This is a genomic window from Pseudomonas kurunegalensis, assembly GCF_030291635.1.
GTDB lineage: Bacteria > Pseudomonadota > Gammaproteobacteria > Pseudomonadales > Pseudomonadaceae > Aquipseudomonas > Aquipseudomonas monteilii.
Genome location: NZ_CP127871.1, coordinates 2,639,819 through 2,697,489 on the forward strand (window position 1 = coordinate 2,639,819; position 57,671 = coordinate 2,697,489).

Annotated in this window: 49 protein-coding genes and 1 pseudogene (2 of these 50 running past the window's edge); 39 read left to right on the forward strand and 11 right to left on the reverse strand. The window is 63.3% G+C overall.

Translation table 11 applies throughout. The features are described 5' to 3' along the window. The 7 genes from mdcE to QQ992_RS11850 form a co-directional block, all read left to right on the forward strand. Window positions 1-635 carry the 3' portion of a biotin-independent malonate decarboxylase subunit gamma gene (gene mdcE, locus QQ992_RS11820; RefSeq protein ID WP_286113495.1) on the forward strand. 157 nt of this gene lie to the left of the window's left edge, so 635 of the gene's 792 nt are visible here — the last part of the coding sequence; the start codon falls outside the window, past its left edge; it ends in the stop codon at window positions 633-635. A gap of 1 nt (window position 636) precedes the next feature. Next, window positions 637-1,251, forward strand: coding sequence for a malonate decarboxylase holo-ACP synthase (locus QQ992_RS11825; protein ID WP_286113496.1), 615 nt, complete (start codon window positions 637-639; stop codon window positions 1,249-1,251). After that, on the forward strand, window positions 1,248-2,168 hold the full coding sequence (gene mdcH / locus QQ992_RS11830) for a malonate decarboxylase subunit epsilon (protein ID WP_119369760.1): 921 nt from the start codon (window positions 1,248-1,250) through the stop codon (window positions 2,166-2,168). The genes QQ992_RS11825 and mdcH overlap by 4 nt, the downstream gene beginning before the upstream one ends. A 65-nt stretch (window positions 2,169-2,233) precedes the next feature. Then, window positions 2,234-2,656, forward strand: a complete 423-nt coding sequence (gene madL, locus QQ992_RS11835; protein WP_119369761.1) for a malonate transporter subunit MadL — start codon at window positions 2,234-2,236, stop codon at window positions 2,654-2,656. A gap of 2 nt (window positions 2,657-2,658) precedes the next feature. Continuing rightward, entirely contained in the window at window positions 2,659-3,423 is a 765-nt protein-coding gene (gene madM / locus QQ992_RS11840) for a malonate transporter subunit MadM (RefSeq protein ID WP_060709640.1), read from the forward strand. A 469-nt stretch (window positions 3,424-3,892) separates the two neighbouring features. Next, window positions 3,893-7,111: a T6SS effector BTH_I2691 family protein gene (locus QQ992_RS11845; protein WP_286113498.1), complete on the forward strand. Its 3,219-nt coding sequence runs from the start codon at window positions 3,893-3,895 to the stop codon at window positions 7,109-7,111. A gap of 227 nt (window positions 7,112-7,338) precedes the next feature. Continuing rightward, the gene (locus QQ992_RS11850; protein WP_350157509.1) at window positions 7,339-7,923 is read left to right on the forward strand and encodes a DUF6708 domain-containing protein; all 585 of its coding nucleotides are present in this window, start codon (window positions 7,339-7,341) and stop codon (window positions 7,921-7,923) included. Between the two features lie 78 nt (window positions 7,924-8,001). On the opposite strand, the gene QQ992_RS11855 is transcribed toward QQ992_RS11850, so the two are convergent. Further along, window positions 8,002-8,955: an IS110 family RNA-guided transposase gene (locus tag QQ992_RS11855; RefSeq protein WP_119372048.1), complete on the reverse strand. Its 954-nt coding sequence runs from the start codon at window positions 8,953-8,955 to the stop codon at window positions 8,002-8,004. 402 nt (window positions 8,956-9,357) lie between these two features. On the opposite strand from QQ992_RS11855, the gene mnxG reads away from it, so the two are divergent. The 19 genes from mnxG (at window position 9,358) to QQ992_RS11950 (ending at window position 30,488) form a co-directional block, all read left to right on the forward strand. Then, complete coding sequence (gene mnxG, locus QQ992_RS11860) at window positions 9,358-15,213, forward strand: manganese-oxidizing multicopper oxidase MnxG (protein ID WP_286113500.1); 5,856 nt, start codon at window positions 9,358-9,360, stop codon at window positions 15,211-15,213. Between the two features lie 18 nt (window positions 15,214-15,231). Continuing rightward, window positions 15,232-17,208, forward strand: coding sequence for a cytochrome D1 domain-containing protein (locus QQ992_RS11865; protein ID WP_286113502.1), 1,977 nt, complete (start codon window positions 15,232-15,234; stop codon window positions 17,206-17,208). Continuing rightward, window positions 17,205-17,861: an SCO family protein gene (locus QQ992_RS11870; RefSeq protein ID WP_286113503.1), complete on the forward strand. Its 657-nt coding sequence runs from the start codon at window positions 17,205-17,207 to the stop codon at window positions 17,859-17,861. The genes QQ992_RS11865 and QQ992_RS11870 overlap by 4 nt, the downstream gene beginning before the upstream one ends. Further along, window positions 17,858-18,523, forward strand: a complete 666-nt coding sequence (locus QQ992_RS11875) for an SCO family protein (protein WP_286113504.1) — start codon at window positions 17,858-17,860, stop codon at window positions 18,521-18,523. Before QQ992_RS11870 ends, QQ992_RS11875 begins: the two co-directional genes overlap by 4 nt. 5 nt (window positions 18,524-18,528) lie before the next feature. Next, on the forward strand, window positions 18,529-20,046 hold the full coding sequence (locus tag QQ992_RS11880) for a cytochrome c/ABC transporter substrate-binding protein (RefSeq protein ID WP_286113505.1): 1,518 nt from the start codon (window positions 18,529-18,531) through the stop codon (window positions 20,044-20,046). Between the two features lie 12 nt (window positions 20,047-20,058). Then, window positions 20,059-20,700, forward strand: a complete 642-nt coding sequence (locus tag QQ992_RS11885) for a SurA N-terminal domain-containing protein (RefSeq protein ID WP_105947575.1) — start codon at window positions 20,059-20,061, stop codon at window positions 20,698-20,700. 249 nt (window positions 20,701-20,949) lie between these two features. Continuing rightward, a complete protein-coding gene (locus QQ992_RS11890; RefSeq protein WP_182774205.1) occupies window positions 20,950-21,483 on the forward strand; it encodes a response regulator in 534 nt (177 codons plus the stop codon). Window positions 21,484-21,543: 60 nt separating this feature from the next. Further along, window positions 21,544-23,217, forward strand: coding sequence for a GspE/PulE family protein (locus QQ992_RS11895; RefSeq protein WP_286113507.1), 1,674 nt, complete (start codon window positions 21,544-21,546; stop codon window positions 23,215-23,217). Then, complete coding sequence (locus tag QQ992_RS11900) at window positions 23,201-23,980, forward strand: hypothetical protein (protein WP_286113508.1); 780 nt, start codon at window positions 23,201-23,203, stop codon at window positions 23,978-23,980. Before QQ992_RS11895 ends, QQ992_RS11900 begins: the two co-directional genes overlap by 17 nt. 1 nt (window position 23,981) lies before the next feature. Continuing rightward, on the forward strand, window positions 23,982-24,524 hold the full coding sequence (locus tag QQ992_RS11905) for a pilus assembly protein (RefSeq protein WP_286113510.1): 543 nt from the start codon (window positions 23,982-23,984) through the stop codon (window positions 24,522-24,524). Continuing rightward, window positions 24,511-25,071, forward strand: coding sequence for a GspMb/PilO family protein (locus tag QQ992_RS11910; RefSeq protein WP_119369773.1), 561 nt, complete (start codon window positions 24,511-24,513; stop codon window positions 25,069-25,071). Before QQ992_RS11905 ends, QQ992_RS11910 begins: the two co-directional genes overlap by 14 nt. Continuing rightward, window positions 25,071-25,580 carry a hypothetical protein gene (locus QQ992_RS11915; protein WP_286113511.1) on the forward strand — a complete coding sequence of 170 codons (510 nt, stop codon included), beginning with the start codon at window positions 25,071-25,073 and terminating at the stop codon, window positions 25,578-25,580. The genes QQ992_RS11910 and QQ992_RS11915 overlap by 1 nt, the downstream gene beginning before the upstream one ends. Next, the gene (locus tag QQ992_RS11920; RefSeq protein WP_286113512.1) at window positions 25,577-27,442 is read left to right on the forward strand and encodes a secretin GspD/PilQ domain-containing protein; all 1,866 of its coding nucleotides are present in this window, start codon (window positions 25,577-25,579) and stop codon (window positions 27,440-27,442) included. The genes QQ992_RS11915 and QQ992_RS11920 overlap by 4 nt, the downstream gene beginning before the upstream one ends. Beyond that, the gene (locus QQ992_RS11925; RefSeq protein ID WP_105947582.1) at window positions 27,439-27,918 is read left to right on the forward strand and encodes a type II secretion system protein; all 480 of its coding nucleotides are present in this window, start codon (window positions 27,439-27,441) and stop codon (window positions 27,916-27,918) included. The genes QQ992_RS11920 and QQ992_RS11925 overlap by 4 nt, the downstream gene beginning before the upstream one ends. 5 nt (window positions 27,919-27,923) lie before the next feature. Continuing rightward, window positions 27,924-28,298 carry a type II secretion system protein gene (locus QQ992_RS11930; protein ID WP_016713967.1) on the forward strand — a complete coding sequence of 125 codons (375 nt, stop codon included), beginning with the start codon at window positions 27,924-27,926 and terminating at the stop codon, window positions 28,296-28,298. Beyond that, window positions 28,273-28,800 carry a type II secretion system protein gene (locus tag QQ992_RS11935; protein WP_286113514.1) on the forward strand — a complete coding sequence of 176 codons (528 nt, stop codon included), beginning with the start codon at window positions 28,273-28,275 and terminating at the stop codon, window positions 28,798-28,800. The genes QQ992_RS11930 and QQ992_RS11935 overlap by 26 nt, the downstream gene beginning before the upstream one ends. Further along, on the forward strand, window positions 28,797-29,192 hold the full coding sequence (gene csgE / locus QQ992_RS11940) for a curli production assembly/transport protein CsgE (protein ID WP_019097062.1): 396 nt from the start codon (window positions 28,797-28,799) through the stop codon (window positions 29,190-29,192). The genes QQ992_RS11935 and csgE overlap by 4 nt, the downstream gene beginning before the upstream one ends. Further along, the gene (locus QQ992_RS11945) at window positions 29,189-29,602 is read left to right on the forward strand and encodes a curli assembly protein CsgF (RefSeq protein ID WP_016487339.1); all 414 of its coding nucleotides are present in this window, start codon (window positions 29,189-29,191) and stop codon (window positions 29,600-29,602) included. Before csgE ends, QQ992_RS11945 begins: the two co-directional genes overlap by 4 nt. 34 nt (window positions 29,603-29,636) lie before the next feature. Next, on the forward strand, window positions 29,637-30,488 hold the full coding sequence (locus tag QQ992_RS11950; RefSeq protein WP_286113515.1) for a CsgG/HfaB family protein: 852 nt from the start codon (window positions 29,637-29,639) through the stop codon (window positions 30,486-30,488). 80 nt (window positions 30,489-30,568) lie between these two features. Here QQ992_RS11950 and QQ992_RS11955 read toward each other — a convergent pair whose 3' ends face one another. Continuing rightward, window positions 30,569-30,973, reverse strand: coding sequence for a helix-turn-helix domain-containing protein (locus QQ992_RS11955; RefSeq protein ID WP_286113517.1), 405 nt, complete (start codon window positions 30,971-30,973; stop codon window positions 30,569-30,571). Window positions 30,974-30,975: 2 nt separating this feature from the next. Then, complete coding sequence (locus tag QQ992_RS11960; RefSeq protein ID WP_286113519.1) at window positions 30,976-31,263, reverse strand: type II toxin-antitoxin system HigB family toxin; 288 nt, start codon at window positions 31,261-31,263, stop codon at window positions 30,976-30,978. A 383-nt stretch (window positions 31,264-31,646) separates the two neighbouring features. On the opposite strand from QQ992_RS11960, the gene QQ992_RS11965 reads away from it, so the two are divergent. The 6 genes and pseudogenes from QQ992_RS11965 (at window position 31,647) to qhpG (ending at window position 38,465) form a co-directional block, all read left to right on the forward strand. Further along, the gene (locus QQ992_RS11965; RefSeq protein WP_286113520.1) at window positions 31,647-33,557 is read left to right on the forward strand and encodes a sigma-54-dependent Fis family transcriptional regulator; all 1,911 of its coding nucleotides are present in this window, start codon (window positions 31,647-31,649) and stop codon (window positions 33,555-33,557) included. A gap of 275 nt (window positions 33,558-33,832) precedes the next feature. After that, a pseudogene (locus QQ992_RS28090) lies at window positions 33,833-33,970 on the forward strand (RHS repeat-associated core domain-containing protein); the annotation flags it as partial. Window positions 33,971-34,240: 270 nt separating this feature from the next. Next, on the forward strand, window positions 34,241-34,612 hold the full coding sequence (locus QQ992_RS11975; RefSeq protein WP_286114018.1) for a hypothetical protein: 372 nt from the start codon (window positions 34,241-34,243) through the stop codon (window positions 34,610-34,612). Window positions 34,613-34,779: 167 nt separating this feature from the next. Next, a complete protein-coding gene (locus tag QQ992_RS11980; RefSeq protein ID WP_286113521.1) occupies window positions 34,780-36,513 on the forward strand; it encodes an ABC transporter ATP-binding protein in 1,734 nt (577 codons plus the stop codon). Continuing rightward, on the forward strand, window positions 36,503-37,180 hold the full coding sequence (qhpE, locus tag QQ992_RS11985; RefSeq protein ID WP_286113522.1) for a subtilisin-like serine protease QhpE: 678 nt from the start codon (window positions 36,503-36,505) through the stop codon (window positions 37,178-37,180). The genes QQ992_RS11980 and qhpE overlap by 11 nt, the downstream gene beginning before the upstream one ends. After that, complete coding sequence (gene qhpG, locus QQ992_RS11990) at window positions 37,173-38,465, forward strand: flavin-dependent monooxygenase QhpG (protein WP_286113523.1); 1,293 nt, start codon at window positions 37,173-37,175, stop codon at window positions 38,463-38,465. The genes qhpE and qhpG overlap by 8 nt, the downstream gene beginning before the upstream one ends. A gap of 37 nt (window positions 38,466-38,502) precedes the next feature. Here qhpG and QQ992_RS11995 read toward each other — a convergent pair whose 3' ends face one another. Continuing rightward, window positions 38,503-39,816, reverse strand: coding sequence for an alginate export family protein (locus QQ992_RS11995; RefSeq protein ID WP_286113524.1), 1,314 nt, complete (start codon window positions 39,814-39,816; stop codon window positions 38,503-38,505). Between the two features lie 155 nt (window positions 39,817-39,971). Beyond that, window positions 39,972-41,465, reverse strand: coding sequence for an aldehyde dehydrogenase family protein (locus QQ992_RS12000; protein ID WP_105947592.1), 1,494 nt, complete (start codon window positions 41,463-41,465; stop codon window positions 39,972-39,974). A gap of 413 nt (window positions 41,466-41,878) precedes the next feature. Between QQ992_RS12000 and peaA the strand changes: the two genes are divergently transcribed. The 5 genes from peaA to QQ992_RS12025 all read left to right on the forward strand — a co-directional run bounded on the left by peaA (window position 41,879) and on the right by QQ992_RS12025 (window position 48,214). Beyond that, window positions 41,879-43,444, forward strand: a complete 1,566-nt coding sequence (peaA, locus tag QQ992_RS12005; protein WP_019099063.1) for a quinohemoprotein amine dehydrogenase subunit alpha — start codon at window positions 41,879-41,881, stop codon at window positions 43,442-43,444. A gap of 48 nt (window positions 43,445-43,492) precedes the next feature. Next, window positions 43,493-44,923, forward strand: a complete 1,431-nt coding sequence (peaB, locus tag QQ992_RS12010) for a quinohemoprotein amine dehydrogenase maturation protein (RefSeq protein ID WP_016713979.1) — start codon at window positions 43,493-43,495, stop codon at window positions 44,921-44,923. A gap of 1 nt (window position 44,924) precedes the next feature. Continuing rightward, window positions 44,925-45,248 carry a quinohemoprotein amine dehydrogenase subunit gamma gene (gene qhpC / locus QQ992_RS12015; protein WP_012272119.1) on the forward strand — a complete coding sequence of 108 codons (324 nt, stop codon included), beginning with the start codon at window positions 44,925-44,927 and terminating at the stop codon, window positions 45,246-45,248. 32 nt (window positions 45,249-45,280) lie between these two features. Beyond that, window positions 45,281-46,402, forward strand: coding sequence for a quinohemoprotein amine dehydrogenase subunit beta (gene peaD / locus QQ992_RS12020; protein WP_286113525.1), 1,122 nt, complete (start codon window positions 45,281-45,283; stop codon window positions 46,400-46,402). A gap of 138 nt (window positions 46,403-46,540) precedes the next feature. Next, window positions 46,541-48,214, forward strand: a complete 1,674-nt coding sequence (locus tag QQ992_RS12025; protein WP_286113526.1) for a fatty acid CoA ligase family protein — start codon at window positions 46,541-46,543, stop codon at window positions 48,212-48,214. 161 nt (window positions 48,215-48,375) lie between these two features. On the opposite strand, the gene mobA is transcribed toward QQ992_RS12025, so the two are convergent. The 3 genes from mobA to QQ992_RS12040 all read right to left on the reverse strand — a co-directional run bounded on the left by mobA (window position 48,376) and on the right by QQ992_RS12040 (window position 53,328). Beyond that, window positions 48,376-48,951, reverse strand: a complete 576-nt coding sequence (gene mobA / locus QQ992_RS12030) for a molybdenum cofactor guanylyltransferase MobA (protein ID WP_286113527.1) — start codon at window positions 48,949-48,951, stop codon at window positions 48,376-48,378. Between the two features lie 61 nt (window positions 48,952-49,012). Next, window positions 49,013-52,141: an efflux RND transporter permease subunit gene (locus tag QQ992_RS12035; protein WP_286113528.1), complete on the reverse strand. Its 3,129-nt coding sequence runs from the start codon at window positions 52,139-52,141 to the stop codon at window positions 49,013-49,015. 11 nt (window positions 52,142-52,152) lie between these two features. Next, entirely contained in the window at window positions 52,153-53,328 is a 1,176-nt protein-coding gene (locus tag QQ992_RS12040) for an efflux RND transporter periplasmic adaptor subunit (protein WP_286113529.1), read from the reverse strand. A 159-nt stretch (window positions 53,329-53,487) separates the two neighbouring features. Here QQ992_RS12040 and QQ992_RS12045 point away from each other — a divergent pair, with 159 nt between their 5' ends. Both QQ992_RS12045 and QQ992_RS12050 read left to right on the forward strand, forming a co-directional pair. After that, entirely contained in the window at window positions 53,488-54,189 is a 702-nt protein-coding gene (locus tag QQ992_RS12045; protein WP_060710034.1) for a response regulator, read from the forward strand. A gap of 6 nt (window positions 54,190-54,195) precedes the next feature. Then, the gene (locus QQ992_RS12050) at window positions 54,196-55,494 is read left to right on the forward strand and encodes an ATP-binding protein (RefSeq protein ID WP_286113531.1); all 1,299 of its coding nucleotides are present in this window, start codon (window positions 54,196-54,198) and stop codon (window positions 55,492-55,494) included. Window positions 55,495-55,528: 34 nt separating this feature from the next. On the opposite strand, the gene QQ992_RS12055 is transcribed toward QQ992_RS12050, so the two are convergent. From QQ992_RS12055 to QQ992_RS12065, 3 genes are all read right to left on the reverse strand, one after another. Continuing rightward, the gene (locus QQ992_RS12055; protein ID WP_286113533.1) at window positions 55,529-55,990 is read right to left on the reverse strand and encodes a hypothetical protein; all 462 of its coding nucleotides are present in this window, start codon (window positions 55,988-55,990) and stop codon (window positions 55,529-55,531) included. Between the two features lie 92 nt (window positions 55,991-56,082). Further along, the gene (locus QQ992_RS12060) at window positions 56,083-57,168 is read right to left on the reverse strand and encodes a GGDEF domain-containing protein (protein ID WP_286113534.1); all 1,086 of its coding nucleotides are present in this window, start codon (window positions 57,166-57,168) and stop codon (window positions 56,083-56,085) included. A gap of 141 nt (window positions 57,169-57,309) precedes the next feature. Further along, on the reverse strand, window positions 57,310-57,671 hold the 3' portion of the coding sequence (locus tag QQ992_RS12065; RefSeq protein ID WP_286113535.1) for a DUF4434 family protein. Its footprint extends 478 nt past the window's final position; the window shows 362 of its 840 coding nt (coding positions 479-840); the start codon falls outside the window, past its right edge — the gene reads right to left on this strand; the stop codon is at window positions 57,310-57,312.

Here is a 57,671-nt window from a genome sequence, read left to right on the forward strand (position 1 = left end):
GCTCGGGCGAGGTCGGCCTGCTGGAAGGCTGGGGCCTGGCCAAGGCCGTGAGCGAGGCAGTGGCGGCTGACCGCAACGGGCAGAAGCGGGCCATTGTCGCGGTGATCGATGTACCCAGCCAGGCCTATGGCCGCCGTGAGGAGGCCTTGGGTATCCATCAGGCCTTGGCCGGTGCCGTGCAGGCCTATGCCCAGGCGCGGCTGGCCGGGCACCCGGTGATCGGCTTGCTGGTTGGCAACGCCATGTCCGGTGCCTTCCTGGCTCATGGCTATCAGGCCCAGCGCCTGATCGCTCTGGACGATGCCGGGGTGATGGTGCATGCCATGGGCAAGGCAGCGGCGGCGCGGATTACCCTGCGCAGCGTCGAGCAACTGGAGGCTCTGGCGGCCGAGGTTCCACCCATGGCCTACGACCTGAACAGCTATGCCTCCCTTGGCTTGTTGTGGCGCCGCCTGACGGTGGAAAGCGCCGAGGCCCCGAGCGCCGCCGACATCGCGCAAGTGCGGGCTTGCCTGGCCGATGCCGTACGCGATATCGGCAACTCGACCGACCTGTCGTCACGATTGGCGGGCGAAAACCGCAGTGCATCACGCCAGGTACGTGAGCAGTTACGCCGCCAGTGGCAGGGCGCTTGAGATGAACGCGCCAAGGCCGCACGACCTGCTGTGGGGGATGCCCGTGTCGGGCTTGCCCACGGACGCGCCGCAGTGGGCGCTGGAGGTGTTGGCAAGCGGTCAGCCGGTGGTGGTGCGCCGTGCCACCTGTGAAGCGGGCTGGGTGGCGGTGGGGCTTCGCGGTCACGGCCGGGCGCAGCGGTTGGGTGCCTTGATGCGCCTGACCGATATCCAGCGTCAGCAAGGCCCTGAAGCACTGCGCGTGCATGCGCAAAGCCCATGGCCTGCGTTGCAGGCACTGGCTTCGGTCACCCCGGTATTGCAGGCCCGTGGCTTGGCCTGGGGGCCGACGGGTGGGGTGGGGTACCAGCTTGCGACTGGCATTGAAGTGGTACACGCCGACAGTGACCTGGACCTGCTGCTGCGCACGCCACGACCGCTGGCCCGCGCCCAGGCGCGGGAACTGCTGGATATTCTCGACTGCGCGCCGTGCCGTATCGATGTGCAACTGGAAACCCCGGCGGGTGCGGTCGCCCTGCGCGAGTGGGCCAGCTTTGCCCCCCGCGTGCTGCTCAAGTCGCCCCATGGCCCGCGCCTGGTCAGCGACCCTTGGGCCGTGATGGAGCGTGCCGCATGAGCAGCCTGTTCGCCTTCCCCGGCCAAGGGGCCCAGCAGGTGGGCATGCTGCAACGCCTGCCTGAAGGTTGCGGGCAACTGCTGGAAGAGGCCAGTGATGTCCTCGGCCAGCAGGTGCTGGAGATGGACAGCCAGCAAGCCCTGCAAAACACCCGCGCCGTGCAGCTGTGCCTGCTGCTGAGCGGCGTGGCCTGGGCGCGCTGGCTGATGCAACGCAGCCCGGCACCGGATTATGTGGCGGGCTTGTCGATTGGGGCTTACCCGGCAGCGGTCGTGGCGGGTGCCTTGGGCTTTGCCGATGCCGTGCGCCTGGTCGCCTTGCGTGGCGAGCTGATGCAAGGCGCCTACCCGCAAGGTTACGGCATGACCGCGCTCAGTGGCCTGGACCTGGCCAGTGTCGAGCGCTTGCTGATTGAGGTGGGCGGTGAGGTATACGTCGCCAACCTCAACACTGATAACCAGGTTGTCATTGCCGGTAGCGATACCGCGATGGCCGAGGTGGCCGCCAGGGCTCGTCGCCTGGGCCAAGGTGTGGCAAGGCGCTTGGCGGTCAGCGTGCCGTCGCATTGCCGGTTGCTCGACGGCCCGGCTGCGGAATTGGCCCGTGCATTCGCGACGGTCGAGCTTCAGCGGCCACGCATTACCTACCTCAGTGGCAGCAGCGCCCGCCCGGTGTTCGACCCACAGCGCCTGCGCGACGACCTGGCCGGCAACATGGCGCGGGTGGTCGACTGGCGTGCTACGTTGCGCAACGCCTATGAACGCGGCGTGCGCCTGCACCTTGAGATACCACCCGGCAGCGTACTCAGCGGGCTGGCCCGGCCAGTGTTCGAACAGGGCAGGGTGGTGGCAGTGGAAGGCACCCGTTGGGACACCCTGGATGCGCTGCTGCGCCAGGAGGTGGCCAGCGACCGATGATGGCGGGTTTGCGGATGGCGAAGAACAACAACAAGCAACTTCGACACTACCTGAGGACAACAACAATGATCATCTATGGTGTGGCACTGCTGGCGGTCTGCACGCTGGCCGGCGTTATCGTCGGCGACTTCCTGGGCGTGCTGCTGGGCGTCAAATCCAATGTGGGCGGGGTCGGCATTGCCATGATCCTGCTGATCTGTGCACGGCTGTACATGCACCGCAACGGCGGCATGAGCAAGGAATGTGAATTCGGGGTGGGCTTCTGGGGGGCCATGTACATCCCGGTGGTGGTGGCCATGGCCGCTCAGCAGAACGTGGTCACCGCCCTGCACGGCGGGCCAGTTGCTCTATTGGCGGCTGTGGGCGCGGTGCTGGTGTGCGGCGCGACCATCGCCCTGATCAGTCGCAGTCACCGGGGCGAGCCATTGCCCGCGCTTGAGCCCACCCCCGAAACCAGCACGCAAGTTGCCCCTGCAGGAGGTCGTTGAACATGTGGCCGATCATTGAAAATGCCCTGGAACACAACGGCCTGATCACTGCCTTTGCAGTGGTGGGCGCAATCATGTGGTTGTCGGTGTTGCTGTCTAAATACCTCACCTTCGGGCGGGTGCATGGCTCGGCCATCGCCATCGTCATCGGCTTGGTGCTGGCCTGGGTAGGCGGCACCGTCACCGGGGGGCAGAAGGGCCTGGCCGACATGGCGCTGTTCTCCGGTATCGGCCTGATGGGCGGGGCCATGCTGCGTGACTTCGCCATCGTTGCCACGGCCTTCGAAGTGCAGGCCACCGAAGCGCGCAAAGCCGGCATGATTGGCGCAGTCGCGCTGCTGTTGGGCACAGTGCTGCCGTTCATTGTCGGCGCGGCGGTGGCCTATGCCTTCGGCTACCGCGATGCCGTGAGCATGACCACCATCGGTGCGGGTGCGGTGACCTACATCGTCGGGCCGGTGACCGGGGCGGCGCTGGGGGCGAGCTCGGATGTGATGGCGCTTTCGATTGCTACCGGGCTGATCAAGGCGATCCTGGTGATGGTGTTCACACCGGTGTCGGCGCGCCTGTTGGCGCTGGACAACCCGCGTTCGGCGATGGTGTTCGGTGGTTTGGCGGGGACCGTGTCGGGGGTGACGGCGGGGCTGGCGGCGACGGATCGGCGGTTGGTGCCGTATGGGGCGTTGACGGCCACCTTCCATACCGGGTTGGGGTGCCTGATGGGGCCATCGATTCTGTACTTCTGCGTACGCGGCCTGGTTGGCTGAAGGGAAGCTAGCGCGATCGCTGTGGAAGCGGGTACGACCCTCCCACAGCGATCGCGCCAGCTTTCAGGTTTTGTGCAACACAGTTGCTCCCAAAGGGGATGTAACTTGCTGACGACCACTGCACGAGGCCAGCATTTATCAAGATGTTGCCCAGGAAATGTCTGGTAATTTTTCGAAGTGACAGATCCTACAGCTGTTTAGGAAGCTCCAGACTCCTTGAAGAATTGATTCCCCGATAGTGTTCGTGTCTTCAGCACGCTGGAAGACAAGGACCCCTTCATGCCCGGCCCAACCGATACCCCTCCGGTAAAACCCGAGAACCTTGCCAGCCGCATCGAAGGGCATCATGCGGCGCACCTGCATTGTCATGTACTGATAGATCCACTAGCGATCACGGGTAAAAGCCCCAAGTTTATCGATGACGCACGCAGGGCACAGTTGACAGCCTGCCGGCATCCTAGGAACACCCATGAATATCAATGAAGCCGTGACCCTTGCGCTGGCAGAAGCTGCGCTCCCGCACGACCAGTGTATGGCCTGCGAACGGCAAGGCCTGCCGATCCTGCCCCTGCGCCGCGCCCTGGTGCCGGATACCCGTCCGCAGGGCCTCACCACCGTGGCCGGTAGCCTGCATGTCTCGGCGAAGCTGGGCGTGCGCACCTTGCGCATGGGCTACCTGTACGTACTGCTCGACCAGCAGGTCTGGCATGCCTACGAAGTCAGCGAGCAGGGCCACCTGCGCCGCTTCAATCCCTACGAGCCGTCAGATGGCCTGCCGGCATCGCTGCCCGAGAAGTGCGTGAATGAAAACCACGACATTCCCTCGTCCTTCCTGAACATCGACACCGACCGCTATGGCAGCGCCTGGCTGGCCTTCTCCAGCGACCCTTGGCCGGTCAGCGTGTTGGATGCCTACAAGACGGGCCAGGCGCCTGCGCACCGCTTCGAAGGGGTAGACCTGGCTCAGGCGCGTAACAACCCCGAGTTGCTGGGCATCGCCATGACGCCCGACAACCTGCGGGTCGACAAGGAAGTGTTCGAGTACGCGCAGCATGGGTGTTCGCCATTCGACAGTGCGCATGGCTTTCACACGCGCTGGCTGCGCCGGTTTGCCCTGAAGGGGTACCTGGTCAACGCGATGAACCGGCACAAGCTGGAGAACGGTGTGCTGGCGGTGGTGCTCGACGATACCGTGGGTTTGATTCAGGAGTTCAACCATCAGCGGCTGAGCTGGGTGGTGAAGCGTCAGGTCTGGCGCGAAGATCCCATGCGGGCCTACCAACTGCAGACCTCGCAGATCCTGCAAGTCATTCGCGCCACGCACCGGGAGTGGGCGGCGCAGAAGGTGCCGTCGCTGGAGCCCATGACCGGCGACGGACCACCGGTGTTCACCGACCCGACGGTGGAACGTCAGCGGTTGGTAGAGCGGGCGCAGTTGGAGAGTGATGAACGGCTGGAGGAACGCTACGACGAAGCGAAACGGGCAGCGTTCCAGGCCGAGTACGATCAGCAGGAAATCGAGTTTCAGGGTTACATCGACAAGAACGCGCGTGCTTATGTTGCGCTGTTCGACACGCCCATGTTCAAGGTGGCCGAGCAATACGACTACGACGGCGATCATCGTGAGTCTGGCGTGGCGTATGCCAAGACCATGGCGTTGTGCCTGGGCGGCGGTATCACCGAAGCCGTGGCGCCCGATGCGGCTCCCGCAGCCGGCACCAGCGAAACGCTCTGGCTGAAATGGCTGCAGGATCCTGATAGTCCACCGTACCGGGCGTTGTTGATGCGCGACCGTGCGTTGCTGGCCGGGTTGCTGCCCAGCTTCTCCGCTGCCGACGCGACCAACTGGAACGACAGCGACAAGCTCTACAGCATGCTGAGCAAGATCATTGCCAGCGATGACGCCGGTTTGCGTATGCGCAACACTCTCAAGCAGGCCATCGCTGAAACCCAAGGTGCTCTTAACGCCGCCAGCCAGCGCTTGGCGCCCCGCCTGCCGTCAGGCATTCAGAACGCTGTGCGGCACCTGAACAGCGCGACGCAGTTTCTCTATAACGGCGTGCACCTGATAGAGCTGGAAGTGAAGATGAAGCTGGGCGAGTACTACGCCCTGCAGAGTGCCCACTTGCGCGAATTGCAGCACAAGGCCAATGCCTCGATTGCCGAAGCGCGGGACCGGATGCATCGCAATATCGATGACATCGACATTCATTCAACCAAGGTCTGGAACAAGGTTCGGCCGATCATGCAACACGGACTGATGAGTCTGGCGCTGCTCGACCCAAGGTTTACCCACAACATGATCAGCGTGACGGTGTGGGTCGAGGGTACCGCTGAAGAGGTGCGAGGCCGGTTGTTTGAGGAAGCCAACATGAAAGTGACTCAGGCAAGCAGCGCGGCACAGATTGCCTTGGTGGATGTCTCGGTGGCGGCGGGGACGCTGGAGACCAATGCCCGCAAGGTGTTGCAGGGCATGCGCATTACTTCGCATCAAGCCGCAAAGTTGGTTAAGAACAGCTTTACCGGGTTGCGAGGTGTGGCAGGTAGCTGGGAGCTGCTGTTGGCGATAGGTGGGTTGTACTTGCAGCATGACAGCCTGAGCAGAAACCAGGAAAAAGCGGAGGTGGAGATTGGGCCAAAGGCTCATGAGGCCAAGCTGGCGTTGCATGGGTCCCAATTAGGAATATTGGGCGGGCAGATTGAAGTGATTGGGCTCGTAATGCGTTCGAGCGCCAGTGCCATAGGCAGGTCATGGGCTGAGGGGGCTGCTGCCACTGGAGAGACCATAATAAAAATCGGTGCGGTATTGAGTACAGTCGCAGGGGTTTTGGACACGGCACAAGCCATTATGGCGAGAAAACGCAGTATGGCCACTGGTGATACTACAGCTGCCCAGCAATATAGAGTTGCAGCTTCAGCGTACGGCTTGGGTGCGGCGGCATTTGCGTATGCAGTTTTCAAACCTTTAATATTTGGCCCGTTGGGCGTGGCAGTCACATTAACTTTAGTCGCCTATGAGTTTAGCAAGCGAGCAGAAAAAAACGAATCAACTGCTCTCGAACGCTGGGCACGTCGATGCTATTTTGGGCACGCCAACGAAACTCCCTCCATACACTGGAATGCTCCGGAATTTTCAGACATTGCATTCGCCGAGCTCAATGCGGCGACGCTGGGCGTTCAGGCAAAACTACATTTTGAGTCGAGTTTGGCTACGGATCCTACACTCCCCAAGATAGGAGGTTTGGTCAGCTTGAACACCGTGCAACAGCTAAAATTTCTCGTCACACTACCCAGGTTTAGTAAGGCGAAGTCCGCCTATCGCTGGAAACTGATGGCACATCGGTTCGGTGATGGAACGTTTCCGGATTACGTTGGCGGAGAAACTATTGCCGCGGGCGAGTACTTGGCATATTCAGCAAAGCCTCTTTCTCCATCAGCCTCTTTTTCTAGATTCACACCCCCACGGCACCCAGACTATGTGAGTGATTTTTCGACCAATGAATATCAAAGACCTTACTCCGATGAAGGCGACAATGTTTTTCAGCTTGAAATTTCAGGCGCTGTGCCGCTAGTTCCTACAATAGGATCACATTCCTTGAGCGCCGCCACCCTGCTACTCATGTATTGGCCTGATCGCGATTTGTCGGGCGCCTATATTGAAGTTTGCTCTCGGGAGATGAATGAGTGACGGTTAAGCCAAAGATATTATGTGAGCGTGCGATAGGCTGGAGCCATGATTTGCCTCCAACGGGAGAGGCACCAGGTAGCCGCTGCTTGTTAGAGACTATAAATCCACCGCCTAATTATTTTGATGATGTATATTTAGAGCTGCCGAGAAAAACAATAAGTCTTCGAGGGTTTTCTGCGCTAGTCGGCATCCCGGGCTTATGTTTTTGCGTCGGACTAGTACTTTTCTTGTACTGGGACTTGTTTGTCCACGGCTGGGCGCGTGACTGGTTAACTAATGTATTTATAGTATTCGGTCCTCCAGTAGCTCTATGGGCGCTCATCCCCTACGCAATAGAAGATCTTGTCTTACCCAGAGACGAACCCATTCGCTTCAATCGCCTGCGTCGTAAAATCTACATCTACGAGTACAAGATAGACCGTATTTTCATTTTCAGCCGCAAACGCTGGGGCGTCCGACCCGTTGCCCATAACTGGGACGACGTAACCGCCGAGGTCTACCGCATCTACGCCCCCGGCCACGGAGGCCTGATCGAAAATGTCATGCTGTCAGTCCGTAATCCTGAGACTAACGAAGTCATTGACCGTGTCTTCTTCACGCATACGCTGCGTCAGGGCAAGGCCTATTGGGCTATCGCCCGGCTCTTCATGCAACAAGGCCCTGAAGCCCTGCCCACGTTCGTGCACCCACCCCGCGACTGGAATGACGACGATGGCCTGAGCCACATGCATTGCCTGGCACCAAAGGTTGAATGGCCAGCGGACATAGACCGCGAATCTCGTACCGCGCCATCTGAGGGAGAGGCCCAATGAGCAGGACAACCTGTGGCGTAAAGATAAGAAAATGGCTTACGCATTTCCTGATCGAAGGTGTGGGAGATTCTATGGTTTTCAGCAAGCTGTTTTGGCTCCTTTGGTGATGTATTCGTCCTGATTTTTCATCAGGGCGAATGCCACCCGTGCGAGCTTCCTGGCGAGGATTACCAATGCTTGGGTCGTTGCCTTTCCATTGTTCCGATGCCGCTCATAGTCCCCTTTCCAAACGGGTGACTTGCTGGCGGCCATCGCTGCGTTATGCAACAAACGACGGATTTCTGAGCAACCGCGCTTAGTGAGGCGACGTTGCCCACTTTTCTGCCCAGAGTCACTGACTCGTAGATCCATTCCCAAGAATGCGATGTACGCGTCACTGCTCTTGAACTCACCCCTCATAAAAGCCATTACCAGCGCTGTGGCGGTTAGAAAACCAATACCCTCTACTGCCTGGCAGCGAGCGACTTGCTCGTGCAATCCAGCTTCTCGCAGCACTTCCTTAATCTTCTTTTGGATCAACAGCTCCAGCCGATCTATCGATTTCACGAAGGTACTGAACGCAGCCTTCAAGAGGCCTTCATTAGCCCAGCTCTGAGTCATTGCAGTGCGAGCACTTACCAAGGCTGCTCTGCGACGAAGCAGGCTCTGAAGCTTGCCGTAGACAGCGGGAGGCGGGCTCCAGGGACGAAGATCCTCCCCTTCGTTTCTCAGAAATCGGGACAGCAACCGAGCATCGGAAGGGTCGGTTTTAACCCGTCCTCCAACACTTTTCCGGTAGTTACTCAGTTGGAAACCATCGATGACATAAACCTCGAAACCCAAGCTATGGGCCAGCTCAACCAAGTCCAGGTGATAAACATTGGTCGCCTCAACCGCGATAGCGGTGTTCAGCGGTTGCTGCTTCAACCATTTTTTGATTTCGGGTTTGGAATTTTTCAGTCTGACGATCTCATCACGGTCATCGTGATGGATAACCAGCTCAGCTTTTGCGACATCCGCACCCACAATCAGCTTGCCTACCTGCATTGCCATGGGCGACTCCTCACGCTATGGTTTTTCGGCTTGAAGGGGTTTCACCAAGAGGCGCTGGCTTGCTTCTATCGTCGCTTGTAAACGATGCATTCTTTATCGGCGCTTTGGTGGAAGGGGTGGGGCGATGTCTCCCACGGTCTGTACTGATGCGAGCAGTCAGAATCGGGCATTTAGTCCCACCACCCCTTCAAGTCTAACCATACAAGCGGACATGCCCGCAGAGTGATCACGTCGTCTCCAAGAAATCCATCGAGGTACCCCCAATTCGGGGGGATACTGCCGGGTGATCCTCCCCAATCCGTTTCGGTTGGCTTCATAAGTATCTGAAATACAAATAAATATTGTTCTGGCACACACCTTGCTCCACACCTCCGCAGAGTCCCCGTGCCCCGGAGGTGCAGCATGTCTACGCCACGCAAAGGCCCCCTTCTGTCATCACTCGTTCTGGCCCTGCTCGGCTGGGAAACGACCAGCGAGGCGGCCGTGCAGTGCCAGCGCACCTTGGTCGCCAACGTGGTGGCGCTGGACCAGCCACTGATGTTCAACCGCCTTGGCGCGCAAAACGCCAACGGCATGATGTTCGCCCTTCGTGAAGATGTGGTGGACGACAAGCAGGTCCCCCTCAGCAAGGGCGGGGCCGCTGTCCCGGGCAAGGTCACCTTGCGCCCGGACAAGCGCCCACGGCCGATCGTGCTGCGGGTGGCCGCCGGTGACTGCCTCACAGTCAACCTGACCAACCTGCTGGCGTACCAGGCCAACCCCAACAAGCACGGTATCGACCACGAAGAAAACGAGGTCGAAGGTGAAGAGGAAGGCCCGGAAACCGAGGTTGAAAACGAAGGTGGTGAACATTTCGTTGCCGACGAGCAGGTCAATGACCGGCACGTCGGCTTCCAGGTAAACGGCATGCAGGCGGTCAACAGCATTGGCGACATCGCCGCCAACACCGGCCGCAATGGCAACTTCCTGGTGTCGCCCGGCAACACCCGCAGCTACACCCTGTACGCCGAGCGTGAGGGGGCCTTTGCGGCCACCAGCCAGGGCGCGACCTTTGGCGGCCAGGGCGGGGCGGGTAACGTTGCCAACGGCCTGTTCGGCCAGGTGGTGGTTGTACCCAAAGGTGGGCGAACCTACCGCAATACCCTGACCGAAGAAGAAATGCGCCTGGCCACCACTGGCCGCACCGCCACCGGCCAGCCGGTGATCGACTACCAGGCCCGCTACCCGCAGGCCGAACCGTGGCTCACCGAGGGCAAAGCCGGCAAGCCGATCATTGCCATGGTCGACGGCAATGAAATCCTCAACAGCGAAACCGACGCCATCGTCATGGGGCCGAACCCTGATGGCAGCTTCCCGCGTTCGACCTACCCGCTGGAAAGCGTCAACAAGCGCAACCCGGCACTGCCCAACCGGCTGGAAGCGTTCCGCGACTTCGCTTCGCAGTTTGCCGATGAAGTGGCCGCCACCCAAGCCTTCCCGGGCTACTGGGCAGACCCGGTGATGGGCCATGTGCTGGAGCCGACCCGCGATTCGTTCATGATCAACTACGGTTCTGGCGGCATGGGCGCTGAAGTGGTCGCCAACCGCCTGGGCGTAGGGCCGATGCACGACTGCCTGTCGTGCGCGTACGAGGAGTTCTTCCTCAGTGCCCACACCGTAGGCGATATCGGCACCCTCGTGGACGTGCCAGCCAACGTCGGCCTGGAAAACATCCGCCCAGGCGAAACGCCGCCGGCCAGCGCCGTGGGCGTCAAGGCCAACATGGCCCTGTACCCGGCAGAACCCGCCAACGTGCACCACAGCTACATTGGCGACTTCACCAAGTTCCGCAACACTCACAATGGCCACGAACAGCACATCTTCCACCTGCATGGCCACCAGTGGCTGTTCAACCCCAACGACGACAACTCCGACTACATCGACGCCCAAGGCATCGGCCCGGGCATTGGTTACACCTACGAAATCGCCAACGGCGGTTCGGGTAACCGCAACCGCGTGGCGGGCGATGCGATTTACCACTGCCACTTCTACCCGCACTTCGCCCAAGGCATGTGGGCCATGTGGCGGGTACATGACGTGTTCGAGGAAGGCACCCGGCTGGAGGTGAGCGGGCAGGGCGCCAATGGCTTCCACAGCACGCCGTTCGCCCTGCGCAGCGGCAAGCCGGCCGTTGGCGCCCGGGCATTGCCTGATGGCGAGATCGTTGCCGGTACGCCGATTCCTGCCATCGTGCCGCTGCCTGGCAAGGCCATGGCGCCGATGCCGGGCAAGGTGGTGGTGGTGCCCAAGCTGTCCGAAGAGCTGGTCGCTGCCAATGACGATGACGAAGAAGAAGAGGGCGACGACGATCACGCCAACGAAACGCCAGTGCGCAAGGCCGTCGGTTCGCTGGCTCTGGTCGACCGCACCGATGCCAACCGCAACGCCGATGGCACGCTGAAAAACCCAGGCTACCCGTTCTGGATCGGCGGCATGGAAAGCAGCGTCGGCAACCGCCCGCCAACCCCGCCACTGGACATGCTTGACCCGGCCCTGGCCCGGCAACTGAAAGACAGCGGCAAAGCCCTGTGGGCAAACCTGGACCCCAACCAGGTCGATGGCTGGGATGGCGGCCTGGGCCGGCACGCGCTAGACGGCGTGTCTGCAGGCGGCGAAGCGGTGACCACCACCACCAAGCTGGACTTCTCCAAGGTGGTGCACAAGGCCAAGCCCATCTACCTGCCTGAAGAAGGCACCGATGTCGAGCAGGCCGCCATGCAGTTCCACGCCAAGGCCGAGCACCCAAGCTTTGCCCTGGTGCCCGGCAGCCAACCCGTTGCCAAGGCGTTCCGCACCAACGGTGCCTTGCCCACGGCCGGTGCGCCGTTCTACGAGCCTTGCATGGATGACCGCGGCAAACGCCTGACCCAAACCTCGGGCGTAGGCGAGTATGTCAGTGGCGAGAGCCTCACCGGCATGAGCTTCCGTGGCGCGTCCACCTTCACCGCCGACCGCCCGCGCATCTACAAGGGCGCCAACATCCAGTTCGACGCGGTGTACAACAAGGTTGGCTACCACTTCCCGCAGGCGCGCATTCTGGCGCTGTGGGAAGACGCCTGGCCGGTGATCACCAAGCAGCGCCCGCCAGAGCCGCTGGTGATGCGCATGAACACCTTCGACTGCACCATGTACACCCACACCAACCTGATCCCGTCGTACTATGAAATGGACGACTACCAGGTGCGTACCCCCACCGACGTGATCGGCCAGCACATCCACCTGCCCAAGTGGGACCTGACCGCCGCTGACGGCTCGGCCAACGGCTGGAACTACGAAGACGGCATTCTCTCGCCCGGCAGCGTTGTAGAACGCGTGCATGCCATTCGTGCCTACAACGGCTGCACCGAGGGCGACAGCCGCGACGGCACCGCCGCCTGCCCGAAAGCCAAGCAGCACCCGTACTTCGGCCGCTTTGGCCGGGCTGACTGGCTGGGTGCGCGCACGGCCATGCAACGCTGGTTCGCCGACCCGCTGGTAAACGTGAACAACGTCGACCGTGGCCTGGGCACCATCTTCACCCACGACCACCTCGGCCCATCGACCCACCAGCAGCTCGGGCTGTATGCCACCGTGCTGGCCGAGCCTGCCGGCTCCACCTGGTACCATGCCGAAACGGGCGAGCAACTGTACAACCCGGCCACACGCCAGGACGGCGGGCCGACTTCGTGGCAGGCGGTGATCAAGACCGGCGACCACGATGGCGACGGCAAGAACGACAGCTACCGTGAGTTCTTCCTGGAGTACAGCGACTTCCAGCATGCCTATGAAGCCGGTGTGTATGTGGGCGCAGGCCCGGACGGCATCCCCAATGGCCAGTCCTACCCGGCCACGGCCGACAGCTTCCGCTATGCCATCAACCCGCCAGTCCGGCAGAAGGCATCCAACCTGCTGGAATCGGTGGTCGAGTCGCGCGGTGGCCTGGCCCCTGGTTGCCCAAGCCGGCCTTGCCCACAGGCGATTTCGGTGGATGACCCGGGCATGTTCGTCGTCAACTACCGCAACGAGCCGCTGGCCCTGCGCGTGTTCGACCCGAACAAGGTCGGCCCTGACGGCAAACGCGGCATGCAGGCGGATGGCCTGGCGGGCGACCTGAGCTACGCCTTGCAAACCCGTACCGACCGTGCGATCCCGGCCATGAACATGGCGCCGTCGGCGATCACCTCGGCCGTTGGCCCAACCGGCGGGACCACGCTGTTCCCACCGCACATCAACAAGGCCGGCAGCGAACCGGGCGACCCGTTCACGCCCATGCTGCGCACCTACTCTGGCGACAACGTGCGCCTGCGCCTGCATGCCGGTGGCCATGAAGAGGAGCATAACGTTACCCTGCACGGCGTGAAGTGGCTGCAGAACGGCACCGGCTTTGGCAGCAGCTCCAACTCGGGCTGGAAGTCGTCGCAGATGATCGGTATTTCCGAACAGATGGGCTTCATGGCGCCGGTGTCGATGATTTCCAGTTCTGCGGCTACCAACGGTGACTACCTGTATTCGATGGACGCCGCCCTGGAAGGCTACTGGAACGGTATCTGGGGGGTGATGCGCAACTACACCGCGCAACGCGCCGACCTGTTCCCGTTGCCGAACAACACCCAGCCGGTGGCCATGCGCAATACCGTGAACTTTGACGGCATCTGCCCGAAAACCACGGCCAACCCCAACGGCATCGGTACTCGCACCACGGTCAAACGCAGCTACGAGATTGTGGCGGCGCTGGCCAACGACATTCTCGAAAACCGCAACGGTGTCAGCATCAACGACCCGGCCGGAGCGGGCCAGCATGTCGGCGGGCCACTGAAGGCCAATGGCGGCACCCTGGTGTTCAACAGCCGCAAGACCAGCATCCCGCAGGTCACGGTGGTGGACGAAGAGGACGGCACCACCTTCACCGTCGGCGGCCACAGCGCCCCGCTGCATGACCCGACCGCCGTGCTGTACGTGCGCAAGGCCGACCTGGACGCCACCACCGGCAAGCTCAAGCCCGGCGTACCCGTGGAGCCGCTGGTGCTGCGCGCCAATGCCGGGGACTGCATCAGTATTACCCTGGAGAACCGCCTGCCGTCGGTCATGCCAGACCTGCCCAGTACTGCCGTGATGCAGAACGTGGTCAAGCGTGACCGCTTCGACAGCGAAGGCTCCACCGCCTTCAACAACAACCTGATGCGGCCTTCCAGCCACGTGGGCCTGCATGCCCAGTTGCTGGCCTACGACATCACCAAGTCCGACGGTGCCAACGTGGGCGCCAACCCGGTGCAAACCGTGCCACCCCGGGCGGGCAACAGTGGTGCCTACCCAAGCCGGGTGTACCAGTACTACGCCGGCCACCTGGAGCGCGAAGGCAAGCCGGTGCTGCAACTGGGCCGCACGGTGGACAACATCAACACCACCGCCATCGAGTTCGGTGGCCTGAACCTGGCGCCGTCGGACTTCATCAAGCAGCCGCAGAAAGGCCTGGTGGGCGCCATGAGCATCCTGCCGCAAACCGCGACCTGGACCGAAGACACCGCCAGCCGTGCCCAGGCCACGGTCAAGGTCACCGGCCAGCCCGACTACCGCGACCTGGTCACGGTGTGGCAGCGCTCGATGAACATGCGTTGGGCTGACGGCCGCCCGGTCGAAGGCATCGCCACCGAAGGCAATGGCGTGCCGGGCGACCCGAAAGACAACGGCAACATGGCCATGAACTACAAGACCGAACCGCTGTGGCTGCGCTTTGGCCTGGCACCGGATGCCCCCTTCGGCCATGCCGATGGCTTCGGCTTCGCCGATGTACCGAACGCGCACATGGCCTACAGCAACGCCCTGGTCGGCGGTGACCCGCAAACCCCGGTGCTGTATGCCAAGCCCGGCCAGCCGGTGCGCAGCCATGTGCTGATGCCCAGTGGTGGCAGCCGCGGTATCACCTACCAGCTCGATGGGCACCTGTGGCCGCTGCACAACTACCAGGCCGAGAAGAGCGACGCGGACGGCTACCCGCTAGGCCTGCCCGGCATCGGCTCGGTGCGCTTCGGCTACAACCCGATGGCCATGTACATCGGCGCCCAGGAAAGCGTACTGCCAGCGGCACACTTCAGCTTCATGCTGCCCAGTGCCGGCGGTGCCAACGCGGTGGCGGGTGACTACCTGTTCCGCGACTACGCCGCCTACGGCAACCTCTCGGGGCTGTGGGGGATTTTGCGGGTGACCAACGAAGCGCCGCCGGCAACGGCCCCGGCGCAGTGACGGAAGGGGAGCGCGAGCATGAACAAGAAGACTCGCCCTGCTTACTTGGGGGTAGTACTGGGAGTGGCGCTGATCGGCCTGGGCGTGGCGTATGAAAAGCTCTGGTGCGATCCCCGCGAGCTGTTGCAGGAAACTGCCGAACCGCAGGCCCCGCACCGGCTCATTCGGGATGGCGTAACCGTGGAGTTCGAGGCCCGGCCGCTGGCCGGGGGCGAGCTGAAGGAAGGCGGCTTCGCCAACATCCGCTTCAAACTCAGCGACCAGACCAGTGGCCAGCCGCTATCGGGTATGGCGCCGGGGGCGTGGATCGACCCGGCGCAGTCGGCCCCGGTGGGCGACCGTGACCAGAGCTGCAAGGCGCGGGTTGCGCTGTTTCTCAAGAGCAGCATCGGTGCCCGACCGCTGCTCGACCTGAACAGCTACTTCCTGTTGATGCTGAACAACGACGCCAGCCTGACGGTGATCGACCCCACCGTCTCGGTGGGCGGCGTGACCAGCACCATGGCGCGTATCGACCTGCCCGGGCGGCCCATGGACTGGGCGGCCACCAGCGACGACAAGCAGGTATTCGTGTCGATCCCCGAGCGCGGCAAGGTGGCGGTGATCGATACCGAAACCTTTACCCGCGCGGCCGACCTGGACGCCGGCGACCAGCCGCTGCGTGTGGCCCTGCAACCCGATCAGCACCGGCTGTGGGTGGGCAACAACAGCCGTGACCCGGCCAAGGGTGGGGTCACGGTGATCGATGTGCCGGGGCGCACCACCCTGAAAAGCTTCAACACCGGCACCGGGCACCACGAAATCGCCTTCAGCGCCGATTCGCGCTTTGCCTACGTCAGCAACCGTGACAGTGGCACCCTGAGCGTGATCGACATCCCTGAAATGCGCCTGGCCAAAACCATCAAGGTGGGCCCGCACCCGCTGTCGGTCAGTTATTCGGCGCTGTCCCAGGCGGTGTACGTGGTCGATGGCGAAGAGGGCAGCGTGCGGGTGTTCGATGCCCGCAGCCACCAGCTGCGCCATACGGTCAAGGCCGAGCAGGGCCTGGGGCCCATGCGCTTCAGCAGCGATGGCCGCTACGGCATCGTGCTCAACACCCTGGAAAATCAGGCGCTGGTGATCGACGCCAGTACCGACAAGCTGATCCACCACATCCCGGTGGCGGCCGAGCCGTACCAGCTCACCTTCACCAAGGGCTATGCCTACGTGCGTGGCCTGGCTTCGCCGAAGGTGACCATGATCAACCTGTCCAGCCTCGGTGAGGGGCGCTCGCCCATTGTCCAGGGCTTCGAAGCCGGCCCGGCGGCGCCGCGCCAGGCCGGTGACCTGCCGCTGGCCCAAGGGTTATCGGTATCGCGTGACGACAATTCGGTGTTCGTGGTCAACCCGGTGGACAACACCACCTACTTCTACGCCGAAGGCATGAACGCGCCGATGTCCGGTTACAACAACCGTGGCCACCAGGCCCGCGCCGCCCTCGTCGTCGATCGCAGCCTGCGCGAGGTGGCGCCTGGGGTGTACGGCTCGACGGTGAAGCTGCCCGCCGCCGGCAAGTTCGACGTGGCCTTCCTGCTCAACCAGCCGCAAATCATTCATTGCTTCAGCACCGACGTGGCCGAAGCCCCCAACACCGGCAAGCGCAAGGGCGCGCATGCCGAGTTCATTGGCCTGGACCAGCCGATGTCGCAGCACAGCGCCATTAACGCGCGCGTGCGCATCGTCGGTGACGACGGCCAGCCACGCCTGGGCCTGAACGACCTGAGCTTGCGCTACTTCCTGGCACCGTCGTCGATGCCACGCAACCTGCAACTGCAGGAGGTGGGCGAGGGCGTGTACCAGGCGGCCCTGACCCTGCCCGAGGCTGGCGCTTGGTACCTGCATGTGCAGTCACCTTCGCTGGGGCGCAAGTTTGCCGAAGAAAACTACACCAGCCTGCGCGTCCTGCCGGCTGCAGCGACCAACGCTTCCCAGACTGACGTGAGGAATGTGCGATGAACACCCAGCATGCTTTCACACTGTTGGCCCTGAGCCTGGCACTGGCCAGCAACCTGGCCCTGGCCCATGCCGGACACGATCACACAGGCCACGCCGAGCAGCCTCCGGCGGCGAGCCAGGAAAAGACCAGCGTGCGCTTTGCCGACGTTTCGCTGCTGAACCAGGACGGCATGCCGGTACGGCTGGAGAGAGACCTGGTAGGTGATCACCTGGTCGTCATGGGCTTCATCTACACCAGCTGCACCACGGTGTGCCCGGTGGTGTCGTCGATCATGGGCAAGGTCCAGCAACAACTGGGTGGCCGGGTAGGCGAGGAAATCCACATGGTGTCGATCAGCGTGGACCCGCAGCGTGACGACGCCAAGCGCCTGCAAGACTACGCCAAGGCCTTCCAGAAAGGGCCAGGCTGGAGCTGGCTGACCGGCACCCCGTACGCCATCACCGAAACCCTCAAGGGCCTGGGCAGCTTCAGCGCCGACCTCAGCCAGCACCCGCCGCTGATCCTGGTGGGTGACGGGCGCAGCGGGCACTGGACGCGTTATTACGGCTTCACCGACCCGGCGGTACTGATCGAAGAAATCAACCGCCTCAGCGCCCGCCGGGTGCATGCCAAGAGCACGGCCATCGCCGACCATCACGAGGTGCAACCATGAGCACTGTCACTTCCCGCCGCGCCGGCATGCGCGCGTTCGACTGGCTGGTACTGGGCGGCTGCCTGTGGATCCTCGCCTCGGTGGCGTTCGCCCACGAGGGCCATGCGCCGCAAGCGCCAGCGCCACAGCCGGCGCCCCAGGCGATGACCAGCGGCGGCGGCACCCGCGATGCCCAGGCCTGGTTCACCGACACCGTGCTGAAGGACCAGAACGGCCGCGAACTGCGCTTTTACAGCGATGTGCTCAAGGACAAGGTGGTGATGCTCAACGTGATCTTCACCCACTGCACCGACGCCTGCCCGCTGATCACCCGCAAACTGCGTGAAGTGCGCGAAGCCATGGGGCCGGAGCTGGCCGGCCAGGTGACCTTCGTCTCGATCAGCAGCGACCCGCTCAACGATACCCCGCAGGCGCTCAAGGCGTTTGCCGAGAAACAGGGGGTGGATGGGCCGAACTGGTTGTTCCTGACCGGGGACAAGGCCAATGTCGACCTGGTGCTCGGGCGTATCGGCCAGTTTCTTCCCAGCCCCGAGCAGCATTCGACGCAGTTGATTGCCGGTGATGTGGCCGGCAAGCGCTGGAGCAAGATCCGCCCGGATGCGCCGGCCGTGGCCATTGCCCAGCGCATGCAGCTGCTGACCCAGCCACTGGCAGGCCGGTGAGCATCATGAACACCTGGGCGTTTTTGCTTGTTGGTTTGGCATGCAGTACTTCGGCCTTTGCGCTGGACCTGACCGACCACGAGCTAGCCGGCAAACGCCTCTACCGCGAGGGCGTCTCCAGCAGTGACGCCCAACTGCAAGCGCGGGTCGGTGCCAGCGACATGACGGTGCCCGCCAGTGTGCTGCCCTGCGCAAGCTGCCACGGCAACGACGGCCGTGGTCGCGCGGAAGGTGGCGTGCGCCCGCCCAGCCTCGACTGGCAACGGCTGGCACTTGGCCAAGGCACGCGCGAGGCCAACGGCCGCAGCTACCCGGCTTATACCGACAGCAGCCTGACCCGGGCCATTCAGCATGGCGTGGACCCGGCCGGCAACCGCCTGGACCCGGCCATGCCACGCTTTGAACTGACAATGGCCGACCAGCGCAACCTTACCGCCTACCTCAAGCGCCTGGCCGAGGAACGCGACCCTGGTGTAGAGGAGGGTGTGCTGCGCCTGGGCACCTTGCTGCCAGCGAGCGGCCCGTTGGCCGAAGCCGGGCAGGTGGTGCGTGCCGTGCTGGAAGACGGGGTGGCGCAACTCAACCAGCAAGGCGGCATACACGGGCGGCGCCTGGAGCTGGTCGTGCTTGATCCGGGCTTCGACCCTGCCAGCGCCGAACAAGCCTTGCAGCAGTTGCTGCAGCAGGCGCGCGTGTTCGCCTTGATCTCGCCCTTGGCACCCATGCTCGACCAACGCCTGGCAACCTTGCTGGCGCCACAGAATGTGCCCCTGATCGGCAGCACGCCGCGTAGCGGCGGCAGCCCACAGATCTTCGACCCGCTGCCCGGCCTGCCCGTGCAATTGCTTAGCCTGGCCGCCCATGCCCGTGCTGCGCTGGGCCTGGCCCCGGGTGACCTACGTGTGGTGTATGCCGGTCACGAGCAGGCCGCATTGGCTGAACAGGTTCGCGAGCGCCTGCAGCAGCAAGGCTGGGCGCCCGCCATCCAGGCCTTTGACGGCCAGGCCGTGGACGGGCAGGGCATCGTCTTCCTTGGCCGTGCCCAGGCCTTTGCCGAATTGGCCGCCGCGTTGCAGGCGGCAGGCCGTCAGCCCTACCTGTTCGCCGCCTCCAGCCAGGTGGCCGGTGCGGTGGCGCGCTTGCCCGAGCAGTGGTCGCAACGGGTGTTCCTGGCCTATCCCTATGTGCCGGAAGACTGGACCGAGCAGGGGTTGGCGACCTTGGCCGGCATGCAGCAGCGCCAGGGCCTCGACCCACGGCAGGCATCGTTGCAGGTCAACACCCTGTGTGCGCTACGGTTGCTGAGCGAAGCGCTGAAGCAGATAGGCCGTGACGCCAGCCGCGAGCAGCTGATTGCGGCGCTGGAAGGCCTGCACGATGTGGCCACCGGCCTGACCCCGGCCTTGGGCTTTGGCCCAGGCCGCCGCCAGGGCATGGCGGGCGCCCATGTGGTGGCAGTGGCGCTACCTGGGCCGCGTTTCACCTCGGTTACCCCGTACCGGCCAGTGCCGGATACCCCTTGAGCGGAGGCTGCCATGCGTATCGTGTTGCTGTGCCTGCTGTTGGTGCTGGCCAAGGCGAGCTGGGCCGATGTGCCTGCGGCGCGGGTCAATGGCGTGGAAATCGGCGTGACACGCCTGGAGCGTTATTTCAGCGAATACCTGAGCGCCCAGGGCCGCGCGTTGACCAGCATTCGCAACCCGGGCCTGTACAAGCGCCTGCGCGATCAAGCGCTGGACGAGCTGATCGACAAGGAGCTGCTATGGCAGGAAGCCCGGCGCCAAGGCATCGCCATCAGTGACGCGCAGGTGTCGGCGCATGTGGGCGAGGTCGAAGCGGCGTTCGGCAGCCCGGCAATTTTCGAGCGGCGTCTGGCGGAGGCGGGTTTCGATAGGGCACAGTACACTGAGTACACCCGGCAAGACATGGCAGCCCAGCAGGTGTATGCCCAGCTCAGTGCAGTCGACGCGCCGAGCCAGGCCGAAGTGGAGGCTTTCTATGCTGCCAACCGGGAAACACTGCAAGGAGCGCAGAACCAAAGTGATAACCCTTCGGTCATACGTGAACAGGGCCTGGTCTTGGCCAGGGCGGCGCTTATCGGCAAGCGAGAGGCCGATGCGCGCCGGTCCGTGCGCCAACGTTTGCGCGACGCCGCTAACGTGGAGGTTGCAGACTGAGGCCCCTGATGGCGTTTCCCCCAATGCTGGGGAATTAAGGTTTGGCAATGTGCCATCAGTTTCCCCGCTTGTGGGGAACCGGGCGGGTGCGCCTGCCCGACGCGTTTCGGGTGTTGGCCGGCACCCTTGGCAAATCAGACACTTACAACGGTGCAACATGACTATTCACGCCTGGCACGAAGCCTGCTCAAGCCTGTACAAGGGCGCACTTCGCAGACCGGGTAACCGGGCAGTACTTGGGAGTCGACCTTGGTGAACAGAGTATTGGTAGTCGATGACGAACAGACCCTTGCGCAAAACCTGCAAGCGTACCTGCAGGCGCAAGGCCTGGAAGTTCATGTTGCCCACGACGGTGCCAGTGGTATCGAACAGGCTGCAAGCCTGGCACCGCAAGTGATCGTGCTGGATTACCGCTTGCCCGATATGGAGGGTTTTCAGGTTCTGGAGGCCGTACGCAAGAACAGGCAGTGCCACTTCGTGCTGATCACCGCCCACCCCACTGTCGAAGTGCGTGAGCGGGCCGCCGAACTCGGTGTGAGCCATGTCCTGTTCAAGCCGTTCCCATTGGTGGAACTGGCCCGTGCGATCTTCGACCTGATGGGCATCGAGCGCCGGCGCAGGGCCACGGACAACCCGGCTGAAGGGTTCGTCGAACGACGCCAGAACAGGAACGAATCGTTCCCCCTGCAGTTGTACGATGGAAGCTGGGTGTTGGCCGACCGCCGCCGTAATGGCGCCAAGCCCCCAGGGCCCGACGACGAACAACTGCTCACAGGGGAATAGCGGCGCCCGCACCCTTGGCCGAGCCAGCCTGCGACGCGCCCCTGAGCGGAGTCGCAGGCCATGCCGCAAGCACTTGATGCAACAGTCTCAGCCTACCCCCGCGACCTGCTGGCCCAGGCCCGCCTGCAATCCAGCGACGAGCGCCTGCTCAACTGCCTGGAACGCCTGGCCTGCGACAGCCCGGACACCTTCACCCGCCGCCTCGGCCTGACCCTGCACTACCCGGTGCTGGACAGCCACAGCCTGCTGGCCAGCACCCCCCGCTTCGACAAGGTGGCCCTGGCCCAGTGCCTGAAACGCGAATTCGTGCTGATCGAGCAGGGCGGCCAACTGCTGGGCGTGTTCGCCGACCCCTTCGACCCCGCCCGCCTGGCCTGGATCGACGATGTGCTGCAAGGCGCGCCACTCTACCTGGCCCACGCCGCCGAACTGGCCACCTTCCTGGCCCGCCACGAAGAAAGCTTCCACGCCGTCGATGCCCTCGATCATGACGCCGAGGCCAGCAGCGAAGGTGACCCGCTGCAACGCCTATCGCTGGCCAGTATCAGCGAAGACCAGAGCCGCGTGGTCAAGCTGGTCAACTCCACCCTGTACGACGCCCTGAAGCTGCACGCCAGCGACATCCACCTGGGCATGACCGGCCAGGGCCTGACCATCAAGTACCGCATCGACGGTGTGCTCAACGGCGCTGGCAAGGCCAGTGGCAGCGCGTTTGCCGACCAGGTGATCTCGCGCATCAAGGTCATGGCCGAACTGGACATCGGTGAAAAGCGCGTCCCCCAGGACGGCCGCTTCAAGGTCGCCGTGGGTGACCGGCAAATCGACTTCCGCGTATCGATCATGCCCAGCATCTTTGGCGAAGACGCCGTGCTGCGGGTGCTCGACAAGCAGGACTTGTCCGACCGGGTCAGCGGCGTGCAGTTGCAGGCCCTGGGCTTTGCCGACGAGACCCTGCGCGCCCTGCGTCGGCTGGCCGCCGAACCCTACGGCATGATCCTGGTTACCGGCCCCACCGGCAGCGGCAAGACCACCACCCTGTACGCCATGATCAGCGAGATCAACCACGGCGTGGACAAGATCATCACCATCGAAGACCCGGTCGAGTATCAGCTGCCCGGCGTGCTGCAGATCCCGGTGAACGAGAAGAAGGGCCTGACCTTCGCCCGTGGCCTGCGCTCGATCCTGCGCCACGACCCGGACAAGATCCTGGTGGGTGAAATCCGCGACCCGGACACTGCCCAGATCGCCGTGCAGTCGGCACTCACCGGCCACCTGGTGTTCACCACCATCCACGCCAACAACGTGTTCGACGTGATTGGCCGCTTCAGCCAGATGCAGGTCGACCCCTACAGCTTTGTTTCCGCATTGAACGCCGTGCTGGCCCAGCGCCTGATCCGCCTGGCCTGCCCGCATTGCGCCACGCCCTGCGAACACGATGACGACACGCTGTATGGCTCTGGCCTGACCCGCGAGGGCGTGGCCGGCTGGAAGTTCGTCCGCGTGCAGGGCTGCGGCCATTGCCGTGGCAGTGGCTACCGCGGCCGCAGCGCCATCGCCGAACTGCTGCACCTGGACGACGACCTGCGCCAGATGATCGTCGAGCGCCGCCCCCTGTCGCAAATCAAGACACTCGCCTGCCAGCGCGGCCTGCGCCTGCTGCGCGCTTCGGCCCTGGACCTGGTCCGCGATGGCCGCACCACCCTTGAGGAGATTAACCGTGTCACATTCATCTGATCGTTTCTGCGCCGTACTTGGCGCCGAGGGTGTCGGCTTGGGTTGCTGGCACAAACACCAACACCAGTGGCTGGGCAGCCGCGAGTTCAACTGCGACGCCGCCCAACCGGCCTGGGAAGCTGCCGTCGACGCACTGGCCGCGCTGCTGGCCGAGCATGCTGTACGTGGCGCCCAGTTGCGGGTGCTGCTGTCGGCCCGCTACAGCCGCTTCTGCCTGGTGCCCTGGAGTGATGCCATCGGCCACCCGCGCGAGCTGGACGCCTACGCCCGGGCCTGCTTCGAAAACCTCTACGGGCAGCCGCTGGACGACTGGCGCATCGTGTTGTCGCCCGAGCCTGCCGGTGCCGCCCGTATCGCCACGGCGCTGCCCGAAGCCCTGCTGCAACGCTTGCAGGGGCTGGGCCGGGAAAGCCGCCTGAGCCTGCGCTCGGTGCAGCCGTACCTGATGGCCGCCTACAACCGCTGCTCGCCACAGCTGGCGCAGGGTGACTTCCTGTTCGTGCTGGCCGAGCCGCGCCGTAGCGTGCTGCTGCTGGCTGCGGGTGGCGCCTGGCAGCAAGTGCTGGCGCAAGGTTGCGCTGACAGTGACCAGGCGCTGCAAGCGCTGATCGAGCGCACCTGCGAGCTGTATGGCGAGCACCTGCCCCGGGTGTACCTGCATGCCCCAGGCCGGGGCGACGTGCCGCAACTGGCGGCGGTGCAGCTGTGCCAGCCGGCCAGCGAAGCCGACCCGTTGTGCGCCATGTGGCGGGCGGTGGCCTGACATGCGCCGCCTCGAACTGGAATTCCAACCCCGGCGCAGCGGCCCGTTGGCCTGGTCGCTGCTGGCCTTGGGCAGTGCCGTGGTCGCAGGCCTGGTATTGCTTCAGTACACCTTGCAGAACGAGCAGGTCGAGCTGGAAGACAGCGTGCACAGCCTGGAGCTGCAACTGGGACGCCGCCCGGCCACTGCCGCCCCGCAAAGCACGGCTGCCAGCCGCGAGCAGGCCGAGCGCCTGGCGCAGATGCGCAGTGTGTCGCAGCAATTGCAACGCCCGTGGCAGCAGTTGTTCGCCATGCTCGAAGCCATGCCGCAGGACGATGTCGCACTGCTGGGCCTGACCCCGGACGCGCGCAAGGGCCAGGTACGCATCGCCGCCGAAGCACGCAACCTGGAAGCGATGCTGCAGTACCACCAGCGCCTGGAAGCCAGCGACGAGCTCAGCGATGTGTCGCTGCTCAACCACGAGGTGTTGGCCGCGCAGCCTGAGCACCCGGTGCGCTTCACCCTCACCGCCACCTGGGAGACCGGCCATGCGCGCCCTTGAGCTGAACAGCCTGATCCTCCAGGAGCGCCTGCGTCGCGTTGGCCCGGTCGGCTTGGCGGCGGTGGCGGTAGGCCTGCTGGCCGTGGGCGTGGTGTGCGCCGGGGTGCTGCCGCAGTGGCAGAACGTGCGCGAGCTGCGTGCAACCGAGGCGGATGCCAGCGTACAGGTGGAGCGGGTCAAGCGTGGCGAGCTGAAAATCGCCGTCAAGCCCGAGCAGCAGGCGCTCGACAGCCTGCGCCAGCAGCTGCCGGGCCAGCCCCAGGCCAGCGAACTGATCGAGCGCCTTTACCACCTGGCCAGTGCCGAGCACATCAGCCTGGCCCGTGGCGAGTATGCCTTGGGCATCGACCCCAAGACCCAGCTGGCGCGCTACCAGATTGTGCTGCCGGTACGTGGTAGCTACCCGCAGATTCGTGGCTTCCTCAAGGGCCTGCTCAAGCAACTGCCGACCCTGGTGCTGGAAGACCTGGAGCTGCAACGCAAACGCATCGGCGATAGCGAGCTGAATGCCCGCCTGCGCATGACCCTTTACCTGTCGAGGTCGTGATGAACACACAACGTGCAGTCATCTGGGCCGGCTTCCTCGGGGTGAGCGCGGCGTTGGCCTGGGCGCCGGGGCACTGGTTTGGCCAGGACGACGGCGTCGCGGCCTTCGCGGGTAAACCCGCTCCCACAGGGACTGTGGGCGCCGCCGAACCTGTGGGAGCGGGTTTACCCGCGAAAGGGCCGGAACAGGCCTCCAGAGATCTGTTCCCCACCCAGCAATGGACCAAACCCCAGGCCCTGGCCACCGTCACCGAACAGCCCATCGTCGCCGCGCCAGTCGTAGCCGCTGCGCCGACCGCCCCGGCGCTGCCGTTCCAGTTCATCGGCCGCATGGGTACCAACGACGACCAGCAAATCTTTTTGCAGAGCGGCGAAAAACTCTACGTCGTGCGCCAGGGCGACGTGATCGAAGACACCTACCGCCTCGATCGGGTATCGGCCGAAGAGCTGAGCCTGGTCTACCTGCCTTTGCATCAGTCGCAGACTTTGTCTGTAGGGAGCGCACCATGAAGTCGTCAAAGCTGTGCAAACCTGCCCCGTTCCTGCTGATGGCGCTGTGCGTGGCCATTGCCGGCTGCGGCTCCAGTGCGGTTCGCAAGGACAGTGACCAGCTGATGAAAGAGGGCCAGTACGAAGCCGGGATCGCCCGGCTGGAAGAGGCCCTGCGCGACGACCCGCGCGATACCGAGCTGAACATCGCCCTGGCCCATAGCCGTCAGGCCGCTGTCGAGGCGCTGATCACCCAGGCCGATGCCGACCGTATCCGCCATGACTTCGCCAATGCCCGTATGGGCTACGGTCGGGTGCTGACCCTGGAACCGAACAACCGCCGCGCCCAGGAAGGCATCCGCCAGCTGGAGCTGATTCGCACCCTCGACGAGCGTGTAGCGCTGGGCCAGGCCGCACTGCGCCAGGGCGACCTGTTCGGCGCCGAACGCTACATGCGCGAAGTGCTGCGCCTGGACCCGCAAAACCAGAAAGGCATGGCGCTGCGCAGCGACATCGAAAACGTCCAGGCGCGCACCGCACAGCCCTACCCACAGCTGCGTAGCAAGCTGGAGCGGCCGGTCACCCTGGAGTTTCGCGATGCCAACCTGAAGACCATTTTCGAGGTGCTGTCCCAGGTCGCCGGCATCAACTTCATCTTCGACAAGGACATGCGCCCGGACATGAAGGCCACCATCTTCGTGCGTGAGGTGCGCATCGAGGACGCCGTGGCGCTGCTGCTGGAGCAGAACCAGCTGCGCCAGAAAATCGTCAACGACAACACCGTGATGGTTTACCCCGACTCGCCGCAGAAGACCAAGGACTACCAGGAACTGGTCATGCGCACCTTCTACCTGACCAGTATCGATGCCAACACCGCGCTGAACATGGTCAAGACCATGCTCAAGACCCGCGACGTGTTCGTTGACGAGCGCCTCAACACCCTGACCATGCGCGACACCCCGGACGCCGTACGCATGGCCGAGAAGCTGCTGCAGTCGCAGGACCAGTCCAACCCCGAGGTGGTGCTGGAAGTGGAGGTGATGGAAGTGGCCACCTCGCGCATCCTCGACCTCGGCCTGCAATGGCCCAACACCTTCGGCGTGTTGAGCAACGATGGCAAGCCGGTGAGCGTGCTCGACCAGTTGCGCGGCATCGATTCCAGCCGCATCAGCATTGCGCCAGCACCACAGGCCAAGATCAACGCCCAGGACAAGGACATCAACACCCTGGCCAGCCCGGTGATCCGCGTCAGCAACCGTGAGCAGGCACGTATTCACATCGGCCAGCGGGTACCGATCATCAGCGCCACCTCGGTGCCGTCCACCCAAGGCCCGGTGATTACCGAAAGCGTCACCTACCTGGACGTCGGTTTGAAGCTTGAAGTGCAGCCCACCGTGCACCTGAACAACGAGGTGGCGATCAAGGTGGCGCTGGAAGTGAGTAACGCCACACCGCTGGAGGCCACCCGCCAAGGCACCATCCCGGTCCAGGTCGACACCCGCAACGCCCAGACCAGCCTGCGCCTGCACGATGGCGAGACCCAGGTGCTGGCCGGCCTGGTGCGCAACGACCACAACGCCAGCGGCAACAAGATCCCGGGGCTCGGCGATATCCCGGGCCTGGGCCGGCTGTTCGGCAGCAACAAGGACGACATGAGCAAAAGCGAGCTGGTGCTGGCGATTACCCCGCGCATCGTGCGCAACCTGCCGTACCAGAGCCCGTCGGACATGGAGTTTTCCACCGGTACCGAGTCGGCCATGCAGGTACGCCAGATGGCACCGCTGCCACCCATGGACGTACCCGGCAATGCGCCGACCACCGACGCGCCGGTGGTGGACAGCCAGATGGCGGTCGCCCCGGCCAACGGGAGCCCACGCCCATGAAAGCGCAGCGCCGCATGCAGGGTTTCAGCCTGATCGAGGTGGTGCTGACCCTGGCACTGCTCGGGCTGCTGGCCAGCATGGCTGCGCCGCTGACCGAAACCGTGGTGCGCCGCGGCAAGGAGCAGCAACTGCGTGAGGCGCTGTACCAGATTCGCGATGCCATCGACGCCTATAAGCGGGCTTTCGATGCCGGCTACATCGAGAAGCGCCTGGACGCCAGCGGTTACCCGCCAAACCTGCAGGTGCTGGTGGAGGGCGTACGCGACGTGCGCAGTGCCAAGGGCGCGAAGTTCTACTTCCTGCGGCGCATCCCGCACGACCCGCTGGTGGCGGCCAAGGACAGGGACGAAGGCGGTTGGGGCCTGCGAGCTTACGACAGCAGCCCCGACAACCCGCGCGAAGGCGAAGACGTGTTCGACGTGTATTCCAAGGCCCGCGGCAAAGGCCTCAACAACATCCCTTACGGGCAATGGTGACAGCCATGAAACGCAGCAAAGGCTTCACCCTGATCGAGCTGCTGGTGGTGATGGCGATCATCGCCACGCTGTTGACCATCGCCATGCCGCGCTACTTCAACAGCCTGGAAAGCTCCCGCGAGGCCACCCTGCGCCAGAGCCTGGCGGTGCTGCGCGAGGCGCTGGACCACTACTACGGCGACACCGGCCATTACCCGGATTCGCTGGAGCAGTTGGTAGAACAGCGCTACCTGCGCAACACCCCGGTCGACCCGATCACCGAGCGCAGCGACGCCTGGCAGCTGGTGCCACCGCCTGAAGGCGTGGCTGGCGGCGTGGCCGATATCAAGAGCGGTGCCACAGGGAGGGCGCGTGATGGCAGCCTCTTCGCTGAATGGTAAGGCCAACGGCGGCTTCACCTACCTGGGCGTGCTCTTGCTGATTGCTGTCAGCAGCGTGGCCTTGGCCGCCACCGGTACGATCTGGGCCAGCGCCGCCCAGCGCGACCGCGAACGCCAACTGCTGTGGGTGGGCAGCCAGTACGCCCAGGCCCTGCGCAGCTACTACCGCGCCTCGCCGGGCCTGGCCCAGTACCCGCAAGACCTGGCCGACTTGCTGCAGGACAACCGCTTTCCGCAGGCCAAGCGGCACATTCGCAGGCTCTACCCCGACCCCATTACCAACAGCGACGAGTGGGGCCTGCTGCGCTCGATCGACGGCCGCATCACGGGCGTGCACAGCCGCTCGGACGCCACCCCGTTCAAGCGCAGTGGCTTCAGCGCCGAGTGGACCGGTTTCGAAGGGCTGGAACACTACAGCGACTGGCAGTTCGTCGCCGAGCAGGCCTTCAGCGAAGGCGCCGACGGTGTGCAAACCCACAGCGGCCCGGGAGACACGCCATGAATACCCTGGCCGCACTCTGCCTGAGCATGCTGCTGGTGTTGGCCACTTCGGCCAAGGCCTCGAGCGAGGACGAGATGCAGGGCTTCATCGTCGATAACACCATCTCGCACATCGGCCACGACTTTTACTACTACTTCGCCGACCGCCTGCGGGCCACCAGCCGCCTGGACTTCAACCTGGTGGTACGCGAACGCCCGGATGCCCGCTGGGGCAGCCTGGTCACCGTGGAGTTCGAACGTGAGGTCATGTACCGCCGCTTCCTGCCCCCGAACACCACCGAGCTCAAAGACGAGGCCGTTGCAGCCGCCGACCTGGTCAAGCAGCAGATCATTCAACGCAAGCTGCAACGCCTGCTACAGGACACCACCGACTTGGAGAGGGACGAGCTATGAACCACCGCATACCCCGTTGCATCGCCGCCTGCCTGCTGGCCAGCGCCTGTGCTGCCCAGGCCACCGAGCTGGTGTACACCCCGGTCAACCCGGCCTTTGGCGGCAACCCGCTCAACGGCACCTGGCTGCTGAACAACGCCCAGGCGCAGAACGACTACGACGACCCCGACCTCAAGGACCGTGCCTCGGCCTTTACCGGCACCACGGCCCTGGAGCGCTTCAGCAACCAGCTGGAGTCGCGGATGTTGTCGCAGTTGCTGGACAACATCAGCAATGGCAGTACCGGCAGCATGGCGACCGATGCGTTTCTCATCGACGTCATCGACGATTCCGGGGCCTTGAGCATCAAGGTCACCGATCGCGCCACAGGAGAAATTTCGATCATTGAGGTCAGCGGCCTGAACCCCTGAGAGGGAAGGGCTTTTCTGTTGGGGAGAGAACACCATGAAACGTCTGCTGAGCACGCTGCTGATCCTCACCGCCCTGGGCCTGCAAAGTGGTTGCAGCCTGCGCGAACCCATGTCGGCCGAACAGGACTCGGAAACTCCGACCCTGACTCCGCGCGCCTCGACCTACTACGACCTGATCAACATGCCACGGCCCAAAGGCCGGCTGATGGCGGTGGTGTACGGCTTCCGCGACCAGACCGGGCAGTACAAGCCCACCCCGGCCAGCTCGTTCTCCACCAGTGTCACCCAGGGTGCAGCCAGCATGCTGATGGACGCCCTGAGCGCCAGCGGCTGGTTCGTGGTGCTGGAGCGTGAAGGCCTGCAGAACCTGCTGACCGAGCGCAAGATCATCCGTGCTTCGCAGAAAAAACCGGATGTACCGGAAAACATCATGGGCGAGCTGCCACCGCTGCAGGCCGCCAACCTGATGCTGGAGGGCGGAATCATCGCCTACGACACCAACGTGCGCAGCGGCGGGGAGGGCGCCCGCTACCTGGGGATAGACATCTCACGCGAGTACCGGGTGGACCAGGTGACCGTGAACCTGCGCGCGGTGGACGTACGTACCGGGCAGGTGCTGGCCAACGTGATGACCAGCAAGACCATCTACTCGGTCGGGCGCAGTGCCGGGGTGTTCAAGTTCATCGAGTTCAAGAAACTGCTGGAGGCCGAGGTGGGGTACACCACCAACGAACCTGCGCAACTGTGCGTGCTGTCGGCGATCGAGGCGGCGGTGGGGCATTTGCTGGCGCAGGGGATCGAGCGGCGGTTGTGGCAGGTGGCGGGGGATGTGGGGGATGGCAAGGCGACGGTGGACAAGTACCTGAGTCAAAACCAGCAGCCGTGATTGGTTTGGAGGGCCTCTTCGCGGGCTTGCCCGTGAAGAGGCCGGTACAGGCGACATGTTATTTTCATCACTGCGTTACGTCAGCCAAGGAATACATTCGGGTTCACACCGAAGCGGTCGGCCAGCGCCCGGATCTGGCGAACGTTGAGTTTGCGCTTGCCCGACAACAGCTGGGAGACGGTCGACTGGCTGCCGATCTCGGGAAGGTCGCGCTGGCTGACCCCGTGCTCTTCCATCATGGAACGCAGCACTTCGATGCCGGTGGCTTCGGGGATGGGAAAGTGCTTTTTATCGAAGTCGCTGATCAGGTTGGCCATGCACTGCACCAAGCCATCCAGCGGGTGCCCTTCGTCATAGCCGGTGATCTCTTGCAGCTCGTCAAGCGCAGCCACCAGCGTGTTGTAAGCAGCCTCGTCTTTCGGTGTACTGAGCAGAGGCGCCACGAAGGCCCAGTGGTCGACGGCAGTTTTTACCAGAGCATTCATATTCAATCCTTCCACTTGTCTTTGTCGTATTCGGCGTGGCTGAGTACGTACTTTATGTAGACCTGCTGCGTGCTGTAAGACACCCCGGCTATCAGCCTGATCTTGTTGCCGCCGATGTCGAACACATGGAATCGTCCGACCAGGTCCACTGCAGGAAACAAGGCTTTCATTTGCGAGAAATTGCCAGGGGCTTCCTGGCTTATTCGCTTGTACCAGCTCTCCAGCGCCGTAGCAGACTGGGGCCATTTGGCCACCGCCTCAACGATGCGCTTGTGTGTCACCACACGCATGCAAACCCCTTGATTCGCTTTTGCAATATAGCAAAGGCTACCGTCGATTTTTGGCGATTGCAAATCCGAATACAAGAGGGCGGGTGTCGCCCGGTGACGGCCGGTTGTTCCAGTAGCCGACGGCAGTTGTGATTCGCCTTGAGGGCCTCTACAGGTACTGCGTAGCCTTTGAGATCACGCTATCCCTGTAGGAGCGGGTTTACCCGCGAAGAGGCCGGTACAGGCAACGCAATAGCCCAGCACTGCGCCATCCCTTTACGTTAACGTCACCATATGCCACCTTCTACCCCAGCCTGATGACGGCCAGGGATTTCTCCCGCACACTGCGGAAAATTCCCAAGCCCGTTCCCCGCCAATTTCGCGGGGTACAGCCGGAGTAGAAAATGGCGCGACAACTCATAACAAACGCCCAAGACCCGCTGCACGAATCCCGACAGGCCCGCCTGAAGCTGGCCAGCGAAGGCGAGCTGCCGTTGGGCATGCTGCGCGACGAAATCGACGCCTCCTGGCGGCGCAGCCTGGGCCATGGCCTGGATTGCCTGCAAGGCGAGCAGGTTGGCCTGGGCCTGGAGCAGGGCCATGACCTGCGCATGCTGCTGGAGCGCAACCGGCTGCTGGTCGACGCCGTTACCCCCGAACTGGACTACCTGGTCGCTCGTCAGGGCAAGTCGGGCATCGTCATCCTTGGCGACGCCAAGGCCAATGTGCTGGCCATCGAAGGCCAGACCCACGTGCTCGGCCGCGAGGGCCTGCGCGACCTGCACCCGGGCAGTTGCTGGAGCGAGTCGCTGCGCGGCACCAATGCCATCGGCACGGCCGTGGTTGAAGGCCGGCCCACGCTGATCAACTGTGGCGAACACTACCTCGACCGCCTCAGCCCGTTCTCCTGCACGTCCGTGCCCCTGCGTGACCCGCGTGGCGAAGTGATCGGTGTGCTCGATATCACCCGCGAAGGGGTAATGGCGCAACCGCAGGACAGCCTGACCACGCTGATGCTGGCCGCCGGCAACATCGAAAGCCGCATGTTCGGCCTGTGCCACCCCGAGCAACTGGTACTGGCCTTCCACAGCCGACCGCAATACCTCAATAGCGCTTGGCACGGCCTGCTGGCGCTGAGCCTGGACGGTGAAGTGCTGGCGGCCAACGACAGTGCCTGCCAGTTGTTGCAGGTGCCGCGCCATGAGCTGATTGGCCGGCGCAGCACTGAATTGCTCGGCGAGCGTTCACCTGCATTTATTGCGCGCCTGTGGCAGGGTGGCGTGAGCAGTGTGCAGACGGCCAAGGGCGAGTTCTACTTCCGTGCCCTGCAGCTGCCGCGCCATGGTCGGGTCAATGGCAGCGCGCCGGCCAGCAAGCCGACGCTGAGCAAGCAGTCGCCGGCGCTCGACGCCCTGGCCGGTGGCGACCCACGGCTGGCGCGCAATCTGCGCATGGCCCGGCAGGGGCTGGGCAATGGCCTGCCGGTATTGCTGCTGGGCGAGACCGGTACCGGCAAGGAAGTGGTCGCCCGGGCTCTGCACCAAGCCAGCCCGCGGGCCGACAAACCGTTTGTGGCCGTCAACTGCGCAGCCATCCCCGAAGGCTTGATCGAGTCCGAGCTGTTCGGCTATCGCGAGGGCGCGTTCACGGGATCGCGCCGAGGCGGCATGGTCGGGCGGCTGATGCAGGCCCATGGTGGCACGCTGTTCCTTGACGAAATCGGCGACATGCCGCTGGCCTTGCAAGCACGCCTGCTGCGGGTATTGCAGGAGCGGCGGGTGGCGCCGTTGGGGGCGGGCGACGAACAGGACATCGATGTGGCGCTGATTTGCGCGACCCACCGCGACCTCAAACGCCTTGTGCAAGAGCAGCACTTTCGCGAAGACCTGTACTACCGGGTCAACGGTGTGTCGCTGCGCTTGCCGGCGCTGCGCGAGCGTGATGATCTGGCCGCGATCATCCAGGGCCTGCTGGACAAGGCCGATGTTCGTGGCGTGACCCTCGACCCGGCGTTGACTACATTGCTTGAAGGCTTCGACTGGCCGGGCAACATCCGCCAACTGGAAATGGTAATACGCACGGCGCTGGCCATGCGCGAGGACGGCGAGCAGGTGTTGACTCTGGACCACCTCACTGACTGCCTGCTGGACGAACTGGCCAGCGGTACGGCGCCCTCTGGCAGCCTCAAGGACAACGAACTGGAATTGATTCGCGGTGCGCTGGCGCGCCATCAGGGTAACGTGTCGGCCGCCGCCGAGGCCCTGGGCATCAGCCGGGCAACGTTGTACCGCAAGCTCAAACAGTTGCGCGGCTGACGTAGGGGAGCTGTTTTATAGGCTCAAAACTATCATTTTTATCAGTGTCGGGCTCTTAATTGAACGTGGATAATCCAGAACTAAAGCTGTTAATTTGAAAGTGCTCCCTCCCTGATTCTGGAGCTCACGCTACGATAGAGGACGTGCTGATGTTAGAAGTCACGAACAATGGTTGTTATTCGCAGAAGAATTTATCCCGTGGGCCTGGTGTGAGCATGCACGTACTGCCTCAGGCGTATGGCCCGTATGGCTATAGTTTTGTTGGGTCCAGTTTGATGAGCTCGCTTGGTTTTAATGGTCAGTACTTGAGTCATGTGGCGGGGTTGTATTTGTTGGGGAATGGGTATCGAGGGTACTCTTCAAAATTAATGCGCTTCAGTGGTCCGGACTCAATGTCTCCTTTTCAGCGTGGTGGTATTAATTCGTACGCGTATTGTCAGGGTGATCCAATTAACTTGCAGGATCCGAGTGGGCGTTATCCAACGGCGGTAGCACCTCCGCCACGAGGCTCGAATTATGTATTGAATTCAGGGTTGTCCAAGCGCAGATTGCTTGGACGGCAAAGATCTGGATCTATGGAGTCACTGATAAGTAGGCCTATGAGTGGAGAGGTGCCTGAGGGGTGGGATTTAATAGGCTACCATGGAAGCTCACGCGCGAACGCGCCTAGTTTGGAAGGAGTATTGAAACCCAAGCATTCTGGTACTTTTGCAGGTCAAAAGCTCGGCAAGGGTTTTTATCTTGCTCCGAGTGCTAATAACGCCGCTTCATATGCTTGGCAGCATGAGAAAATTGGTCAGCAGCCGCAGTTGTATGAAGTATATGTTGAGAATGCTAATCGATTGAGGTCAGGGAGAGATTATTCGATGAATTCGCGAGGGATGGAGCATAAGGACTTTTTCAGATTTGCAAGGCACTTTGGTGTTATGGATACACTTTTCCCCGATTCATTGGAAGTGGTAATTAGGCCTCGGGTGTACTTTCAAGTTGAAGTGCGTATGGCTCAGTTGCGGGATAAGGTTGTGTATCCAAGGTCACATGAGGCTCCATTCTGAATCTTAGAGAAAAACCACATTGTAAAGGTTTCGGAGTGAGGCGGTTTCTATGGCTTGCCGTACGTGATGGTGCATTAGTTTTTGGAGTGATCTCTTGCATTGTACTCTGAAGCTAAGTGTTGGTTGTCTTGTTCTCTGCGCTCAGTACACAAAGAGGTTCGCACTTGATGGGCCCATTGTTCGCAAAGCTGGTGGACTCCAGCGACCCTGTACTCATGCGCCAGGCATTGGCCTGGCTGTATGGTTTCGTGCGCCCGCACCGGCGCGCCATCGGCCTGCTGCTGGGCCTGTCGCTGGGCGCCTCGCTGCTGGCGCTGGCGCAGCCCTGGCTGGTCAAGACGCTGATCGACGAGGGGCTGCTGGCCAAGGACTACCAGACCCTCTGGCACATGGCGGCGATCATGATCGCTGCCGGCCTGCTGGGCACTGTGCTGGCCGGGGTGAACCGTTACCTGCATACGCGTTTGTCGGGGCGCATCCTGTTCGCCCTGCGCGATGACCTTTACCGCCACCTGCAGCAGTTGTCGCCAACGTTCTACGGGCGACGGCGAATGGGCGACATCCTTTCGCGGCTGGACGGCGATGTGGCAGAGATCCAGCGCTTTGCCGTGGATTCGCTGTTCTCGGCGGTGTCGGCGGTGATTGGTCTGGTCGGTGCGGTGGTGCTGATGTTGATGCTGTCGTGGCAACTGTCGCTGCTGCTGGCCTTGCTGGTGCCGATCGAAGTGCTGTGGCTGCGCTGGATGCGGCGCAAGGTGGAGCGCGAAGTGCGCAGTCTGCGCGAGCGCTCGGCGGATGTGTCGTCGTTCCTGGTCGAGACTTTGCCGGCGATGAAGTTCATTCAGGCGTCCGGGCAGCAAGGCCGCGAGGCAGGGCGGCTGGACCAGCTTGGGCAAGGCTACATGCGCCAGTTGCTGAAAGTGCAGGTGACCGAGTTCTTCACCCAGGCCATCCCCGGCACGCTCACCTCCTGGTGCCGCGCTTGTGCGTTTCTGGTCGGCGGCTGGTGGGTGATCCAGGGCACTTGGCAGTTGGGCGCGCTGATCGCTTTTTCCACCTACATGGGCATGGCAGTAGGCCCGGTGCAGAGCCTGCTGGGCCTGTATGTCGCGGTACAGCGCATGGCCGTGAGCCTGGGGCGGGTGATGGAGCTGAAGCAGGAACCTGTGGCCGTGCGCCCGGCGAACAACCCGAAGCCGATGCCCGATGGCCCCGGTGAGCTGCGCCTTGAAGGCCTGAGTTTTGCCCATGAAGGGCGCCAAGGTGCCGTACTGAACAACGTGCAGGTGTGTGTGCCGGGTGGCCTGAAGGTGGCCATCAGCGGTGCCTCAGGGGTGGGCAAGTCGACCCTGATCGACCTGTTGCAGCGCTTCTACGACCCGGACGCCGGGCGCATCCTGCTGGATGGCACCGACCTGCGCGACCTGGACCTGGCCGCGTTGCGCCGGCGCATTGCGGTGGTCAGCCAGGACATCGTGCTGTTCCGTGGCACCCTGGCGCAGAACCTGGCCTACGGCGTGCCTGAGGCCAGCCGTGCGGAGCTGGAACGGGTAGTGCGCCTGGCGCGGCTGGACAGCCTGGTCGAAAGCCTGCCACTGGGCCTGGACGGCCTGCTGGGCGAACGTGGCCAGCAGTTGTCCGGCGGGCAGAAACAACGCATCGCCATCGCCCGGGCAGTGTTGCAGGCCCCGGCGATATTGGTACTGGATGAAGCAACGTCCGCAGTGGACGAAGCCACCGAGCGCGAAGTGATCGCGGCCATCGACCAGCTTTTCGCTGGCCGCACGCGCATCCTGATCAGCCACCGCGCTTCGACACTGGCCGATGCCGACCTGCACTTGCAACTGCATGATGCCCAGTTGCAGGTGCTGCCGCAGGAGGCAATCAAACATGGGCACTGACGTGCGTGTTGGCATCATCGACAGCGGCTGCTCGCCGGAGCAGGCCAATGGTTTGCTGGCTGCCCGCCGTTTCTGGCTGGAAGACGGCCAGTTGCGTGAAGGAGAGCAGCTTCCCGACCAGTTGGGGCATGGCAGCGCGGTGCTTGCCGGCGTGCAGCGTGAGGCTGGGCCGGTGCCGCTGTTGGTGGCCCAGGTGTTCAGTGCCCAGGCCAGTACCAGCGCCTTGCAGGTGGCTGCCGCGCTGCTTTGGCTGGTGGAGGCGGGGGCTACCTTGGTCAACCTTAGCCTTGGCTTGCAGCAGGACCGCCCTGTGCTGCACCAGGCTTGCGCCGAAGCGTTGGCAGCGGGTGTGCTGTTGTGCGCATCCAGCCCGGCGCAAGGCGGGGCGGTGTACCCGGCCAGCTACAGCGGGGTGATCCGGGTGACCGGCGACGCCCGCTGCGCGCCGGGCGAGTGGTCGTGGCTGGGTACGCGGCAGGCGGACTTTGGCGGTTACGTGGGCACGGGCGACAGGGCGGGCGCGAGCCTGGGCTGCGCGGCCTTGAGCGGGAGGATTGCAGCGTTGTTGCGCGACGAACCGGGCATGGATCGCCAGCAGGTTTATGACTGGCTGCGCAGCAATGCGGCGTATACCGGCCCCGAGCGACGAGGTGTTGGCCATGCCTGAACCGCGCATTGTGGTGCTGGGTGCTGGCCCTGCAGGTGCTGCCACGGCCATCGGCCTGCGCCGGCTGGGCTACTCAGTGACGGTGGTGTCGGAGTGGCGCCGTTTCGCGGCAGTCGAAGGGGTTTCGCAGCGGGTGCTGGAGGGCTTGCGACATGCAGGCCTTGGCGGGGCTTTGAGCCAGGCGGCCATGCCGGCTACCCGGCAGGTGCACTGGAACGGCCAGCACCTGCAAATGAACCAGGAGTTCTTGCTGGATCGACAGCGTTTTGACCGGGCGCTGCGCGACGACCTTCAGCGTGCCGGCGTGAGTGTGGCCGAGGGGCGGGTGCGCGAGGTTATGCACGAGGGCGGTCATCATGTGCGCCTGGACGATGGGCAGGTGCTGATCGCTGATTTCCTCGTCGAGGCCAGAGGCCGTCAGGCACCGCTGGCCCCGGATCGCCTGCGTGGGCCGGAAACGGTTAGCCTGCTTAACGTGTGGCAGGGTAGCCCGGGGGCGCCTGCGTCGGCGGTGGAAAGCCTGGAGGATGGCTGGGCGTGGATGGCGCGGTTGGAGGATGGCCGCTGTTACTGGCAAGTCACCCTTGACGCGGCCGGGCTGCCGGGCAAGGCCGGGTTGGCGGATTACTGCGTGGCGCGGCGAGCCTGCAGCGCGCTGGTTGCCGAGTTGTTCGATGCCCAGGCGCTGGTTCCGGCACAGGTGCATGCACGCAGCAGCACTGCAATTCTGGCCGGCGAATGTGTCGGGCAGGACTGGATACGGGTCGGCGATGCAGCGATGGCCGTTGACCCGCTGTCGGGTAACGGGATTTTCCAGTCACTGTCTTCGGCGTTGCAGGCGCCGGTGGTGATCAATACGTTGTTGCGCCAGCCCGAGCGCGCAGGGCTGGCGCGGCAGTTTCACCAGCAGCGGGTCGAGCAGCTGTTCTTGCGCTTTGCCCGGATCGGGCGGGATTTCTATGGGCAGGAGCAGGGGCGCGCAGGGCAGCCGTTCTGGGCTCGGCGGCAAGGTTGGCCGGATGCGCAGCCGTTGCATATGCCTGCGGATTGGAGCGCAGTGCGGGTCGAGCGGCGGGCTGTACTGCGTGACGGGTGGGTGGATGAGGCTGAGGTGGTGGTGACGGCGGATCAGCCGTTGGGGGTTTGGCATTTGCAGGGGGTGGAGTTGGCGCCTGTGGTGCAGAGGCTACAGGGCGGGCAAGCACTTGAGGCAGTGTTGCCAGGCCTTGCGGATGAACAGCAAATGATGGTGCGGCGCTGGCTGCTGGAGCAAGGTTTTGCTTGAGATCGCTGGGGCTGCGCAGCAGCCCCAGGATCTTGGGTCAGAAGAAGGTCCCGACAATCAACTGCATGTAGGCCCCGGTATCCCGCCCGCCCAGCTGCGTTCCGCCATTGTCAGCACTGCGCTCCGGCTTGTAGAACCCCACCAGTGGGCTGATCAGCAGGTGGTCGTTGACCATCCATTCCACATACAGGTCCAGCTCCCGTCCGCCGAGGTTGCCCTGGTCCGTATCCAGCGTGTCGAAGTCGAAGTACAGTGCGCCCACAGTCAGGTTGTCCCGAGGCTTGCCCTTCAGTGCCACGTGGTGCACCTGGCTGTTCTTGTTGAACGGCCCTGCATAGTTGGCCGCCACTTCACCCTGGAACCAGGTGCCGTAACCCCGGCTCAGGCCATAGAACAGGGGGTCGAAGCCTTCGGAAAAGCGGCTGTAGCGGTAGGTGGCGGTGGGCGACCAGGGGAGCTCGGAGAACGTCCAGTTGCTCTCCAGGTACCAGGCATTCTCGCGTCCACCGGTCTTGTCCTGGGTCACGTATTCGGCGGCCAGCTCCAGGTCTTTCACGCCCAGGTTACCGCGCCCGCGCAGGCTGGCGGTGTCCATGCCGTCGCGGTGCTCCAGGCCCATGATCTGCGCGTAGCGCTGGTCAACGTCCAGCCCGCGTATCCAGCTGACGCCCACGGTGCCGGCGTCGGCGACGTGTTCCAGGTTGGCTACTGCCAGCGACGTGTCGGCCTGGTAGTGGTTGTCGGACTTCAGCCACATCAGGTCGCCGCGCCAGCCTTGTTTGCCGCCCAGGCGCAGGACTGCGGTGCGGTCGAAGGCTTTACGGGCGGCCAGGTAGTAGGCGCCGCCACGGTCGAAGTTGGCGCCCAGGTCGACCTTGCCCAGGTTCACCGGGTCGCCCTGAATGAGGAAGCCATCACCCAGTGTCACTACCTGGCGGCCGCCAGAAATGTCTACGCCATCTTCGCCCAAAGCCGGGAACAGGTTGGCCGAGCGCCAGCCCAGGTAGAGGTCTTCGATGGCGGTGCGGCGTTCGTCGCCCAGCGTCAGGCCGGCGGCGTCGCCGTCGCCCCAGGTGGCGGAGCTGAGCAGGTTGAACGCGCCGTAGAGTGCGCCGGCATCGGGCAGGGCCTGGCTGCCGCTGAGGCCGTATTTGACGTAGCCCTCCTGCCAGGCGGTGCTACCGGGCTGGCGGTTGCCGGCCTGGTTGAAGCTTTCGTCGCTGTGGAAGACGCCGAACAGGGCTTCGAGGTCGGCGTTCAGGGTGGTGCCGTTGTGGTTGTACAGCTCGTAGGCTTGGCTGGCGGGTGCGGTTAACAGCAGGGCCAATGTGCAGGCGAGTGTGTGCCTCATGGTTTTGCTCCATGGTTTTTTATTGTTGTATTTGTATTGCCTGTCCCGGCCCTATCGCCGGCAAGCCAGCTCCCAAAAGTACGGCACAGGGCCTGAGGGCGGTGGATACCTGTGGGAGCTGGCTTGCCGGCGATAGGGCCGGTACAGGAAAAAGATCAGAGCTTGATCAACACCGACTTGAGCTCGGTGTAATGCTCGATGGCAGCGGCCCCCATCTCACGGCCAACGCCGGACATTTTGTAACCACCAAACGGCAATGCCGGGTCCAGCGCGCTGTGGCAGTTGACCCAGACCGACCCCGACTTGATACGCGGGATCATCCGGTGCACCGCTGCCAGGTCGTTGGACCAGATGCTCGCGCCCAGGCCATAGGGGTTGTCGTTGGCCATGCCGATCACTTCGTCGATGTCATCGAACGGCATCGCCACCAGCACCGGCCCGAAGATTTCTTCCTGCACCAGGCGATGGCGCTGGTCGACATCGACAATCACCGTCGGCTTGACGAAGTAGCCTGGGCCAAAGCTTTCGCCACCGCAGGCGATGGTCGCGCCCAGCTCGCGACCCAGCTCGATGTAGCCGGTGACGCGGTCCTGCTGTTTGGCCGAAATCAGCGGCCCCATTTGCACGGCCGGATCCAGGCCGCTACCCAGTTTCATGCCATTGGCGATGCCGGCGATGTCGGCCACCACGTTGTCGAAGTGCTTGCGGTGTACATACAGGCGCGAGCCTGCGCAGCACACCTGGCCCTGGTTGAAGAAGATCGCCGTGGCCGCGCCGGCAGCCGCTTCCTGCAGGTTGGCGTCGGGCATGACGATGGTTGGCGACTTGCCGCCCAGCTCCAGGGTAACGCGGGTCATGTTGTCCATGGCCGCCTTGCCGATCAGCTTGCCGACTTCGGTAGAGCCGGTGAAGGTCAGCTTGTCCACGCCGGGGTGGCGGCTGAGCGCAGCGCCGGCATTTAGGCCGGTACCGGTGATCACGTTGAACACGCCCGCCGGGTAACCGGCTTCGTCGACCAGTTCGGCCAGCTTGAGCACGCTCAGTGGGGTTTCATCTGCAGGCTTGAGCACCACGGTGCAGCCGGTGGCCAGGGCCGGGCCGAGCTTCCAGCAGGCCAGCAGCAGCGGGAAGTTCCAGGCGACGATGGCGCCAACCACGCCGACGGCCTCACGGCGCACGAAGCCGTGGAACTGGTCGTTAGGCATCAACGGCATGGAGGCTTCGACGGTGCTACCCTCGATCTTGGTGGCCCAGCCGGCCATGTAACGCAGGAAATCGATGGCCAACTGCACGTCCATCACCTGAGCCACGGCGGCGCTCTTGCCGTTGTTCAGGCATTCCAGCTCGGCCAGCTGGCGGGCGTCGCGCTCCATCAGGTCGGCCAGGCGCCACAGCAGGTTTTGCCGTTCACGCGGGCGCAGGCGGCTCCATGGCGAGTCGTCGAAGGCCTGGCGTGCGGCGCGCACGGCGCGGTCGACGTCTTCGGCCTCGGCGGCGGGCACTTCACCCAGCACCTCGCCAGTGGCCGGGTTACGGAACGACAGGGTGCGACCGCTGGCGGCGTCCTGCCAGTCGGCGCCGATGCGCATCTTCAGCTTGCGTTCGAGAAAGGCGCGGGTGGCGGGCAGGATGGGCAGTTCGGAAAGCATGGGGCTGTGCCTCTTGTCATTGGGTGTGACGGGCACAGGCGCAATGGCCGTGCCAAGGTGGGCAATTGGCCGCAAGGTGTTGAAGGTATTGGGTTTTGCCTGAGTGCAAGGCTGTGATTGCAGGGGTGCGCTGTTGCACATTGAGACGCTGTGAGACGGTGGTGAAACAGTGGTTGTTCCGGCCTCTTCGCAGGCAGCAAGCCCTTGTCTCAGGATGAAACACCTTGTCGCGAAATGGCACGCTGCAATTGGCCATCTTTGCTTCCGATTACGCCCGGAAAACGGCCTAAAAGCCTGAAAGGTAACGTTTTTACAGCAACTGGCACAGTTCCTGTATCACAACTGTCACATGCACACCTGCTGTACCAAAGCGTGCGAAAAACGATAAGAACAACAACCGTGGAGGTCTGACCTTGAAGACGACTCGACTCCGGCGGCATGCGGGCAAACTGGCGCTGGTCGCCGCCGCGCTGCTGAGCACCCAGGCCATGGCGGCCGAGCAGGGCCCGAGCCTGTTGCAGAACAAGTGTATGGGGTGCCATATCCCCGAAGGCAACGATACCTATAGCCGCATCAGCCACCAGCGAAAAACGCCGGAAGGCTGGCTGATGAGCATCGCCCGCATGCAGGTGATGCACGGCCTGCAGATCAGCGACGACGACCGTCGCACGCTGGTCAAGTACCTGGCCGACAAGCAGGGCCTGGCGCCCAGCGAAACCGATGGTGTGCGCTACGCCATGGAACGCCGGCTGAACACCGTCGAGCACTTCGATACCCAGCTCAGCGAAACCTGTGGCCGTTGCCACTCCGGAGCCCGCGTGGCCTTGCAGCGCCGCCCGGCCAAGGAATGGGAGCACCTGGTCAACTTCCACCTCGGCCAATGGCCGTCCCTCGAATACCAGGCCCAGGCGCGTGACCGCGACTGGCTGCCGATTGCCCTGCAACAGGTGGTGCCGGAACTTGCCAAGCGTTACCCGCTGGACAACCCGGCCTGGGCCGAGTGGCAGAAGGCCAAACCGAGCGCCGACGTGCTGCCGGGGCAATGGGCCTTCAGCGGGCACATGCTGGCCAAGGGCGATGTGCGCGGGGTGATGAGCGTCACCGCTGACCAGGGTGATACCTTCAAGGTGGAGGTCAAGGGCGCTTATGCCGATGGCACGCCGTTCAACGGCAGTGGCACGGCAATCTTGTACAACGGCTATGAGTGGCGCGGCAACGTCAAGGTGGGCGACGCCAACCTGCGTCAGGTGTTCGCGGCACTGGATGGCGAAATGAAAGGCCGCATGTTCGAGGCCGAGCACGATGAACGTGGCCTGGACTTCACTGCGGTGAAGGAAGGCAAGGCACGCCTGCTGGCGGTACAGCCGGCATTCATCAAGGCAGGCGGCGAAAGCGAAATCACCTTGGTAGGCAGCGGCCTGGACGGCAAGCCCGACCTGGGCGCCGGGGTGGAAGTGACCGAAGTGCTGGAGCAAACCCCGACTCTGGTGCGGGTCAAGGCCCGCGCAGCCGCCGATGCCAAGCCTGGCCAGCGCGAGGTTGCAGTGGGCGCGCTCAAAGGTGCAAGCCTGGCGGTGTACGACAAGGTCGAGGAAGTGAAGGTCGTGCCGGCATTCTCCATTGCCCGCATTGGCGAGAACGGTGCTTCAGTACCGAAAGTGCAGGGCCGTTTCGAAGCCGAGGCTTGGGGTAAAGACGCCAGCGGCCAGCCACTGCGCATCGGCTACCTGCCAGCCACCTGGAAAGTCGAGCCGTTCAACGAACGTGCGGTCGAGGATGAGGACGTGAAGTTCGCCGGCAAGATGCAGGCCGATGGCGTGTTCGTGCCAGGCGGAGCCGGCCCCAACCCTGAGCGCAAGATGATGACCAACAACGCCGGTAACCTGAAGGTCATCGCCACCCTGGCCGACGGTGGCCAGACTGGCGAAGGGCACATGATCGTCACCGTTCAGCGCTGGAACAACCCGCCGCTGCCGTAACGGCAGGGCGCAACGGTTTTCCAACGGATCGATTATCGGGAGGTCGCCATGGGCGCACTACTGAACCTGGTCGAACGCAACCTGCATGAAGTGCAGGTCGATGCCGACCGCATGCTGTTCCATATACCCAGCAGTTCGCTGTTTGCCACAGATGCCGTGACCGGCAGCATCATCGACGCCTTGCGCCAGCAAGGTTGTTCGGCCGAGGAGCTGATGCAGCGCCTGGGCCAGCAGTTTGCCGGCGACGATATCCAGGACACCCTGCGCGAGCTGATCGCGCTGGAGCTGGTCAGCGACGGCTCGCCGCTGACCCCGGAAATCGCCCTCAGGCAGGTCGAGCGCACTGCGCTCAATACCGTGGTGCTGAACGTCAACACTGGCTGCAACCTTAGCTGCACCTATTGCTACAAGGAAGACCTGGACAAACCGTCCGCCGGCAAGAAAATGAGCACCGCCACCGCCGAAGCCTCGGTGGAAATGCTGCTCAAGGAATCGCCCAACGAGGAGCGCTACAGCGTGGTGTTCTTCGGTGGCGAACCGCTGTCCAACCGGCCGTTGATCGAGCACATGGTGGCTTACTGCGAGCGGCGTTTCGCCGAGGCGGGCAAGGCGGTGGAGTTCATCATGACCACCAACGCCACGTTGCTGACCGAAGAAATCATCGACTGGCTCAATGCCCACCGCTTTGGCCTGTCGATCAGCATCGACGGCCCCAAGACCGTGCACGACCGCAACCGCATCACCGTGGGCGGGCAGGGCACCTATGACGTGGTGCGGCGCAAGGCCGACCTGCTGCTGTCGCGCTACACCAGCCGCCCGGTAGGGGCGCGGGTGACCTTGACCCGCGGCATCACCGATGTCGAAACCATCTGGAACCACCTGTTCAACGAAATGGGTTTTGCCGAGGTTGGCTTTGCCCCGGTCACCTCCGGCGATATGGCGGACTTCAACCTCACCGGCGACGAACTGATCGAGGTGTTCGCCAACATGAAGGCGCTGGGCCGCCGTTACCTGGAAGCCGCGCTGGAACACCGCAACATCGGGTTCTCCAACCTGCACCAGCTGATCACCGACATCCACGAAGGCCACAAGAAGGCGCTACCGTGTGGCGCCGGGTTGAAGATGCTGGCGGTGGACCACGAAGGCGAGCTGAACCTGTGCCACCGCTTCACCGGCTCTAGCCTGCCGACCTTCGGCAACGTGCACCAGGGCGTGAAGCAGGCGCAGCTCAACGACTTCCTGTCGCAGCGCCTGGACCGCAGCAACACCGGCTGCGAGAGCTGCCGTATCCGCAACCTGTGCTCTGGCGGCTGCTACCACGAAAGCTATGCGCGCTACGGCGACCCGCAGCACCCGACGTATCACTACTGCGAACTGATGCGCGACTGGGTCGACTTCGGCATCGAAGTCTACAGCCGCATCATGGCCGCCAACCCGGCCTTCATCGATCGCTACATCACCCCGCGGAAGGCGCACTGACATGAAGCACTTGAAGCCCCTGAACAACAAGGCGCGCATCCTCGAACAGGCCGCTGCCGAAGACCGCGTCGAAGAAGTCATGGCCATGAGTGCAGTGGCCGGCTGTACGGCCACCACCGACCCGGGTTGGGAAGTGGACGCCTTTGGTGGCGTGAGCTCGCTGTGCCAGCCGATGGAAGCTGACCTGTATGGCTGCTCCGACCCTTGCTGGTGGCCGGCCCAGGTGCCAGACATGATGAGCACCTATCAGGACTGGAACGCCCAGGCCACCAACTCGGCGGATGACTGGCGCAACCTCGGCACTGTGTTCCCGAAAGACAAGTGACCGGCCCAACAAGAATGACAAGGGGAAACCGCATGAAAGCTGGACGCTGCGCGCCACTCGCGCTCACCATCGCCGCCATGGCGTGTACCGGCCTGGCACAGGCCGATGATACCGGGCCGGCACTGAAGGCTGGCCACGAATACATGATCGTGACCAACTACCCGAACAACCTGCATGTGGTCGATGTGGCCACTGATACGGTGTACAAGAGCTGCGTCATGCCCGACAAGTTCGGCCCCGGCACCGCAATGATGGCGCCGGACAACCGCACCGCCTACGTGTTGAACAACCACTACGGCGACATCTACGGCATCGACCTGGACACCTGCAAAAACACCTTCCGGGCCAACCTGTCCAGTGTGGCGGGTGAAGTGGGCCGGTCGATGTACTCGTTCGCCATCAGCCCCGACGGCAAGGAAGTGTACGCCACGGTCAACCCGACCCAGATGCTGAACGACCACTACGTGGTCAAGCCGCCACGGCTTGAGGTGTTCAGTACCGGCGATGGTCTGCAGGCCAAGCCGATACGTACCTTCCCGATGCCGCGCCAGGTATACCTGATGCGCACCGCCGACGATGGCACCTTGTATTTTGCCGGGCCGGATATCTACAAGATGGACGTGAAGACCGGCAAGCACTCGGTGGCCTTGCCACTGCGCAACTGGAACCGCAAAGGCTACAGCGCCCCGGACGTGCTGTACTTCTGGCCGCACCAGAACCCGCGCCACGAGTTCTCGATGCTGTACACCATTGCCAAGTTCAAGGACGCCAAGCAGGACCCGAACGAGGCCGAACTGTTGTATGGCTACCTGAGTGTCGACCTGAAGACCGGCAAGACACACACCCAGGAGTTCGCCGACCTGACCGAGCTGTACTTCACCGGCCTGCGCTCGCCCAAGGACCCGAACCAGATCTACGGCGTGCTCAACCGCCTGGCCAAGTACGACATCAAGCAGCGCAAGCTGATCAAGGCGGCTAACCTTGAGCACACCTACTACTGCGTCACCTTCGACAAGAAGGGCGACAAGCTGTACCTGGGCGGCACCTTCAACGACCTGGCGGTGTTCAACCCGGATACGCTGGAGAAAGTGAAGAACATCAAGTTGCCGGGTGGTGACATGTCGACCACTACACCGCAGGTGTTCATCCGCTAGATCGGTGTTGGCTTCTTCGCGGGCTTGCCCGCTCCCACAGGGACTGCACGTTCCTGGAGACCTGTGTAGTACCTGTGGGAGCGGGCGAGCCCGCGAAGAGGCCGGCCCAGACAATACAAATACAACAAGAGAACACCCATGCCCCAGCCAAGCTACTCCCAGGGCAACCCCGACAAAGCCCTGCTCAGCCAATGCATCGGCGATGCCTTCGACACCACCGTCGCCCGCTTCCCCGACCGCGAAGCGTTGGTAGTCCGCCACCAAGCCCTGCGCTACACCTGGCAGCAACTGGCTGAGGCCGTTGACCAGCACGCCCGCGCCCTGATGGCCTTGGGTGTGCAACCCGGCGACCGCCTGGGCATCTGGGCACCCAACTGCGCCGAGTGGTGCATCACCCAGTTCGCCAGCGCCAAGGTTGGCGCGATCCTGGTCAACATCAACCCGGCCTACCGCTCCAGCGAGCTGGACTACGCCCTCGGCCAGTCCGGCTGCCGCTGGGTGATCTGCGCCGACGCGTTCAAGACCTCCGACTACCACGCCATGCTGCTGGGCCTGGTGCCGGGCCTGAGCACAGGCCAGCCGGGAGCGCTGATCTGCGAGCGCTTCCCGGACCTGCGCGGCGTGGTCAGCCTGGCGGCTGTACCACCATCAGGTTTTCTGGCCTGGCATGAATTGCAGGCCCGTGCCGACGCAATCAGCCGTGAGGCCTTGGCCGAGCGCCAGGCGCAACTGCACTGCGACGACCCGATCAACATCCAGTACACCTCGGGTACCACCGGTTTCCCCAAGGGCGCCACGCTCAGCCACAGCAACATCCTCAACAACGGCTATATGGTCGGCGAAAGCCTGGGCTTGACCGAGTACGACCGGCTGGTGGTACCGGTGCCGCTGTACCACTGCTTCGGCATGGTCATGGCCAACCTTGGTTGCATGACCCACGGCAGCACCCTGATCTACCCCAACGACGCTTTCGACCCGCTGGCCACGCTGCGCGCTGTGGCAGAGGAGAAAGCGACCGCCCTGTATGGCGTGCCAACCATGTTCATCGCCGAGCTGGACCACCCGCAACGCGGTGAGTTCGACCTGTCGAGCCTGCGCACCGGAATCATGGCCGGCGCCACCTGCCCGATCGAAGTGATGCGCCGGGTGATCGGCGAGATGCACATGGCCGAGGTGCAGATTGCCTACGGCATGACCGAGACCAGCCCGGTGTCACTGCAGACCGGGCCGGACGATGATTTGGAGCGCCGGGTGACCAGTGTCGGCCGTACCCAGCCACGGCTGGAGAACAAGGTGGTCGACGTTGACGGCAACACCGTGCCGCGTGGCGAGATAGGCGACCTGTGTACCCGTGGCTACAGCGTGATGCTCGGTTACTGGAACAACCCCAAGGCCACCGCAGAAAGCATCGATGATGACGGCTGGATGCACACCGGCGACCTGGCGGTGATGGACGAGCAGGGCTATGTGCGTATTGTCGGGCGCAGCAAGGACATGATCATTCGTGGCGGCGAAAACATCTACCCACGCGAGCTGGAAGAGTTCTTCTTCACCCACCCGGCGGTGGCCGATGTGCAGGTGATTGGCGTGCCGTGCAGCAAGTATGGCGAAGAAATCGTGGCCTGGGTGCGGCTGCACCCGGGGCATACCGCCAGTGAGGAGGAACTGCGTGAGTGGGCGAGGGCGCGGATTGCGCACTTCAAGGTGCCCCGGTACTTCCGCTTTGTCGACGAGTTTCCGATGACGGTGACGGGCAAGGTGCAGAAGTTCAGGATGCGTGAGATCAGTGTCGAGGAGCTATCTTCCCTCTGACCATTACCCCTCAGCTACGCGGACCTTTGTAGGAGCGGCCTTGTGTCGCGAAAGGGCTGCAAAGCAGCCCCGGCAGTTTGTGCAACGATGCAGAAATCCTGGGGCCGCTCTGCGGCCCTTTCGCGACACAAGGCCGCTCCTACAACGACCGCGCCATGTGCTTAGTTATGCAACAGTTCCGGGGAGTTGAAATTGCTTAGCCGACGATCATCGTCGGCACACTCCAGCCCTTGCATTGCCTCGCGCAGCAAGGCCTTCTGCAAACTCCGCTCACCCGCTGCCCATGCCTGCTCTAGCCCCGGCAGCACCCGCCGTGGCAGCACGCTGAACATCGGCTGCCAATACCCACCCTGGCGCACCATCGCCGCACTGTCATTCGCCACCGCCAACCGCAGCAGATCCTCGATCAACGCGCGGTCAACCTGCGGCGCATCGCATGCCAGCAGCACCACCCACTCATACCGCGCCACCTTGAGCCCGGCAATCACCCCCGCCAGCGGCCCGGGGAAGTCCGCCTCGGCATCGCCCACCAACTGGTCGGCATACGCTCGGTAGGCCTCCTGGTTGCGGTTGCAGGAAATCACCAGGTCGTCGCTCAGTGGCCGCACCACCCGCTGCACATGCGCCACCAGCGGCTCGCCCTTCCAGTCGATCAGCCCCTTGTCTCGGCCGCCCATGCGCTGGCCACGGCCGCCGGCAAGGATGAGGGTGGAGCAGGGGGGGATTGCATCAGGCATGAAAAAGGGCTCCGGGCAGTCATTGCCGGGAACCCTCCCATTTCACGCGGGGCTTGTCCAGTCAGCTTTCGCTGGCAGCCGGTTGCGCGTCGGGGTTGCGCGACTGGCGGCGGCCCGCCAGCCGCATCACCACCACGAAGAACACCGGCACGAACACCACCGCCAAGGTGGCGCTGAGCATACCGCCGATCACCCCGGTGCCAATGGCCTGCTGGCTAGCCGAGCTGGCGCCGCTGGCGATGGCCAGCGGTACCACGCCGAGGATGAATGCCAGCGAGGTCATCACGATGGGGCGCAGGCGCAGGCGGGCGGCCTGCACTGCAGCGTCGACGGCATCCACGCCCTGGTCGACCAGGTGCTTGGCGAACTCGATGATCAGGATGGCGTTCTTTGCCGACAGGCCGATCAGGGTAATCAGGCCAACCTTGAAGAACACGTCGTTGGGCATGCCGCGCAGGGTCACGGCCAGCACCGCACCCAACACACCGAGTGGCACCACCAGCAGCACGGCGGTCGGGATCGACCAGCTTTCGTACAGCGCCGCCAGGCACAGGAACACCACCAGCAACGACAGCGCCATCAGCAGCGGTGCCTGGCTACCGGACAAGCGCTCCTGCAGCGACAGCCCCGTCCATTCCAGGCCGGCGCCAGGCGGCAACTGGGCGACCAGGCGCTCGATTTCGGCCATGGCTTCGCCTGAACTGTGGCCTGCCGTCGGCTCGCCGGAGATCGACACCGCCGGGTAACCGTTGTAGCGGGTCAACTGCACCGGGCCGCTGACCCATTTGGCCTGAACGAATGCGCCCAGTGGCACCATTTTGCCGCTGTTGTTGCGCACGTGGATCTTCAGCAGGTCTTCGACCTGGCTGCGCTGGTCGCCTTCGGCCTGCACCACCACCCGCTGCATGCGGCCCTGGTTAGGGAAGTCGTTTACGTAGCTGGAACCCACCGCCACGTCCAACACCGAGCCGATATCGGCGAACGACACGCCTAGGGCATTGGCCTGGCGGCGGTCGATCTCCAGTTGCACTTGCGGGCTTTCGGCCAGCGACGCTTCGCGCACGTTGGTCAGCACCTTGCTTTTGCCGGCATTGGCCAGCAGCGTGTCGCGGGCAGCCATCAGTTCGGTGTGGCCCATGCCACCCCGGTCCTGCAGGCGGAACTCGAAACCGGTCGACTCGCCCAGGCCATCAATAGGCGGCGGCAGCACTGAAAACGCTACGGCGTCCTTGAGTTGGGAAAAGGCCGCGCTGGCGCGGTCGGCGATCGACTGGGCGCTGTCGTCGGCACCGCGCTCGGACCAGTCCTTGAGGGTGGTGAAGGCCAGCGCCGCGTTCTGCCCGCTGCCCGAGAAGCTGAAGCCCAGGATCAAAGTGGTGTTGCCCACGCTCGGCTCTTCAGCGTTATGTGCCTCGATCTGCGCGGCCACCTGCTCGGTGCGCATGCGGCTGGCGCCTGGCGGCAGCTGGATGTCGGTGATGGTGTAGCCCTGGTCTTCGGTGGGCAAGAATGCTGTGGGCAATTGGCTGAAGCCATAGCCCAGCACCGCCAGCAGCACCGCGTACACCAGCAGGTAGCGGCCGCTGCGCTTGAGCGCCAGTATCACCCAGCGCTGATAGCCGTTGCTCATGCTTTCGAAGCGGCGGTTGAACCAGCCGAAGAAGCCTTTGCGTTCATGGTGCTCGCCCTTGGCCACCGGTTTGAGCAGGGTGGCGCACAGCGCTGGGGTCAGGCTGAGGGCCAGGAACGCCGAGAACAGGATCGACACCGCCATCGACACCGAGAACTGCTGGTAGATCACCCCCACCGAACCTTGCATGAAGGCCATGGGCAAGAACACGGCCACCAGCACCAGGGTAATGCCGATGATCGCACCGCTGATCTGGCCCATGGCCTTGCGTGTGGCTTCTTTGGGTGGCAGGCCTTCTTCGGCCATGATGCGCTCGACGTTTTCCACCACCACGATGGCATCGTCGACCAGGATGCCGATGGCCAGCACCATGCCGAACAGGGTCAGCACGTTGACCGAGAAACCCATCGCCAGCATGACGGCGAAGGTGCCCATCAGCGCCACCGGCACTACCAGGGTGGGGATCAGGGTGTAGCGCAGGTTCTGCAGGAACAGGAACATCACCGCAAACACCAGCAGCATGGCCTCGAACAGGGTGGTGATGACCTGCTCGATCGACACCTTGACGAACGGCGAGGTGTCATAGGGGATGTCGTACTTGACGCCTTCGGGGAAGTACCGCGCCAGGTCCTGCATTTTTGCCCGCACGAGGGTAGCGGTTTCCATGGCGTTGGCACCCGGCGACAGCTGCACGCTGAAGGCGGTGGCCGGCTTGCCGTTCAGGCGCGTGCCGAACTGGTATTCCTGGGCACCGATCTCGACGCGGGCGACATCACCAATGGTGACCGTGGAGCCATCCGGGTTGGCGCGCAGGACGATGGCGGCGAACTCTTCGGGCGTGCTCAGCTGGCCCTTGACCACTACGTTAGCGGTGATTTCCTGGGTGCCACGGGTGGGCAGGTCGCCAATGCTGCCGGGCGCGACCTGGGCGTTCTGCGCCGCGATGGCTTCTGCCACGTCGTTAGGCGTGAGGTTGAAGCCGATCAGCTTGCGCGGGTCGATCCAGATGCGCATGGCGCGTTCCGAACCATACAGCTGGGCTTTACCGACGCCCTTGAGGCGGCGGATTTCGTCCATCACGTTGCGCGCGAGGATGTCCGACAGCGCGGTTTCGTCGAGTTTGCCATCTTCAGAGGTGAGGGTGGCCAGCAGCAGGAAGCCGGTGGACACTTTTTCCACTTGCAAGCCCTGCTGGGTAACTGGGCGCGGCAGGCGCGACTCGACCACCTTCAGGCGGTTTTGCACATCGACCTGAGCCAGGTCCGGGTTGGTGCCTGGCTCGAAGGTGGCGGTGATAGTGGCGCTGCCCAGGCTGCTCTGCGACTCGAAGTACAGCAGGTTGTCGGCGCCGTTGAGCTCCTGCTCGATCAGGCTGACCACGCTTTCGTCCATGGTCGCGGCGGAGGCGCCTGGGTACACGGCGTAGATTTCCACCTGCGGCGGGGCCACGTTCGGGTACTGGGCCACCGGCAGCTGCGGGATGGCCAGCGCGCCCGCGAGCAGAATGAACAGCGCGACTACCCAGGCAAACACCGGGCGGTCGATGAAGAATTGCGGCATGGATCAGGCCCTCACTGGCCGGTGTGCTGTGCAATGGGCGCTGCGCCCGCTGCGTTGTCGACCTGCACCTGGTCACCGGCCTTGACGTGTTGCAGGCCTTCGACCACCACCCGCTCGCCGGGGGCCAGGCCTTCGCTGACGACCCAGCGGTCGCCCTGGGCGCTGCCCAGTACCACCTGGCGGTCGCTGACCCGGGCTTGCTGGTCGACCACCAGCACCTTGGGCATGCCGGCACTGTCGCGCAGGACGGCCCGCTGTGGGACGCTCAGGCCTTTGGGCTGTACGGCCTGCTCCAGGCGCACACGCACGTAGCTGCCGGGCAGCAGGTCGAGGTCCGGGTTGGGGAACTCGCTGCGCAGGGTGATCTGGTTGGTGCTGGGGTCGACGCTGATGTCGGAGAACAGCAGCTTGCCCGGCAGCGGGTAGGCGCTGCCATCGTCCTGGATCAGCGTGGCGCGGGCCTGGCCGTCGCCTACCTGTTGCAGCTCGCCGGCGCGCAGGGCACGGCGCAAGGCGTTGAGTTCGCGGGTGGACTGGGTAACGTCGGCATGGATCGGGTCCAGCTGCTGGATGGTTGCCAGCGGCGTGCTTTCGTTTTGCCCGACCAGGGCGCCTTCGGTGACCTGGGCGCGGCCAATACGGCCGGAAATCGGCGCAGTTACCGTGGCGTAGCCGAGGTTCAGGCGGGTGCGCTCCAGGGCGGCCTTGGCGGCGGCCACGTCAGCGTCTGCCTGCAGGAAACTGGCCTTGGCGTTGTCGTATTCCTGGCGGCTGACGGCCTTGTCGTCGACCAGCTCGCGGTAGCGCTGCTCTTGCAGGCGTGCCTGGTACAGGGTGGCCTCAGCCTTGGCCAGGGTGGCGCGGGCACTGTCGTGGTCGGCCTTGAATGGCGCCGGGTCGATCAGGAACAGCACATCGCCTTGCTTGACGTCACTGCCTTCGCGGTAGACGCGTTTGAGTACCACGCCCGCGACCCGTGCGCGCACTTCGGCGGTGCGCGGGGCGAGAATGCGGCCACTGAGTTCGCTGCTTATTGCCAAGGGCTGCAATTGCAGGGTTTCCACCCGCACCTGCGGGGTAGGGGCCTTTTCGTCTTGCTCGGCGCTGTCGCCACAGCCAGCCAGGGACAAGCTCAGAAACGCCAGAAGCGCCACTGGGCGCAGGCGAGGGGGGAAGGTAGTAGGCATGCGGATCTTCCGATGATGACCGGGTATATGCTACGGCAGCTGTTGCACTGACGGCTGTTAATACCTGTAGGGCGAGTGTGAAAAAGTGTGAAGATCAATCCTCCAGGCCGGTAGGGTTATATATTCTGCGTACACCTGTACCCAGATTCCCAAGCACCTATGCCGAATATTTTCCTGGTCGAAGACGACAGTGCCCTGTCCGAACTGATCGCCAGCTACCTGCAACGCAACGACTTTCATGTCCAGGTGATCGCCCGGGGCGACCATGTGCTGGACGAGTACCGCCGGCAAAAGCCGGACTTGGTCATCCTCGACCTGATGCTGCCGGGCATCGACGGCCTGCAACTGTGCCGCCTGTTGCGCCAGGAGTCGCAGAGCCTGCCGATTCTGATGCTGACGGCCCGTGATGACAGCCATGACCAGGTATTGGGCCTGGAAATGGGGGCTGATGATTACGTGACCAAACCCTGTGAACCCCGCGTGCTGCTGGCCCGGGTGCGTACGCTGCTGCGTCGTAGCAGCATCAACGAGCCGCGCCTGGACAACGACCTGATCCTGATCGGCGGGCTGCGCATCGACCTGGCCGAGCGCACGGTCAGCTGGCGTGGCGAAGAAGTGGAACTGTCCAGTGGTGAGTACAACCTGCTGGTGGTGCTGGCACGGAATGCGGGCGAGGTGATGAACCGCGACCGTATCCTGCAACAACTGCGGGGTATCGAGTTCAATGGCACCGATCGTTCCGTGGACGTGGCCATCTCCAAACTGAGGCGCAAGTTCGACGACAACGCCGGCGAAGCGCGCAAGATCAAGACCGTGTGGGGCAAGGGTTACCTGTTCAGCCGCGTCGAGTGGGAGTGCTGATCGACCATGCTCAAGATCCTGGTGCGGCTGTACCTGGTGATCATCGTTGCCTACGCCGGTGCGTTGCTGTTCATCCCCGACACCATTGTCGGGCTGTTCCGCGACCGCTTCATGGCCTACAACCTGGACCAGGCCAAGGGCGTGCAGGCGTTGATCGTGCGCCAGTTCCGCCAGGCCCCGCGCGAGCAGTGGCCAGCCGTGGAGCAAGAACTGGCCAGTGATTTCGCGCCGCTGGAATTGCAACTGCTGCGCATGGACCAGGCCGGCCTGAGCGATGAAGAACAGGCGCGCCTGGAGCATGGTTTGTACGCGGTGCGCATTGCCGAGTGGGGCTACTACGAAACCGTGCTGGCACCGCTGGACAAGGAATGGCTGGTGCGCCTGCACTCACCGCCAGACCCGCTGGACATCAACGTGTTGTCGTGGGGGGGGACCGTACTGATCGGTGCGGCCATGCTGGGGTGCCTGCTGCTGTGGGTATGGCCGCACTGGCGCGACCTGGAGCGCCTGAAGGAGACCGCCCGGCGCCTGGGCCAGGGGCAGATGGCCGAACGTACGCATATTTCGCCGCATTCCAACATTGGTGAGTTGGCGGGCGTGTTCGACACCATGGCCAGCGACCTGGAGCGCCACGTCAACCAGCAGCGCGAGCTGCTAAATGCGGTGTCGCACGAATTGCGCACACCCCTGACCCGGCTGGATTTCGGCCTGGTATTGTTGTTCGACGAGGTGCCGCCGGCCAGCCGCAAACGCCTGCTGGAACTGGTGGGGCATGTGCGTGAGCTGGATGAACTGGTGCTGGAGCTGCTGTCCTACAGCCGGCTGTACAATGCCGACCAGGCCCGCGAGCGGGTCGAGGTATCGTTGCTGGAGCTGGTCGACAGTGTGCTCGGTGGTTTTGCCGAGGAGCTCGATGGCCGGGGTATCCGTTGGGAAGTGCAGGCCGAGGGTAATCTGCCCCGGTTCGTGCTGGACCCGCGCTTGACGGCGCGCGCGGTGCAGAACCTGGTGCGCAATGCCATGCGTTATTGCGATGAAAGCCTGTTGCTGCGCCTGCGGCTGGAGGGCGATGGTGCCTGCCTGCTGACAGTGGAGGATGACGGCATTGGCATACCGGTTGAGGAGCGCGAGCGGATTTTCCAACCGTTCTACCGCCTGGACCGCAGCCGCGATCGCAACACCGGCGGGTTTGGCCTGGGGTTGGCGATCAGCCGGCGAGCGATCGAGGGGCAGGGCGGGACCTTGACGGTGGCGCAATCGGCGCTGGGTGGTGCGCAGTTTCGCATCCGCTTGCCCGCCGCGTGAGGCGGTGGCGCGTGCGTAAACCAGAACGTGTGAGTTATCGACCCAAATTGACTATTAGTTCGTGTTCTTTTACGCCAGAGGCGACAGTGGCGTTCAGTACGATGAAAAGGCCAGCCTCGTGCTCTGATTTCTTGATGGTCATTTTGCCTACTAAAGGGTGTGAGGGAAGTTCCCTTATCTGGTAAGAGGCACTGTAAAGGCTACTCTCGTTCAAATCGTAAGTGCCGGGCTCAAAAGGCGCACCAACGGACGGTGCCTGGATAATCAATTGGCGGACCAGTCCTTTGTTGTCGAAGTAGTGTGCATTGATGATAAAATTACTAACAGTGTAAAGCGGTTTTTCGTTCGGGTAGATGATGGTGTTATTATTTTGTAGCTCTTTAATGTCAAGGGTCTTGCCGAAGCTGAATGTGTCGAGCCATTTTATTAGCGTGCTAAAGTCGATATTGCTGAACTTATCGAGCCATTTAATGTTTTTTTCAGAAGTGCTCATCATGCTTACTCCATCCAGAGGGGTAAGCGAAATATCCGTCTTCGGGGGAGCCTTTATCAACTGACAAAATTAACAGTTGCGTCAGTGCTGCCTTTCTAGTTAGCCATTCGGCTTGTCCATGAAACAAAGCGGTCCTTGCCGGTATGCTTGGCTTCATAAAGCGCCTGGTCAGCCTTGATCAGCGCCATGGTCAATGTATCGCCCGCGCTCACCTGCGCCAGGCCGATACTGATGGTTACCGGGTGTGTGCCTGCATCTTCACGCACTCTGCGTACCAATGCCTCCACCTGCTGTTCAGCACTTTGCTGGTCCAGCCCTTCAAGAAAAATGGCAAATTCCTCACCGCCTAATCTTGCAAACTCGGAATCGACCATCGCCGCCTTGATGTGCAGTGCCACGCGTCTGAGCACTTCATCACCCACGTCGTGGCCAAAACGGTCATTGACCTTCTTGAAATTGTCTATGTCGACCATCGCCAGATACTGCCCGGGCGTCGCCAGTTTCAATTGCTGCTCTGTTTTGGCCATGAACGAACGGCGGTTGGGGATTTCGGTCAGCGCGTCGACATAAGCCTGCTCCAGCAGCACCTTCGACAGGTAGAAATTGTGCAGTTTGGCCTTGCGGATTTGCAGGTAGCTGTAGCTCACCAGGCCGCTGAGGAAAATGGCGTAGCTGATGAGCATGGCGCCTTCGAGTGCGTCCGGTTCAATGCGCGTGTGGTAGAAGGGGTTGAGCATCACCCAGGTGATGACCATGGCGCAGAAGAACGACCAGCGCCGCACCGGTTGCACCGACACGGCATACAGCACGGTGGAGACGCCAAGCACCAGCCACACCGGGCGCAGGGGTACCGGGATGCCTTCGATCACCAGGCGCATGCCCAAGGTGATGACGGCAATGAACAGCAGGTTGAGCACGTCGAAGTGATGGCTGCGGCGTGTGAAGTGCAGCACGATGGTCAGGCAGCCCAGCAGGGCGATGAACAGGTAGGACAGCCAGGTGAAACCCTGGCCGCCGAGGAAGCTGACGATCAGGTCGAAGACCAGCCAGATCAGGATGCTGATGCAGAACACCAGCAGGCAGAACGGGCGCATGGACTCGAATTCGTGCTGGCGGAATTCGGCGCGCAGGGCGGCGGGGGCGACCTGCTGGCGTACGTGTGCTTCGATGGTCTTGAACATCGGTGGGCTCCTGAGACTACTGCTTGTCCAGGCCCGGCCCTTTCGCGGGTAAACCCGCTCCCACAGGCTCCCCACAGCGTTCGAATGCTGTGGGGGCCGTGTGGGAGCGGGCTTGCCCGCGAAGAGGCCGGGCCTGGTGGCTCAATTCTGTGGCAAAACGTTCCGTGCCCAAGGCCGGTAGCGCAAGGCAAACACTGCCTCGGCATGGCACCCGCTACTCAGCTTCGGTTCGGCAGGCTCAGCCCTGAATGCCTGCCCTGGCCCGCTCACCTGGCGGAACGCCTCGCGCACCACGCCCACCCGGCACGGCAAAGCCTGTTCATAGCCTTGGCGCACCAACGCGGGCAAACGCCCGGTCCCGGCGCCATCCTGCCACCAGACAGTCAAGCCCAACCCGGCCAGTTGCTCCAGCCACGCGGCATTGATTCCTGGCGACAATTTGCCCGCGCTGAACGCACTGATATGCAACGGTTTGTCCAGCTGGCGGTTGAAGGCCTGCAACT

Bases quoted from the DNA above. Each gene is read 5' to 3' on its own strand.
- QQ992_RS11825 (WP_286113496.1), top strand. From the start codon at position 637: ATGAACGCGCCAAGGCCGCACGACCTGCTGTGGGGGATGCCCGTGTCG.
- mdcH (WP_119369760.1), top strand. From the start codon at position 1,248: ATGAGCAGCCTGTTCGCCTTCCCCGGCCAAGGGGCCCAGCAGGTGGGC.
- madL (WP_119369761.1), top strand. From the start codon at position 2,234: ATGATCATCTATGGTGTGGCACTGCTGGCGGTCTGCACGCTGGCCGGC.
- madM (WP_060709640.1), top strand. From the start codon at position 2,659: ATGTGGCCGATCATTGAAAATGCCCTGGAACACAACGGCCTGATCACT.
- QQ992_RS11845 (WP_286113498.1), top strand. From the start codon at position 3,893: ATGAATATCAATGAAGCCGTGACCCTTGCGCTGGCAGAAGCTGCGCTC.
- QQ992_RS11855 (WP_119372048.1), bottom strand. From the start codon at position 8,955: ATGGCAATGCAGGTAGGCAAGCTGATTGTGGGTGCGGATGTCGCAAAA.
- mnxG (WP_286113500.1), top strand. From the start codon at position 9,358: ATGTCTACGCCACGCAAAGGCCCCCTTCTGTCATCACTCGTTCTGGCC.
- QQ992_RS11865 (WP_286113502.1), top strand. From the start codon at position 15,232: ATGAACAAGAAGACTCGCCCTGCTTACTTGGGGGTAGTACTGGGAGTG.
- QQ992_RS11870 (WP_286113503.1), top strand. From the start codon at position 17,205: ATGAACACCCAGCATGCTTTCACACTGTTGGCCCTGAGCCTGGCACTG.
- QQ992_RS11875 (WP_286113504.1), top strand. From the start codon at position 17,858: ATGAGCACTGTCACTTCCCGCCGCGCCGGCATGCGCGCGTTCGACTGG.
- QQ992_RS11880 (WP_286113505.1), top strand. From the start codon at position 18,529: ATGAACACCTGGGCGTTTTTGCTTGTTGGTTTGGCATGCAGTACTTCG.
- QQ992_RS11885 (WP_105947575.1), top strand. From the start codon at position 20,059: ATGCGTATCGTGTTGCTGTGCCTGCTGTTGGTGCTGGCCAAGGCGAGC.
- QQ992_RS11895 (WP_286113507.1), top strand. From the start codon at position 21,544: ATGCCGCAAGCACTTGATGCAACAGTCTCAGCCTACCCCCGCGACCTG.
- QQ992_RS11905 (WP_286113510.1), top strand. From the start codon at position 23,982: ATGCGCCGCCTCGAACTGGAATTCCAACCCCGGCGCAGCGGCCCGTTG.
- QQ992_RS11910 (WP_119369773.1), top strand. From the start codon at position 24,511: ATGCGCGCCCTTGAGCTGAACAGCCTGATCCTCCAGGAGCGCCTGCGT.
- QQ992_RS11915 (WP_286113511.1), top strand. From the start codon at position 25,071: ATGAACACACAACGTGCAGTCATCTGGGCCGGCTTCCTCGGGGTGAGC.
- QQ992_RS11920 (WP_286113512.1), top strand. From the start codon at position 25,577: ATGAAGTCGTCAAAGCTGTGCAAACCTGCCCCGTTCCTGCTGATGGCG.
- QQ992_RS11925 (WP_105947582.1), top strand. From the start codon at position 27,439: ATGAAAGCGCAGCGCCGCATGCAGGGTTTCAGCCTGATCGAGGTGGTG.
- QQ992_RS11930 (WP_016713967.1), top strand. From the start codon at position 27,924: ATGAAACGCAGCAAAGGCTTCACCCTGATCGAGCTGCTGGTGGTGATG.
- QQ992_RS11935 (WP_286113514.1), top strand. From the start codon at position 28,273: ATGGCAGCCTCTTCGCTGAATGGTAAGGCCAACGGCGGCTTCACCTAC.
- csgE (WP_019097062.1), top strand. From the start codon at position 28,797: ATGAATACCCTGGCCGCACTCTGCCTGAGCATGCTGCTGGTGTTGGCC.
- QQ992_RS11945 (WP_016487339.1), top strand. From the start codon at position 29,189: ATGAACCACCGCATACCCCGTTGCATCGCCGCCTGCCTGCTGGCCAGC.
- QQ992_RS11950 (WP_286113515.1), top strand. From the start codon at position 29,637: ATGAAACGTCTGCTGAGCACGCTGCTGATCCTCACCGCCCTGGGCCTG.
- QQ992_RS11955 (WP_286113517.1), bottom strand. From the start codon at position 30,973: ATGAATGCTCTGGTAAAAACTGCCGTCGACCACTGGGCCTTCGTGGCG.
- QQ992_RS11960 (WP_286113519.1), bottom strand. From the start codon at position 31,263: ATGCGTGTGGTGACACACAAGCGCATCGTTGAGGCGGTGGCCAAATGG.
- QQ992_RS11965 (WP_286113520.1), top strand. From the start codon at position 31,647: ATGGCGCGACAACTCATAACAAACGCCCAAGACCCGCTGCACGAATCC.
- QQ992_RS11980 (WP_286113521.1), top strand. From the start codon at position 34,780: ATGGGCCCATTGTTCGCAAAGCTGGTGGACTCCAGCGACCCTGTACTC.
- qhpE (WP_286113522.1), top strand. From the start codon at position 36,503: ATGGGCACTGACGTGCGTGTTGGCATCATCGACAGCGGCTGCTCGCCG.
- qhpG (WP_286113523.1), top strand. From the start codon at position 37,173: ATGCCTGAACCGCGCATTGTGGTGCTGGGTGCTGGCCCTGCAGGTGCT.
- QQ992_RS11995 (WP_286113524.1), bottom strand. From the start codon at position 39,816: ATGAGGCACACACTCGCCTGCACATTGGCCCTGCTGTTAACCGCACCC.
- QQ992_RS12000 (WP_105947592.1), bottom strand. From the start codon at position 41,465: ATGCTTTCCGAACTGCCCATCCTGCCCGCCACCCGCGCCTTTCTCGAA.
- peaB (WP_016713979.1), top strand. From the start codon at position 43,493: ATGGGCGCACTACTGAACCTGGTCGAACGCAACCTGCATGAAGTGCAG.
- qhpC (WP_012272119.1), top strand. From the start codon at position 44,925: ATGAAGCACTTGAAGCCCCTGAACAACAAGGCGCGCATCCTCGAACAG.
- peaD (WP_286113525.1), top strand. From the start codon at position 45,281: ATGAAAGCTGGACGCTGCGCGCCACTCGCGCTCACCATCGCCGCCATG.
- QQ992_RS12025 (WP_286113526.1), top strand. From the start codon at position 46,541: ATGCCCCAGCCAAGCTACTCCCAGGGCAACCCCGACAAAGCCCTGCTC.
- mobA (WP_286113527.1), bottom strand. From the start codon at position 48,951: ATGCCTGATGCAATCCCCCCCTGCTCCACCCTCATCCTTGCCGGCGGC.
- QQ992_RS12035 (WP_286113528.1), bottom strand. From the start codon at position 52,141: ATGCCGCAATTCTTCATCGACCGCCCGGTGTTTGCCTGGGTAGTCGCG.
- QQ992_RS12040 (WP_286113529.1), bottom strand. From the start codon at position 53,328: ATGCCTACTACCTTCCCCCCTCGCCTGCGCCCAGTGGCGCTTCTGGCG.
- QQ992_RS12045 (WP_060710034.1), top strand. From the start codon at position 53,488: ATGCCGAATATTTTCCTGGTCGAAGACGACAGTGCCCTGTCCGAACTG.
- QQ992_RS12050 (WP_286113531.1), top strand. From the start codon at position 54,196: ATGCTCAAGATCCTGGTGCGGCTGTACCTGGTGATCATCGTTGCCTAC.
- QQ992_RS12055 (WP_286113533.1), bottom strand. From the start codon at position 55,990: ATGATGAGCACTTCTGAAAAAAACATTAAATGGCTCGATAAGTTCAGC.
- QQ992_RS12060 (WP_286113534.1), bottom strand. From the start codon at position 57,168: ATGTTCAAGACCATCGAAGCACACGTACGCCAGCAGGTCGCCCCCGCC.